At 40.6% G+C, this 57,671-nt stretch carries 41 protein-coding genes (1 of these 41 cut by a window edge); 36 read left to right on the top strand and 5 right to left on the bottom strand.

Annotation, left to right across the window (positions count from 1 at the left end; all coding sequences use genetic code 11):
- The 7 genes from FE296_RS26635 to FE296_RS26605 all read left to right on the top strand — a co-directional run.
- On the top strand, positions 1-1,101 hold the end of the coding sequence (locus FE296_RS26635) for an ABC transporter permease (protein ID WP_150366972.1). It extends 1,557 nt beyond the left edge of the window; 1,101 of the gene's 2,658 nt are visible here — the last part of the coding sequence; its start codon lies beyond the left edge, outside the window; it ends in the stop codon at positions 1,099-1,101.
- A 506-nt stretch (positions 1,102-1,607) separates the two neighbouring features.
- Positions 1,608-2,009: a DUF3888 domain-containing protein gene (locus FE296_RS26630; protein WP_124115035.1), complete on the top strand. Its 402-nt coding sequence runs from the start codon at positions 1,608-1,610 to the stop codon at positions 2,007-2,009.
- Positions 2,010-2,758: 749 nt separating this feature from the next.
- Positions 2,759-3,145, top strand: coding sequence for a hypothetical protein (locus tag FE296_RS26625; protein WP_124115036.1), 387 nt, complete (start codon positions 2,759-2,761; stop codon positions 3,143-3,145).
- A gap of 59 nt (positions 3,146-3,204) precedes the next feature.
- Complete coding sequence (locus FE296_RS26620; protein WP_150366970.1) at positions 3,205-3,411, top strand: hypothetical protein; 207 nt, start codon at positions 3,205-3,207, stop codon at positions 3,409-3,411.
- Positions 3,412-3,623: 212 nt separating this feature from the next.
- Positions 3,624-6,065, top strand: coding sequence for a nitrite reductase large subunit NirB (gene nirB / locus FE296_RS26615; protein ID WP_150366968.1), 2,442 nt, complete (start codon positions 3,624-3,626; stop codon positions 6,063-6,065).
- 20 nt (positions 6,066-6,085) lie between these two features.
- Positions 6,086-6,451 (top strand): nitrite reductase (NAD(P)H) small subunit, encoded by a 366-nt coding sequence (locus FE296_RS26610; protein ID WP_150367689.1) that lies wholly within the window; start codon positions 6,086-6,088, stop codon positions 6,449-6,451.
- Positions 6,444-7,277, top strand: a complete 834-nt coding sequence (locus tag FE296_RS26605) for a uroporphyrinogen-III synthase (protein WP_124115039.1) — start codon at positions 6,444-6,446, stop codon at positions 7,275-7,277. The genes FE296_RS26610 and FE296_RS26605 overlap by 8 nt, the downstream gene beginning before the upstream one ends.
- Positions 7,278-7,587: 310 nt before the next feature.
- Here FE296_RS26605 and FE296_RS26600 read toward each other — a convergent pair whose 3' ends face one another.
- A complete protein-coding gene (locus FE296_RS26600) occupies positions 7,588-8,898 on the bottom strand; it encodes an amidohydrolase family protein (protein ID WP_150366966.1) in 1,311 nt (436 codons plus the stop codon).
- Positions 8,899-9,053: 155 nt separating this feature from the next.
- Here FE296_RS26600 and FE296_RS26595 point away from each other — a divergent pair, with 155 nt between their 5' ends.
- The 5 genes from FE296_RS26595 (at position 9,054) to FE296_RS26575 (ending at position 13,292) form a co-directional block, all read left to right on the top strand.
- Positions 9,054-9,482 (top strand): MarR family winged helix-turn-helix transcriptional regulator, encoded by a 429-nt coding sequence (locus tag FE296_RS26595; protein ID WP_150366964.1) that lies wholly within the window; start codon positions 9,054-9,056, stop codon positions 9,480-9,482.
- 336 nt (positions 9,483-9,818) lie between these two features.
- Entirely contained in the window at positions 9,819-9,923 is a 105-nt protein-coding gene (locus tag FE296_RS33570) for a hypothetical protein (protein ID WP_263364280.1), read from the top strand.
- 626 nt (positions 9,924-10,549) lie between these two features.
- The gene (locus tag FE296_RS26585) at positions 10,550-11,458 is read left to right on the top strand and encodes an AAA family ATPase (protein ID WP_190945571.1); all 909 of its coding nucleotides are present in this window, start codon (positions 10,550-10,552) and stop codon (positions 11,456-11,458) included.
- A gap of 417 nt (positions 11,459-11,875) precedes the next feature.
- Positions 11,876-12,322 (top strand): MerR family transcriptional regulator, encoded by a 447-nt coding sequence (locus FE296_RS26580; RefSeq protein WP_150366960.1) that lies wholly within the window; start codon positions 11,876-11,878, stop codon positions 12,320-12,322.
- 4 nt (positions 12,323-12,326) lie between these two features.
- Positions 12,327-13,292: an NAD-dependent epimerase/dehydratase family protein gene (locus tag FE296_RS26575; protein ID WP_150366958.1), complete on the top strand. Its 966-nt coding sequence runs from the start codon at positions 12,327-12,329 to the stop codon at positions 13,290-13,292.
- 565 nt (positions 13,293-13,857) lie between these two features.
- On the opposite strand, the gene FE296_RS26570 is transcribed toward FE296_RS26575, so the two are convergent.
- Genes FE296_RS26570 through FE296_RS26560 form a run of 3 tightly spaced genes read right to left on the bottom strand, consistent with a single transcriptional unit; the run spans position 13,858 to position 15,202 of the window.
- On the bottom strand, positions 13,858-14,118 hold the full coding sequence (locus FE296_RS26570; protein WP_150366956.1) for a hypothetical protein: 261 nt from the start codon (positions 14,116-14,118) through the stop codon (positions 13,858-13,860).
- Between the two features lie 6 nt (positions 14,119-14,124).
- On the bottom strand, positions 14,125-14,985 hold the full coding sequence (locus tag FE296_RS26565; RefSeq protein WP_150366954.1) for a hypothetical protein: 861 nt from the start codon (positions 14,983-14,985) through the stop codon (positions 14,125-14,127).
- Entirely contained in the window at positions 14,945-15,202 is a 258-nt protein-coding gene (locus FE296_RS26560) for a hypothetical protein (RefSeq protein ID WP_150366952.1), read from the bottom strand. Before FE296_RS26560 ends, FE296_RS26565 begins: the two co-directional genes overlap by 41 nt.
- 504 nt (positions 15,203-15,706) lie before the next feature.
- Here FE296_RS26560 and FE296_RS26555 point away from each other — a divergent pair.
- The 10 genes from FE296_RS26555 (at position 15,707) to FE296_RS26510 (ending at position 28,442) form a co-directional block, all read left to right on the top strand.
- Entirely contained in the window at positions 15,707-16,924 is a 1,218-nt protein-coding gene (locus tag FE296_RS26555; protein WP_223869041.1) for a sensor histidine kinase, read from the top strand.
- A 5-nt stretch (positions 16,925-16,929) separates the two neighbouring features.
- Complete coding sequence (locus tag FE296_RS26550; protein WP_124115078.1) at positions 16,930-17,583, top strand: response regulator; 654 nt, start codon at positions 16,930-16,932, stop codon at positions 17,581-17,583.
- A gap of 92 nt (positions 17,584-17,675) precedes the next feature.
- Positions 17,676-17,849 (top strand): Asp23/Gls24 family envelope stress response protein, encoded by a 174-nt coding sequence (locus FE296_RS34135; RefSeq protein WP_223869130.1) that lies wholly within the window; start codon positions 17,676-17,678, stop codon positions 17,847-17,849.
- 287 nt (positions 17,850-18,136) lie between these two features.
- Entirely contained in the window at positions 18,137-20,302 is a 2,166-nt protein-coding gene (locus FE296_RS26540) for an MMPL family transporter (protein WP_150366951.1), read from the top strand.
- Positions 20,303-20,320: 18 nt separating this feature from the next.
- Positions 20,321-21,181, top strand: a complete 861-nt coding sequence (locus FE296_RS26535; protein ID WP_150366949.1) for a DegV family protein — start codon at positions 20,321-20,323, stop codon at positions 21,179-21,181.
- Positions 21,182-21,435: 254 nt separating this feature from the next.
- On the top strand, positions 21,436-23,172 hold the full coding sequence (locus FE296_RS26530) for a sensor histidine kinase (protein ID WP_223869040.1): 1,737 nt from the start codon (positions 21,436-21,438) through the stop codon (positions 23,170-23,172).
- Between the two features lie 19 nt (positions 23,173-23,191).
- On the top strand, positions 23,192-24,796 hold the full coding sequence (locus FE296_RS26525; protein ID WP_150366947.1) for a response regulator transcription factor: 1,605 nt from the start codon (positions 23,192-23,194) through the stop codon (positions 24,794-24,796).
- Positions 24,797-25,061: 265 nt separating this feature from the next.
- On the top strand, positions 25,062-26,558 hold the full coding sequence (locus FE296_RS26520; RefSeq protein ID WP_150366945.1) for an ABC transporter substrate-binding protein: 1,497 nt from the start codon (positions 25,062-25,064) through the stop codon (positions 26,556-26,558).
- 49 nt (positions 26,559-26,607) lie between these two features.
- The gene (locus FE296_RS26515) at positions 26,608-27,540 is read left to right on the top strand and encodes an ABC transporter permease (RefSeq protein ID WP_240661891.1); all 933 of its coding nucleotides are present in this window, start codon (positions 26,608-26,610) and stop codon (positions 27,538-27,540) included.
- Positions 27,541-27,551: 11 nt separating this feature from the next.
- Positions 27,552-28,442, top strand: a complete 891-nt coding sequence (locus FE296_RS26510) for a carbohydrate ABC transporter permease (protein WP_056690812.1) — start codon at positions 27,552-27,554, stop codon at positions 28,440-28,442.
- A 95-nt stretch (positions 28,443-28,537) separates the two neighbouring features.
- Here the strand turns inward: FE296_RS26510 and FE296_RS26505 are convergent, their stop codons facing one another.
- Positions 28,538-29,800, bottom strand: coding sequence for a helix-turn-helix domain-containing protein (locus FE296_RS26505; protein WP_124115084.1), 1,263 nt, complete (start codon positions 29,798-29,800; stop codon positions 28,538-28,540).
- A gap of 341 nt (positions 29,801-30,141) precedes the next feature.
- Here FE296_RS26505 and FE296_RS26500 point away from each other — a divergent pair, with 341 nt between their 5' ends.
- From FE296_RS26500 to FE296_RS26435, 14 genes are all read left to right on the top strand, one after another.
- The gene (locus tag FE296_RS26500; protein ID WP_223869129.1) at positions 30,142-30,936 is read left to right on the top strand and encodes an SDR family NAD(P)-dependent oxidoreductase; all 795 of its coding nucleotides are present in this window, start codon (positions 30,142-30,144) and stop codon (positions 30,934-30,936) included.
- An 18-nt stretch (positions 30,937-30,954) separates the two neighbouring features.
- Positions 30,955-33,363 (top strand): alpha-amylase family protein, encoded by a 2,409-nt coding sequence (locus tag FE296_RS26495; RefSeq protein WP_150366943.1) that lies wholly within the window; start codon positions 30,955-30,957, stop codon positions 33,361-33,363.
- A gap of 283 nt (positions 33,364-33,646) precedes the next feature.
- Positions 33,647-35,242 carry a response regulator gene (locus tag FE296_RS26490; protein WP_150366941.1) on the top strand — a complete coding sequence of 532 codons (1,596 nt, stop codon included), beginning with the start codon at positions 33,647-33,649 and terminating at the stop codon, positions 35,240-35,242.
- 194 nt (positions 35,243-35,436) lie between these two features.
- Positions 35,437-37,008, top strand: a complete 1,572-nt coding sequence (locus FE296_RS26485; protein ID WP_223869038.1) for a sensor histidine kinase — start codon at positions 35,437-35,439, stop codon at positions 37,006-37,008.
- Between the two features lie 106 nt (positions 37,009-37,114).
- Positions 37,115-38,080 (top strand): ABC transporter permease, encoded by a 966-nt coding sequence (locus FE296_RS26480; protein WP_150366937.1) that lies wholly within the window; start codon positions 37,115-37,117, stop codon positions 38,078-38,080.
- A 26-nt stretch (positions 38,081-38,106) separates the two neighbouring features.
- Positions 38,107-38,991, top strand: a complete 885-nt coding sequence (locus FE296_RS26475) for a carbohydrate ABC transporter permease (protein ID WP_124115089.1) — start codon at positions 38,107-38,109, stop codon at positions 38,989-38,991.
- Positions 38,992-39,072: 81 nt separating this feature from the next.
- A complete protein-coding gene (locus FE296_RS26470; RefSeq protein ID WP_150366935.1) occupies positions 39,073-40,644 on the top strand; it encodes an ABC transporter substrate-binding protein in 1,572 nt (523 codons plus the stop codon).
- Positions 40,645-40,799: 155 nt separating this feature from the next.
- Positions 40,800-43,355 carry a glycoside hydrolase family 3 N-terminal domain-containing protein gene (locus tag FE296_RS26465; protein ID WP_223869037.1) on the top strand — a complete coding sequence of 852 codons (2,556 nt, stop codon included), beginning with the start codon at positions 40,800-40,802 and terminating at the stop codon, positions 43,353-43,355.
- Positions 43,356-43,507: 152 nt separating this feature from the next.
- A complete protein-coding gene (locus FE296_RS26460; protein WP_150366933.1) occupies positions 43,508-45,982 on the top strand; it encodes a glycoside hydrolase family 3 N-terminal domain-containing protein in 2,475 nt (824 codons plus the stop codon).
- Positions 45,983-45,992: 10 nt separating this feature from the next.
- Positions 45,993-48,434, top strand: a complete 2,442-nt coding sequence (locus FE296_RS26455; protein ID WP_150366931.1) for a glycoside hydrolase family 2 TIM barrel-domain containing protein — start codon at positions 45,993-45,995, stop codon at positions 48,432-48,434.
- Between the two features lie 20 nt (positions 48,435-48,454).
- The gene (locus FE296_RS26450) at positions 48,455-50,773 is read left to right on the top strand and encodes a GH36-type glycosyl hydrolase domain-containing protein (protein WP_150366929.1); all 2,319 of its coding nucleotides are present in this window, start codon (positions 48,455-48,457) and stop codon (positions 50,771-50,773) included.
- A gap of 211 nt (positions 50,774-50,984) precedes the next feature.
- On the top strand, positions 50,985-52,508 hold the full coding sequence (locus FE296_RS26445; RefSeq protein ID WP_150366927.1) for an ABC transporter substrate-binding protein: 1,524 nt from the start codon (positions 50,985-50,987) through the stop codon (positions 52,506-52,508).
- Positions 52,509-52,556: 48 nt separating this feature from the next.
- On the top strand, positions 52,557-55,382 hold the full coding sequence (locus FE296_RS26440; RefSeq protein ID WP_124115096.1) for an alpha-L-rhamnosidase: 2,826 nt from the start codon (positions 52,557-52,559) through the stop codon (positions 55,380-55,382).
- Positions 55,383-55,463: 81 nt separating this feature from the next.
- Positions 55,464-56,993, top strand: a complete 1,530-nt coding sequence (locus tag FE296_RS26435; RefSeq protein ID WP_124115097.1) for a DUF5597 domain-containing protein — start codon at positions 55,464-55,466, stop codon at positions 56,991-56,993.
- Positions 56,994-57,671: the final 678 nt, after the last annotated feature.

Here is a 57,671-nt window from a genome sequence, read left to right as displayed (position 1 = left end):
TCGCTTTCCTATGATGGTCCTTCAGGACGAATCGATGATACCGTGTACCAACATATTGCCCATCTAGATGCTGTACAGCAAGCTTACAAATTTTATAGTAATCAGGTGATGGCTATTATCCCTAAAGATAAGATAAACCCCAAATATTATGAATTAAACAAAAATAGGTATGTTGTTCCTCAAGAGGAGGGGTATCGAACCGATAATAACTATCTCGCGTCTTATGGAGACAACGGTTTGGATGACTTGTCATCCAGACTCACCGCTGGGAAAATTGATAAAGCGAAAATGAACCAAGAGAATGGCGTTATTGTTCAACAAAAATTAAGCATGATAACGGAGGAAGGCAAAGAACTGATACTCGATCAAACCCATTTTAAAGTCGGAGATCGGATCAAAATTCAAACCTATGACGGTAGCCGCAAAAAATATCAGACCGTGACTGTAGTCGGTATCGTCGATCAGGATTTATTGTCGAAGGAATATAATAGTAGTCATATTGTTTCATTTATAACAACGCCAAAAGTATACTCGAAGATTATGGGTAACGATAGTTATTCAAGAATTTTTATTCTTGCTAATCCCGAGTTATCGGGACATACCATAACAGACTATTTTAAATCATTAATGGAGAAAGATGCTGGATTTAATTACAGGGATCGAGTGGAAGAATTAGCTCAAGCTAAAAACGATGCAAAGACTTTTAGTATTTTTCTTTATGGTTTTATCGGTGTTATAGTTCTAATTGCATTTCTGAACATTATCAACACAGTAAGTACGAACTTAATTCTCCGTACAAAGGAGTTTGCAACTCTCAAGGCCATTGGTATGACCCAAAAGGAAGTTAGGACAATGATTGTCTTAGAAAGCATATTCTATGGATTATTTGCAGCTGTGATCGGAATTTTGCTAGGGACCGGGATAGATTATGGAATACATCATCTCTTCGCAGGTGTTTTGGATACGGATTGGGTGTTCCCTTGGTACAGTATCACCATCGCTTTTGCCGGCTCGATGATAACAACGCTACTCGCAACGATTGTACCGATGTACAGATTAAATCGAGTGAGTATCGTTGATGCACTCCGTAGGGAGAATTAGGAAAGTTCAAGAGCAATGAGTCAGAGTATTTTATCCAGCCATGGTCCGAGAAGAAGGGTCTGCCCTCAGAGCCTCTTCTCGGCTTCCTTCCTTATTTCAATTTAAGGGGAAAAGGCTAAGGACTATCGTATCGAGACAAGTATCACTGCTGGCTACGAACAGGTCGATGGACTGGAATTTGAAATTACAGGAGTTAAGACAGTCTTAATTTCAATGAACTATGGTTGGCAGTAAGTTGAAACTGCTGATTACATCGAATCTGAGATCTATATGGCTCTAGCACATAAGAGAGCTAACTAGCGGCTTTTTTTATTCTAAGGAACCAAGTTCTTGTCCCAGGCTGAGGACAAGAACAACGGACAAGAACATGGTCCGATTACTGATTCGACATATAACAAACGGTTCTTTTCCTCATTAATTCATTAAATTAACGGGCAGGTTAGCATAATAAATTATATTCATTTAGTGAAAACTACCCTTAAAAATCTGGGGATGAGGGTTCAGAAATGAAAAGATTAATGGGATCATTGCTAACAGTCATCGTTTTCTTGATGGTAATTCAGCCCATTTGTGCAAAGCCAAACGATGAACCATTGAAACGACTTGTACTTACTTTGTTAGCTCCAAAAATACAGGAACAGATTAACCACTACTACAAAAATAAATTAACTGTGTCACCTACGTTTACGCCTTTTTTGGATGGAACTGATGTAGACGTTAAATATCATTCTTCACATATTGATGTTCAGGTTAAAACTATCCCGTACGTAGGACCTCATTTGGATGTTGGACTCGACTCAATGAGGTTTAGTATAGATAACTCGGGATCAATAGCGGTTCTTGAGTATAAGCACATTAGGGATTATGACTTGCCTCCTAACTGGCAAGAAATTATTAAAACTCATTGAACTAACGAAGAAACAATAGCTCAATAATACAAGAAAGCCAGATCAACTTGATCGGCTGCTATTGTTCAACTAACGGGCAGGTTAGTTTAATGAAATTAAATTATTAGAGTGACTTTCAGAGCAAATCTGATCAACTTTCAGATCCTATCCAATAAATATTTAGTGACCAGGATCTAGTTGAATTGATTTAGTATTTTAATCATTAACCGACCTAAATTCGAATTGGGATATGGACTTCGATTTCAGAAAAACTTGCGATTGGAAACAAGAAAAGGTTGAAAGCGAAGTTCAAAGCAACAGACTTACTCAAACTTGCCATTCTATGATATAGAGAATCAAGAGCCAGATCTTGGCTTGCTTGTGCTAACTCACAATGTCTAGAAAGCATAAGGTTAGATTAGCGTAATCTATGTTTGAATAGGTGATTACACTAATGGGAAACGATAGCGATATGAAACAAAAAAAAGCAGCCGACCAACGTGATCGGTTCTTTTTTCAGCTAACAGGCAGGATAGTTTAAGGACAAAAGGGAACAACATATCTCATATAGAACACTTTATCTTTAAAAGGGAAGGGGATCACATGCATAATAGGATGAATAAGAGACAATTTATTGAAATGACAGTTAAAGAACAACGTTCTGATTTAAAGTTAATAATCAAGATGAATTTTTCCTTGGTGTTTCTAAAGAATTAAATGAGGGCTTTCTACTTGTTGAAACAGAAGAAGGGATACAGATAAAAATTGAAATGGATGACATCCTTGAGATTTATGCTATCAAGTCTTCAATCTCAGGACATAGCTCTATACAATCCCCCAGTTTGATGAGAGGTAGCAAGGAGGAGCTTGAAAACCTTGTACTCCTGTTTGAAAGTTTAAATGATGATGTAAAGAAACAAATTAACTTTTCTTTATCCAAAGTGCTGGGTAAGCAAGCGATCATTTCGAAAATGGATATGACTTTATACAATTTATATGAAATTGAGATGATTGTTAACACAATAAATGGATATATACTCACTAATAAAACAAAGGATATTTTTCGTTCGGAAATTTCTAAATCATACAACAATATGGATTTACCTCAAAAGACTTATTTGGGGCAATGGTTAGAATCAACTAATGAGAAACGATAGATTAACAAATGACAGAAAGCAACTGATCACATGTTAGAAGGTTGAAATGGGGGGACGATATGAAATTTTACATAGCTTACAGTCTCAAAAACATAGAAAACGTCGCTGAGGACTTGAAAGCTGTCGAGGGACAAGAACTTGATCCCATTAAAGTCGCTATTTTAGCGGCTTTTTTATTTTATCGGTACAAGTTCTTGTCCCGAGCTAAGGACAAGAACTTGTACGATTGCCAGAATGGACAAAAACATAGTCTGATTACGGATTAGATGAATAGCTAATCGGTATTTAGTCGTTAATTCATTAAACTAACGGGCAGATCTGGTTTGTTAAAAATCAAAATAAGAGTTGCCCTATATAACCCTTCTTTGATATAAATACAATAAATACTGCCAAAAATGGTTCAATTGTAAGTGTGTTGTTTAGTAGGTTACAAGTCTTCTTTGTCATCGATAGGAATATATAGGTAGGAGGTTTCTGCATGGTGAAGGTACAAGAACGTTGGCATTTAGTCTTGATTGGTAACGGGATGGCTGGGATCAACACGGTGGAACAGATCTTAAAACTGGCACCCAGCACCTACAAGATTACCGTATTTGGGAGTGAACCTTATCCCAACTACAATCGTATTCAGTTATCGTATGTGCTAGAGAAGAGTAAAGCAGTAGAAGACATCATTTTGAATGACAGAGACTGGTATTTAGAGAACGAAATAGAGCTATATACCGGAACGACTGTAACGCATATTGATACGGAACAAAAAATCGTGAAGGCAGACAATGGTATGGAGGTTCCATATGACAAGCTCATTGTTGCAACCGGTTCCAACCCATTTATGCTTCCGGTACCAGGAGCAGATAAAGAGGGAATTGTAGGTTTCAGAGATATCGCAGATTGCCAGAACATGCTGCATGCAGCAGATCAGTACAAGAAGGCTGCTGTTATTGGTGGGGGCTTGCTTGGATTGGAGGCTGCCAAGGGGCTACTCAAACTGGGGATGGATGTGACAGTGGTCCATCTGTTTGAGGAGATAATGGAACGTCAGCTCGATCATACCGCCTCACTGATGCTTCAGGCAGAGCTGGAAAGCCAAGGATTGAAATTTGCTACCGGCAAACAGACTGAGGAGTTTCTGGGAGATGATCGGGTCAGCGGTATTCGTTTTACCGACGGAACAACGCTGGATGCAGAATTCGTAGTTATGGCGGTCGGAATTCGACCAAACACCGCATTAGCCAAGAAAAGCGGCATTGTGGTTAATAGCGGGATTCTTGTGGATGATTATATGCGTACTTCAGCACCGGATGTTTATGCGGTAGGGGAGTGTAACGAGCATCGGGGCATTACATATGGGCTCGTAGCTCCACTATTTGAACAGGGAGCTGTCCTTGCGAAGCATCTGTGCGGAGTGGATACGAAGCCGTATGAAGGATCTGTGGTATCTACTCAACTCAAAATATCTGGTGTAGACGTGTTCTCCGCTGGTGAGTTTATGGATGCAGAAGGGCTGTCTATAGTGCGGATGCATGATGACTGGTTACGTATTTACAAAAAAGTGCTACTGCGCGGCGGACGGATCGTCGGCGGTGTTCTGATCGGTGACGTAAAGGAATCCTCCAGACTGCAGCAGTGGATTCGAACAGGCACTGTAATGACAGAAGCCATTCATAATGCGATTATGGGACAAGCCTCGGTCGAAACCGGGAATACGGCCGCAGAGCTGGCGGATGAGGAAATCGTATGCGGTTGTAATGGTGTGACGAAAAAACACATTGTGGATGCCATTAACGAAAAAGGATTAACCACGGTGGAAGAGATCAAGGTGGCCACAAGTGCATCACGTTCTTGTGGAGGTTGCCGACCTGTTGTAGAGCAGATTCTTCAATATGTGCTCGGGGACAAGTATGATTCAGCGGCGGCGAAACAGGAAGCAATCTGTTCCTGTACCACACTGAGCAGAGATGAAGTCGTGACGGCAATTAAAGAAAAGGGGCTGATCACATCTAAAGAAGTAAGGTATGCGATGGAATGGGATAACCTGGAGGGCTGCTCTAAATGTCGTCCTGCGCTGAACTACTATCTGGGTATGATCTGGCCAACTGAGCATGTGGACGAGAGAGATTCACGTTTTGTGAATGAACGGATGCATGCGAACATTCAAAAGGATGGAACATTTGGCGTTGTGCCGCGGATGTACGGCGGGGTAACCACACCGGACGATCTCAGACTTATTGCTGATATTGCGGTGAAATACAACGTCAAGCTGGTTAAGGTAACCGGTGGTCAGCGGCTGGACCTGCTTGGGGTCAAAAAAGAGGACCTACCGAAGATCTGGAAGGACCTTGGCATGCCGTCAGGTTATGCGTATGCGAAGGCGCTTCGCACGGTCAAGACATGCGTGGGATCACAGTTCTGCCGTTTTGGTACGAAAGATTCAATGGGGATGGGAATAATGCTCGAGAAGAAGTTCGAGCGGTTAGATATGCCGGCCAAGTTCAAGCTTGCCGTTAATGGCTGCCCACGTAACTGTGCGGAGTCATCAACCAAGGATATTGGGATCGTCGGCAATGAGGGAGCTTGGGAAATTTACGTTGGCGGTAATGGCGGAATTAAAGCCCGACTTGCTGAACTGCTGTGTAAGGTGCGAACAGATGAAGAACTTCTGGAGATTGTCGCCGCGTTCATGCAGCACTACCGGGAGACAGGCAAATATCTGGAGCGGACCTCGGAATGGATTGAAAGAATGGGATTGGAATCCGTCACCGAAGCTGTAGTCAAGGATCTGGATAACCGCCGGGTTTTGGCTGAGCGAATGGAGGTCGCTCTGGCGCAGGTGAAGGAACCTTGGAGTGAAATCCTGAATAATTCGAATTTAAGGGAAAGGATGTTTGAAGAGATTAGTGTCTCTACGAAACAGGACTAGAAACAGGAAGGGGCTGCATGATGAAACCGATATTGAATAAAAATGAATACACGTATTATCTTGTTGGCAATGTAGATGATTTCACAGAGAGACTGGGACGGGTAGTGCGCTTAGGTAATGAAGAGATTGCGATATTTAAGACAACGAACGGACAGATCTATGCACTTGAGAATAAAAGCCCTGGTCCGCGCGGAGGCACGATTGCAGAAGGAATTATATCCGGGGACGTTCTGTTCGACCCGATCTGTGACTGGAAGATTTCGTTGACGGATGGTCAGGTGCTTGATCCTGATACGGGACAGGTTCGGACTTTTCCGGTTCAGGTTCAGGTAGAAGAGGTACGAGTTGGATTACTTAAGAATGGGGGAGAGATTTTCCATGAGTAAAGACCTTCAGAACAAAAAAATTGTCATTGCCGGCTCGCAAAAGACAGAAGAAATGGCTGAGATTATTGAACGAAGAGGTGGAATCTCCCTTGTCCGGTCACTTCAGGGATTAACGGATTCTGATTCGATTGAAGTGGAAGAGGATGTAAAGCGATTTATCGAGCAGGGGGCGGACTGGTTTATTTTCACGACAGGTATTGGTTTTGAAGCCATGATTCAAGCTGCGGAGAGGCTTAACGCTGTATCTGAGTTTGAAAATAGATTGAAAGAAACCAAAATCGCCTGCCGTGGCTACAAAACAAACGCCATTTTGAAGAAATCTGGTATTCATCCGGTCGTTTGTGATGACGATGGAACGATTGCCAGTATGATCGAAAAGCTTGAGGTTTTTGATTTTAGAGATCAAAAGGTGTGGATTCAGCTTCATGGCGAGTTATCGTCGCAATTATATCGGTTTATCCAAAGCAAGGGCAGCATGGATGTTCAGCCCGTACTGCCTTATCGTTATCATGCTCCTGATCAGGAGACGCTTGCATCGATTATGAATGAACTGATTCAGCGAGAAGTGGATGCCGTTTGTTTCACGACAAGAGTTCAAGTCGGATATTTATTTGATTATGCAAGAGAACATGGACGTGAAGAAGAGGTGAAATCCGTCTTTGAACAAGATGTACTGGCTGCCGCTATCGGCAAAGTCACGGCTGAAGCGCTTCGAGATAAAGGGATAAGCCGGATTATCGTGCCGGAGAAAGAACGAATGGGAGCTTTAATTGTGGAGATTTCAAATTATTATGAAAGTCAGCTAAGTGGAGTAAAGGCAGACTAAAAGCTGAGAACACAATATCTGGGTTAAAAGGTTCGAATAGATGGGCTGTAAAACATCACTCACATCAAAGGTAATGTTGATGATGATAACTCCATCAATCAATATAGTTTTAACAAGAAGTTATCAGAATTCCCCCACTTCTAAAAGTGGCGGGATGAATGACAACTTCTTGTTAAATTTGAAGAACATTGATCTGGACATCGCTACTGAAATGAGGATTTGGATAATAGATTAAAGTCGGAGAGGGATTGCATTAAGCAGTCCCTCTTCTTGGTAATTTTACAATTAGCAAGGACGTAATCTACTAGTTTTAACCTAGTTGTTGCGAACCATTGAACCACACGGATTTGATTGACAAGGTATCAGAAATATTAGTGGTCGGATCACCATTTATGAGAATAAGATCAGCACGCGCACCTTCGGTAATCCGGCCGCGGTCATGTAAACCAAAGCAACGGGCCGGTTTGGCAGTAGCCGACTGAAGAGCTTCGATTGGAGTGAACCCGGCTTTCACCAGCAGCTGCATTTCATGGTGGACACTGGCCCCATGAGCAAGACCACCAAGGTTCGGAACGGGAACCGGTGCGACATCTGTTCCTACAAGAATATCAACTCCGGCACGGTGAAGATCCATCACATTCTTAAAGCTGTTCTCCATATTGCCTTGTGGGAACGTATTGAAGCTTGAGTTCAAAATATCGATCCAATCCGGACTTAATTTGGAATGAACTCGTGGATCATTCGCCAATTCCGATGCCGGATTACCAATAATCGATGAATTCAACACCAAGCATGGTGTAACAAAAGCTCCAGAATTAGCTATGGATGTAACCAATTCGGGCGTGCCCTCGGGTCTGTCAATAAACAAGTGGCCCAAACCGTCGACTCCAAAATCGATGGCTGCTTTCGATGAAAGAGCCGTCAAGACGTGGGCGATGACCAACTTATCGAACTTGTGGGCTTCAGTGACGGCTGTTTTTAGAATCTCGTCACTTAGAACAGGCAGGCCAGGTGCACCCATGACCGTTCCCTCTTCAATCATGATCTTAATATAGTCGGATCCATTCTCCACTTGGGTATGCACATGTTTGATCGCTTCTTCGACCGTCGTCACTTGAGGTATTTCGTCGTGATCGTGAGCGTAGGCGACCAACATTGCTTCCCGGTCTTCCTCCGATAACTTCTCTAGTTCCTTTAATACGAATTCCGGTATTTCATCTCCATCAGGCAGTAATTCATCTGGGTGCCCACCAGGAGCGGTGATTGCTGTACCAGCAGAACGAACATCCGCGATGTCATCCATATTTTTTAGCTGAATTTCGCGCCCTCTTTTAGTAAAATCGCCGTTCATTTCGAGTTCTGTTGTAACACCGAATTTTAAGGCATCTCGTAATCCCCCAATTGAGGTATGGACATGTGCATCAATCAGACCAGGTATTAATGTCGCATTTTCTCCATCGATAATCCTTACATCGACCGGAAGGTCTCCGCCCACTGCAATAATGGACTCCCCTTTGATGACAACATGTCTTGACGCAATAATTTGTTCTCCATCAAAAATACGTACATTTGTAATCGCAGTAACTTGTTCTGACGCAGCATTTTGATTTATTTTCTCCATTTGAAATTCCTCCAATGTGTTTGTTTATAACAATCCGAAGTATAACTGTTAGAATTCTAACTGTCAATAAACTAACCTTTTTGACATTCGTATAGGATCACTGTATAGTTTAGTTTCTTACAATTAGCTTTCTAACAATTTTAGGAGGGACGATCATGCAATCCCAAAAGGATACGCCTTATTTGGATTTGTTTCAGATTATCGGTCTTAAATTAAAGAAAAGAGCAGACGAAAGTATAAAGGAACTAGGGTTAAACGCTCAACAAGGAAAAGTTATCGACTATATTTATGAGAACCAAGATAATCATATTATTCAAAAGGACCTTGCAGATCGGTTTCATGTGCGTGGGGCTAGTATTACAAGCATGCTTCAAGGTCTAGAGCAAAAAGGGTTCATTGAGCGTAAGGTCCCGGCCAATAATGAACGACAAAAAAATATATATGTATTGCCAAAAGCGATTGAGCTGATTGAAGGCTTTAATGACTCATTCCAAAAGGTGGAGGATGAAATCGTTCAAGCCCTTACTAACGAGGAGAAGCAAGTCTTAAAGAAATTGTTAATCAAGATTAATCAGCGCATATAAAGAAGAGGATCCCCATGAGGCTATGGAGACATTTACAAATTTAAATACGTTTGTCCCAGTTGGGGAGCAATTAAAACAGCAAAAAATGAACAATCCATATGATGCATCAAATAATATTCCTTAGATAACAAGATCTAAACTAAAAGATCAGCAGTGTACAAATAAGCTTTAAGCTAACGGGAAACTTTGTTTAAATAGCACCAGTCTAAAACCTCTTATTTGAAGCAAACTAGAATTAATTGCTCTTATAGGAGGTTTTATTGTGATCTTAAGTGAACCTTACGGGAAAGAGCTCTTCTTGGATTTTTATATGGTACAGGTTGTCGTATAGGTGAGGTGGAGAAGTTAAATATTGAAGACTTGAATTGGGAAAACTGCTCGGCCATTGTAAACGGGAAAAGGGGCAAAGCAAAGAGAAGTTTACTTCACCACGGAGCGTAAAGTATGGTTGAAGAGGTATTTAGACAGTCGCGAGGACTCGTGTAAAGCCCTGTTTGTAACAAATAACAGTCCAGTGATTATGTATTGAATATAAGTAAAGATAGATAAAAGAGCACAATTCAATTCCACGAAGTGTGCGAGGACAAGAACATTGTTCCATTCGAAATCACTATTATAGCGGCTTTTTTGTTTTAAGGAACCAAGTTCTTGTCCCAAGCTGAGGACAAGAACTTGTACCGATTGCCGGAATGGACAAGAACATAGTCTGATTACCGATTAGATGTACATCTAAACATTGATCACATGCACTTAAACAAGAAAATATTCACGATGGTATGTGATAACTGACAAGATGAGAGGCTACATCCCGATTAGGTGTATATCTAATCGTTACATAACCGTTAATTCATTAAGCTAAAGGGCAGATTAGCACAACCAAGATAAGATAAGAAGATTTCGTCTGCTATAATATCTACATCGACTATGAATGGAAGGGGATTGAGCAATCAATGCTTTTAGAAGAGGAAGCTCCCACATTATCGAAGGAGGTTTACTAGTTGAAAACTTCAAATTGAAACGGAAGAGAACACATAAGAGCAGGTTAGATGAATTACGGAGGAATGAAAATGTATTTAGATAAATTCATATTGCCTATAGATGAAGAATCCTCATTGATAGAACAAAGAATGGCATACAATGGCGGTAGCTTTGGATATGTCGACGAAACTTACCCATGTGGCATTTTCTCAAAAAATCGGTTTTCCGAATTGAGCTTTTCAAAAATCACAATTTTATATGGAGGAAACGGCTCTGGGAAAAGCACACTTCTAAATCTCATAGCCAATAAATTGGAACTAAATCGTATTGCACCATTCAATTCAAGTGAATTGTTCAGTTCATATGTTGAACATTGTGAATTTGAACTTGGACTTGACGACGAAGGATTTAAAAATCGAATTCCAAATGGAAGCAGGATAATCACAAGTGATGATATTTTTGATTATATGCTTACAGTCCGCACAAACAACGATGAAATCGTGGATAGTACAGAAGATATAAGATCGGAATGGGGAAATCTTAAATTCGGCAATACAGTGAAAATGAATAGCATGGATGATTATGAAGCATTGAGGTTACAGGTGCTCTCAAGAAAAAAATCAATTTCACGCAGGGAGTTTATTCGCAGAGTCGCGGGCACCGAAATTAAACTGAACAGCAATGGGGAGACAGCCCTGAGTTATTTTAATTCCAAATTTAAAAATGACACATTATATTGTTTGGATGAACCGGAGAACAGTCTATCTCCCAAAATGCAGCTTGAACTTGTCAAAATGATAGAGGAAATGGCTCACTATTGCGGATGTCAATTTATCATTGCAACGCACTCACCGTTTTTACTGGCGATGGAGTTTACAAAAATATATGATTTAGAAGCTAATCCAGTCGACATAAAGCAATGGTGGGAATTAGAAAATCCAAAAGTGTACTTTGATTTTTTCAATAAGCATAAAGGGCTGTTTCTACACAATAAGTAGAGAAACAAGATTTGAACAAAAATATATCCGCCGCGATATATTAAAAAAATTTGGAGCTTATTTATTTATCGCTGATTACGCTAACAGAAACGATAACTTAGTAATACCGAGAAAGCAGTTGATCCATGTGATTGGCTGCTTTTCTTCAACAAAGGGCAAGTCGTTTTGAATTACTCGTCTTCATGAAGAGGTACTGCTAAAAATAAAGATTCTCATGAAAGCAAGAAGAAATCTACAAGCTTATCTTTAATGACAGTGCAGTTTGATTGTAGTTTCGTATCCTTGACTTACACTTAACTCTAAGTCCTATACTCTGATTAAGCTTTTTGTAAGGAAAACCAGACGAGTTGAGTATCAGATTAAATTTGGGGAGCTATAGGAGGGAAATGCATTTAATTTAATTGAGGAGGAAAGTGTTTGAATTTCACCATCGGACAGATAGCTGAAAAGATGAACATTTCGACGTATACATTACGATATTACGAAAGAGAAGGTCTATTACCCTTTGTTAAAAGAAATGAGAATGGCGTAAGGGTGTTTGATGAAGCAGACTTAGAATTCTTGCATGTCATATATTGCCTTAAAAACACAGGAATGTCTATTAAAGATATTCGTACGTTTATTGATTGGACCAAAGAAGGTAATTCATCTATACAGAAACGATTCGAAATGTTCGGGCATAGGAAAGAGGAGGTTGAAAGACAAATAGAAGAGTTACAAGTATACCGAGAATGTATTGAATTTAAATATAACTATTATAAAAGAGCATTGGAAGCCGGAACAGAAGAAATCCATCAAAATGATGGAGAAGCACCTAAAATGCCACTGGGAAGATTGGCAAAAATAAGTAAATCGGAGGGATAATGTTATGAAAGTTGTAGTAATTGGTGGTAGTGGTCATATTGGAACGTATCTTTTACCTAAGTTAATCAAAGCTGGGCATGACGTCATTAACATCACTCGTGGTCAAAGCAAGCCCTACAAAGCAGACCCTACATGGGAAGAAGTCAAACCAATGATTCTTGACAGAGATAAAGAATTAAATGGGGATTTCGAGAAGAAAATAGCTGAATTGAATGCAGATATTGTAGTTGATCTAATTAACTTTTCCTTAGGGGAAACAAAACGTATGACGGAAGCACTTAAAAATACGAATTTATCCCATTATTTGTTTTGTTCATCCATTTGGGCTCATGGGAAAGCGACAATCTTTCCGATTGTAGAGGATCAGCCTAAGTTTCCGTTGGATGAGTATGGCCTTCAGAAAGCTAAAAGTGAGGAATATTTGCATCACCTTTATCGGCAAGAGAGTTTTCCGGAAACTGTTATCATGCCAGGCCAGATATCGGGTCCGGGTTGGGTGATTATGAATCCTGTTGCTAATCATGATTACACGGTTTTTGGTAGGATTGCACGAGGCGAAGAAATTGCCCTACCGAATTTTGGTATGGAAACATTACATCACGTTCACGCAGACGATGTAGCCCAAGTTTTCTTTAATGCAATTAATCATCGTAAGGCAGCTTTAGGAGAGAGTTTTCATGCTGTAGGTGAAGAATCAATTACTCTACTAGGGTATGCTCAAGCTATGTACCGTTACTTTAAGCAGGAGGAAAGAATCAAGTTTCTTTCGTGGAATGAATGGTGTGAATATACAAAGAATCCAGATTATATTGATAGAACATATTATCACATTGCCCGTAGCGGAAATTTTAGCATTGAAAAGGGCAAGCGGCTTATCGGCTATAAACCAAGGTTTACGCTGCTGGAAACCATTGAAGAAAGCGTAGCGTACATGGTAGAGAATAACTGGTTTGATTCAGCGAAGAAGTAGATAATAAATTTTTATCTGATCTAAAAGGCCGCTAAATTAGCGGCCTTTTAAACTTAAGCTTTTTATTTAAGTTTACTTATTATGCTTTTCTCTATTGTCACACGAACGTAAGTCATATCTCGTTCCAAAATGTTATATCATCGAGAGGCAATCGTGACGTTGGATGACAATCTCTGCTGAACTACATGCAATTCGTGTCCTGCAAGCTAGAAAAGATTAAGCTTTTAAAACCGTATGATAATGATAAGATTATCTTCCAACCTAAAAGATGGTTTTATAAGCGGAAGCACCGCTTCATGCCCAGTAGGGTCTGAAGTGGTGCTTTTTTTATTAACAGATTAAGGGGCAGTCCAGGGATAAAATTTGTAGGTAACATTAGTTAGGTAACTCAGGAACTTAGTGAATACACTGAAGCTTAAAGGGCTTGATTTCGGAACAAGCTGATGTGGAAGGGAAGAAACATTTTTTGTGGATCTGTTATTAACCTGGCCTTTTATGGTGAGGATTAAATTAACTTAATAAGAAATACTGTGAATTTTATATTTAGATACCAATCCACTTACTATTAATCCTCTATTTTTACAGTCCACTTAATGTTTTCATCAGCTAAATCAACCCCCTCTGCTGTATTATCTGAGGTATATATACCTTTATAGACTGAATCGTCTCTTCTAAAAGGATCATCATCTTTCCTAATAATAAAAAGGTCATTTCCACTTTCATGGATTGTGAGAGTGACTGTTCTTACTTCTGTTCCTAATTTAAAGTCACCCCTAAATATATTCGTATCCCCCTCTCGAACAAATAGAGCAAACCAAGGGCCCATTGTCCATTACCATTGATGTCCTAGTCTTGATGGGATAACTTGTGGCGGAATTAGATTAACAAATAACTCATCTAAAACTGGTACTTCAGGACATTCATCCGGATTACTGGAATAAGCCTTTGCAGCTGCCTCCACTTTTTCCATTTCGCTTTGGATTTGATCAAGGCGGTCGTTTACTTCTGTTAATGGTAGTCCGGGGAAAAATTGCTGATTTTCAATCGCATACAGTAAGTCATTCCTATGCCTTTTTAAACGTTCATAATACTTTCCAAGTCTCTCAAGACAATTTGGATCTCCCATTTGTTGAATATTTTGGCTTTGTGGATGGGGAATTTGGGTATACGACAAAAGCAACACGGAGAAGGGAACTCCTTTACCGCCCAGTACCTGATTAGGGAAGGCTAATGCTTCTTGAATTAGCTGATCAGAAGAAATCCCTTGCAATACACCTTCAGCCCCGTCACGATAAATCCTTGCTTTCATCTTATATGAAGTGGTGATCTTTCTAATTTCTTGCTCAAAGGCACCAGCTGCTTCTCCACTGATGACGCCAAACATAGCTTTACCGGATAAACTAGCTTTGATAGATCTATACTCCTCAGCAGACTTACTTTCAATCTCAAGGACACCAAAATAATCCCCACCACTTAAAATACCATACACAAAAGAATCACCATATAGATTGATGAACTCCAAAATATCCGTAGCATACATCAGGGCTGCTTTATCATTCATTTTTGCACTTGTAAGATCTAGGAGTATTTGCTGGTTTTCAACATGTACTCGTACCATTACGTAAACTGTGAAGCTATTTTGCTTAAACGAACTAATAAATTGCGCTTTTTGCGTTGCCACTTGTAGTGCCATAACTTAGTGAGGCGCTGGCGGATACTTTCAGCTGTTCCGACAAACTTAAACTGTTGCTCAAAAGTTCGAGCTGGAAATACACTTTCTGGCCGGTTGCATTTACGACTGCTCTTGTGTCATTTATATTGTCTAAAGCAGCTGATGGATGAACGGAGTTAGTCATTGTGTTGTAGCCTAACCCAATATTCATGCCGTTTAAATAATCAGTTTCAATCATGTTTGCTGCCTCCTTTTAAGAAGTAGTATGTAACTAAAAATGCAATCTTATTCTATTAATCTGTAGCGAACAAGGAGTAAATATTGTTGTTGTGTGGTAAGCATAATATTCCCATGAGTTTTTGGAAGCAAAGCCTGCTAAATGTCAAACTTATGGTTTAAGTCTCACAACAACCTGTAACATTTTGTGGTAACCAAGTACTTGTCACGTTGTTGTGATACAGTACTTGGTTTTTTGTATATCCATCACAACACAAGGTATAAACTTTGAAGCTTCTAACTACTCAAAGAAATATTAGTAGATTTGATTTTTGATAAAAATGATATATTATACTATCAAAAGAAATGACATGTCTGTTCTTTTTTATGACTACTGAACAGTTAAAACCAAGTGTTCACACTGGAAAAAAATTAGGGTAATGCCCGAATGGACATGTACCAAGGTACATACCTTCAGCAACAATTCATTATATAATGATTGAACCAAAGTTAAGAGGTGATTCGTGTGAGTAAGACAAACGAACCGTCAAGTTTTTTGAATTCGGGTATTGCTAACGATGATGATAAGATAGCTTCTACACGTATACCCGTCATTGTATGGGTGATCATTGTATCCCTCATTACACTTGTGTGGCAAACGATGGCTGCGCCTTTGTTACTACCAAGTGTGTTTTTCGGCATAGTCATGTTGATACATATATATCTATACTGGCGTGTAAATGACATCATTAAACATTCCAGATTGATATATGTAGTAATCCAAGGAGGATTAATTTTTGGTAGCGCGATGATGATGCCAGACGGTTTTCCTGCTGTGTTGATTGGTCTAATTCCTGTATTAATTGGGCAGACGATAACGATCTTTTATGAAACAACGAAAGTAGTGCTCATTGCTTTAAGTTTATATTTCTGCTTCATTATGAATATTTACCTTTCAAAAGGTGCGCAAGAATTAGCTGTATTAATTCCGCTTCTGTTACTTATGATCATTGTTGTCGTAGCATACGCTGTTCTGTTCTATAGGCAAGTCAATGCTAGAGTCAGGACACAGACTTTTTTGTTGGATTTGGAACTTGCTCACCAAAAAGTTGAGGAACTCACGCTTGCTAATGAACGACAGAGGATTGCCAGAGATTTGCATGATACACTTGCCCAGGGTTTAGCGGGAGTTATTATGCAGTTAGAGGCTGTCGATGCCCATCTAAGCACGGGAAGAACCGAACGAGCTCATGAGATTATTATCAGATCGATGGGACAAGCTAGAGAGACCTTGGCAGATGCTAGAAAAGCAATTGACAATTTAAGAAGTAGGGCTACTCCTTCGATTGATTTTACTGAAGCAATGAATAATACAATTGAACGCTTTGCTATAGCCACCGGCATCAAAACCGATATCACTTGTCAAATCAACAAACCTATAACTGGTTTTAAGATGGAACATATTCTTCATATAGTGAGTGAATCGCTTATGAATGTAGCTCGACACGCCCAAGCGGATCATGTCAATATTATCATTGAGGAACACTGGAAAGGTGAGCTCCTCGTATATATTCAAGATAACGGAAGAGGATTTAATGTTGAAAAAATAGGTAAGCAATCCGGTCATTATGGGTTAATAGGAATTCATGAACGTGCACGTTTGATCGGGGGACAAATTCAAATAGAAAGTCATAATCAGGGAACTGTTATTAAGTTAATTCTACCCTTTTCCCATAGGAGGTAACAATAATGAAAAGCTCGGTTTTAATTGTTGATGATCATTGGGTTGTAAGAGAAGGCCTCAAGTTAATTTTAGAAACGAATGATAAATTTTCTGTAGCAGGCGAAGCTGAAGAAGGTATAGCAGCTTTACAGCTCATGGAGGATCTAAATCCTGATGTTGTTTTACTTGATCTAAATATGCCAGGTGGTCTAGGTGGATTGGACACTTTGAAGAAGATGCATGAAAAACAAATTCAGATACCTGTGATTATCTTGACTACATATAATGAGGATGACCTGATGATCAACGGTCTAGCTCTTGGTGCAAAAGGTTATCTTCTTAAAGATACAAGTCGGGAAAATTTGTTTCGTACTTTAGAATCAGCACTTCGCGGTCAAACATTATTACAACCTGAAGTAACAGCGCGTGTATTTTCATTTAGGGAAAGGGAACCTGTCAGCAACGTCAAATCAGAGAGAAATACGTTGTTAACCGAGAAAGAATTAATCATTCTTCAAGCCGTTGCACGTGGAATGCGTAGCAAAGAAATTGCTTTTGATATGGGTGTTACAGAAAGGACAATAAAAGCTCATCTAACTAATATTTATAATAAGCTAGGGGTTGATTCACGATCTGAGGCTGTTGCTGTCTCAGTGGAAAAAGGAATTCTTCACTTGTAAACAACTTCTTAGATACAAAATCGATATCTCCAGGAATTACTGGAAAAATTGCTAAAATTATAAGCGCTAAAACTTTATAAAGGGGAGTTGATATTAAGGTTGATCATTCAATTGTAATGATTCAGTTGAGTGTAATTGTAGAATATGGTTGTAAAATACATTTAGTTTGTCGCGAATTACAGAACTATTTACGCAAAAATATGGAAGAATTAACAGGTCTTTATGTAAGTGAAATTCAAGTTCAAGTAGTGGGATTATCAATTTAACACAGTACTTATTCAAACAGTGCGCCTCGTATGCAATTTCCGAGGAATGTACTTTTTTTTTACTAATTAAAGAAAGACTCAACCAATTTTCATGATTCTAAATGTGTAACTGTGTACAATATTGGATTGATAATTACTCAATATTCCCTCTCGTTCTTCCCAAAAGTACATATGCTTCTTGCCCTTTTGTACGATTCATTAATTATTCTTCCGAGTTATGATGAATCCATGAGCTCGTCCTTAAAACGAACTCAAGATATGGGAATTGAGAGGGGAAGTTATTACACATGGCAAAATTATTATTCCGACTAGGCGAATGGTCGGTTAGAAAAAGTAAGATGATCATTATAGGAGGAATTGTTTTATTGATCTTACTTTCTTCCATTGGTTTAGGAAAGGGTCCTTCCTTCACTGGTTCAATGACGATTCCAGGAACTAAATCTGAACAAGCAGCAGATGTACTAAAGGCGGAATTCCCCCCCTCAGCAGACGAAGGACAAATTAGATTGGTCTTTAAGGCAGAGCAAGGTACCTTGGAAACGCCAGCTAATAAAAATTTGATTAATAAAGCACTAAAGAATATGGAAACAGATTCTGCGGTAAAATCCTTCCTTAGTCCTTATGATGGGTATACATTAAGCGAGGATAAAAAAATTGGTTATGCAGATGTCACTTACAAGTTACCTGCAGCAGAAGTAACCGAAAAATCCAAAGAACATGCACTTAAAGTTGCAAATTCCTTGAATGATAAGGGTATCCAAACAGAACTTGCTGGCAGTGTTGCCCTGTCCGAGCTTGAAGTTGGAGGTACATCAGAGGTCATTGGGATCTTGATTGCTTTCATGATTTTGGCATTCACATTCACCTCATTTCTTGCAGCTGGTCTGCCGATTCTGACTGCTGTAATCGGACTGGGAATTGGACTTATGACGATTATTATAGGTTCAAATTTTGTGTCGATGTCCTCATTCTCCATTACACTTGCAGTGATGCTTGCACTCGCTGTAGGCATTGATTATGCTCTGTTCATCATGTCGAGATATCGCCAGCAGCTTGCAGAAGGATTCGAACGCCATGTAGCAATAGCTCAGGCTAATGCAACTGCAGGTAGCTCTGTTGTATTCGCAGGCCTGACAGTAATCATTGCGCTTGTGGGTTTGTCGGTTGTGCAAATTCCGTTTATTACGACGATGGGGCTAGCAGCTGCAGTAAGTGTTTTTGTCGCAGTAATCATTGCTGTAGTGTTTGTACCTGCAGTACTCGCAGCGGCAGGAGAACGAATCAGCCCGGCACGTGAGAACAAATTGCTTCGCAAATGGTCAGGAAGCAAGAAGAAACATAATTCCGAAAATTTTTGGGGCAAAGTTGTAACAAGAAAACCGTGGTTGACGACCATTTTATGTATTGTTATTTTAACGGTTTGCACACTTCCGTTCATGCATATGCAGCTTGGGTTACCTGATAATGGTCTTAAGTCGACAGAAACAACAGAGCGCCGAGGTTATGATCTGCTTGCTGAAGGATTCGGCGAAGGGTTTAATGGCCCCCTGATTATTGTTGCCAAAGCAGCTAAAAGCACTGATGCTCAGGCTGATATTGCCAAATCTACTGCATTTATCGAAAAGCTAAAAGGTGTAGCTAGTGTGAGCCCCATTATTCCGAGCCCTTCGGGAAATACAGCTATAATCAATGTCTTACCTAAGACAGGACCACATGATATTCGTACTACTGAACTTGTAAAGTCCATTCGGAACCAAGCAGATAAGATTTTTAAAGAGGATAAGGTTCAAGTTCTCGTTACTGGAACCACTTCCGTTAATATTGATATTTCAGAGAAACTGTCCGAAGCCTTGCCTAAATTTGCCTTACTGATTGTTGGTCTCGCATTTGTGTTGTTGATGATGGTATTCCGCTCTATTCTGGTTCCAATAAAAGCGGTTCTTGGATTCCTATTTACCCTTGGCGCTACACTTGGTTTTGTTGTTTGGGTCATTCAGGATGGCTATTTGGGTAGTCTATTCGGAATCCCGGAACCTGGACCCGTCTTGAATTTCCTGCCCATTTTGATTACGGGCATTCTGTTTGGCCTTGCAATGGACTATGAGGTATTCCTTGTGAGTCGTATGCGTGAGGATTACAGCCACACCGGAGATGCACGTCAATCTGTTAAAAGTGGTATGACTCACAGCGGACCAGTGGTTACCGCAGCTGGACTTATCATGATTGCTGTCTTTGCCAGTTTCATATTCGCAGAAGATACCATTATCAAATCCATGGGACTTGCTTTAGCTTTCGGTATATTGATTGATGCCTTTGTTGTTCGAATGACACTTGTTCCAGCGATTATGACGATCCTGGGTCGGAGTGCATGGTATTTGCCGAAATGGTTAAATCGGATCTTGCCGAATATTGATGTTGAGGGAGAGTCGGTAATGAATAGCCAGAAGAAATAGGAATAAGGAGGAAGGAATATGGCTAAGGTTCGCATATTTGCGGATAGCATATCGGATATCCCTCAGGAATGGATCATGAAATACAAAATTGGCATTGTGCCCTTGTATATTGTATTTGAAAATCAATCGTTTCTTGATCGTATCGAGATAGATACCCATGAGATGTACAAAAGGGTAGAGGAATCTGGCAAGTTGCCAAAGACTGCAGCACCTTCACCTGCTGATTTTAATCGAATATTCAGTCCTACAATTGAAAATGGAGAAGATGTACTGTTTATCAGTATGTCTTCTGAGTTATCGTCTACTTATCAGAACGCAATAATTGCAGCGCGAGAATTTCCGGCTGGTCGAATCACTGTGGTAGATTCATTAAATGTATCGGCTGGAACAGCCATGATTGTTCTCTTGGCAATCAGGGCTGCAGCAGAGGGGCAAAGTGCACTTAGTATTTCAGAGAAAATTCATAAGCTGAGAGATGAAGTACAATTAAACGTATTAGTAAATGGGCTTGATTATTTACATAAAGGCGGAAGAGTAAATAATCTTCAACATTTAGTTGGGAGTATACTTCGAATCAGGCCAATACTTTATGTAAGACAAGGGCGAGTTTTCTCTGGTGTGAAATACCGTGGAAACAAAGAGCGAGTTCTCCGTAAACTGCTAGATAGTATACTTTCACACATTCACCGTATTGATCATGATCAGATCATCATTGCCCATACTTTGGAGGCAGAATCAGCAGAATGGATCAGAAATATAATCCTTGAAGAAACCTGTATACGTGATGTATACATTATTGAAGGTGGCTGTGCTATCTGCTCTCACAGTGGTCCACATAGTCTCGCAATCAGCTTTATTATGAAGTTGAATCCATTTTAATAAGTTCATTAATTCGAATAAGGAGCTACCCCTGCGGTGACTTCTTTTTTTATATTTCAGGTATGTAGTTCAACTAAGTTTATAATTTTATAATTTGAAACAAATAAGTTATGTAAGACACGATGTCGGGAGAAGCACAGTGAGATGTCGTAAATCTGGTAGAATTAATATATAAACTATGATCAAATTAATAAAAGTAAGCTTTTATGGTTCCAGATCGACCACACTACTTTCAATACATAGGAGGAACAAAAATGGGTATGCGTTTTCCTCATTTTTCCTTTAACTCGATCCGTTTAAAACTGGTATTGGGCTTGTTTGTTGTTACATTACCTCTCATTACTCTCCTTATCTACAACAATCGCTATAGTATTGATGTGGTACGTAACCAAGTAGCCATCTCTAACAAGAATTTGATTTCTTTATATATGAATCAGATTGATGACCGGTTAGAACTTGCCGAAAAGAATATACTTGGTCTGGCCACAGCTAACTCTGATATTCAGTCCATGGGTACGCCAAACTCCGAAGATGAATATCAAATCGCTAAGTATAATACTTCAGTCAATCTGTCCAATAGTATGTTTTTATATAAATCTATTGATGCATTCTTTGTTTATGTACCCAACCGTCAAGATTTATTAAATATTTCGCAATCCTCTGTTTCATTTCCCGAACGGATAGAGGTTGAACAACATTTGGTTAAACACTTAAATCAATTATCTAATTCGTCCCAACTGCCAAGCAACTCGTGGTATATGCAAAATATTGGAGATCAGAGTTATCTCCTCCGTGTCACTGAAGCAGATAATTTATTTATCGGCGCCTGGGTTAATGCTAATACACTACTTGGTCCTCTGAGTTTAATAGATTTTGGGAAAAATGGTAGCGGACTTCTCATTTCATCTTTAGGGAAACCGATAGTTCGTACGGATTTAAATCTTGGACATGTTGATCTTACGAGAGGATTTCAACATTATTATCTAACCGGTGACAGAAACAACTTGATGGTTGTTGGACAATCCTCTAGTGAAGGTGATTTCAGTCTGGCTGCAATCATCCCTAACGATCAGATCCTACAAAACCTGCCTATGTTATCATGGTTAATTGGTTGGATATCATTTTCTGCCATTGCATTAGTGCCAATAAGTTTATATTTTCTACATCGAACCTTGTTGGTGCCTTTAAACCGTCTTATTGCAGTCATGAATAAAATCAATAAAGGCTTATTACATGTTCGCGTTGAGGATTACAAAACATCCGATGAATTTATTATGGTATACCACACTTTTAATAAAATGATTAAACAAATTGAGCAATTAAAAATTGATGTGTATGAAGAACAATTGAGTAAGCAGAGAATCGAACTTCAGCACCTCCAGCTTCAGATTAATCCTCACTTCTTTATGAATTCGTTAAACATTCTATATAACTTGGCTCAAGTGAAGAATTTTACTCTTATTCAAGATATGACCCTTTGCCTAGTTCGATATTTCAGGTTTATGTTCCGAAGCAATCTTTCCTTTGTAACGCTAACTGAGGAAATTGAACATGTCCGCAATTATGTTCGAATCCAGGAATTGCGTTTCCCAGAGCAAGTGACTTGTACTATAGAATATCCAGAAACGTTAGAACATTTAAACATCCCTCCACTGCTAATTCAAACTTTTCTTGAAAATTCAATCAAACATAGCGTTACTTTAGAGGAACCTTTGCATTTGTCGGTAATACTTGAATTACGAGAAACAGGTTTAAAACCATTTATTGAGATCATTATTAGAGACACGGGTAGAGGATTTCCTGAAGATGTATTGACACAAATTCGTTCGGGAAACCGAATCGTTGATGAGAAAGGTGAACACATAGGCATCTGGAATGTTAAGAAAAGGTTACTTCTACTATATGGTCAGGACGCATCATTATCCTGTTATAATGGCTTTCCACAAGGCGCTGTAGTAGTGGCTCGACTTCCTTACTCTGAAGAGAATTAGAAAGGTGGTTTCTATCATTATGTACCAGTTAATTATTGTTGATGATGAGATACATGCTGTCGAAGGAATTCGCCTGGGTATGGATTGGAGTAAGCTGGGGATTGATAAAGTTTTAACGGCGCATACAGTTAAGCAGGCAAAAGAATTGTTTGAGGAAAAGCATATTGATATCATGCTCTGTGATATCGAGATGCCTCAAGCATCCGGATTGGAGTTAGCCCAATGGGTTCGAGAACGATTTCCTCATACAGAAACTATTTTTTTGACGTGTCACGCTGATTTTGACTATGCCAAGCAGGCGATCCGATTAGGAAGTTTAGATTATATCCTAAAGCCTGTACCATTCAGTGAACTGGAAAAGGTAATCCTCAAAGCAAAAGAAAGGATTCACAAAGAAGCAGAGACTGTTCAAATCAGTCAATTTGGGCAATTTTGGTTCCAACTTCGACCGATATTAAACGAACGTTTCTGGCAGGACATTCTAAATCAAACTATTCCATCAAATCCACAAGCTCTGAATCTCGCTGCAGCACATCGGAATATTGAATATCTAAATGAAATGTTATTTTTACCAATCTTAATAAATATTCAAAGATGGCATAAGTCACTAACCTTGCGTGAGGAAAAGATTTTGGAGTATGGCCTTAAAAATTCTGCAGAAGAAATACTCCTAAAGTCAAGGAAAGAAGGATTGGTCATTGCAATCAGTAATAGAAAGATACTTGCTATAGTATCCCTAGAAGAAAATGAGGATCTTACAGCTGCATTTGAACAAGAAGGACAAAGATATGTTGAGGAATGCAGTCATTATTTTTATTGTGACATCTCATGTTATATTGGACAACCTGTTCATGGTCATGAAATGTTGGATATGATGAACAAACTCAATGAATTGGATCGCAATAATGTTGCGTACAACAATAAAGTGTTTTTCCTTTCTAAATCTCAAAACAACTCCTCACATTATGAGCCTGCAAATATCAAGTTATGGAGTGTTATGTTAAATAAAGATTTATTTGATGAAGTATTAAGCGAATCTACCCAGTATTTAAATGAGCTGGATAGAGGGATTCTAAACGCCGATCTTTTGAACCGAGTCTATCAGGACTTTCAACAGATGATGTATTTTGTACTACAAACAAAAGGAATTCAAGCACATCAATTATACAGTGATCCCTTTTCACAGCAAATGATTTTGAATGCTCCTCGTTCCATAACCAATTTACTTGAGTGGGTTGAACACACTTTAAAAAAAGCAAAAGAATATGTACATTCGCTAGAACAATCATTGACTGTTGTACAGAAAGTAATGCAGTTCATACAACTTAATATTTCAAAGGATATTTCCCGAGAAGAAATTGCCAATCATGTCTTTCTTAATCCAGATTACTTAACACGTATTTTTAAAAAAGAAACAGGCATTGCTGTATCTGATTATTTGTTTCAAGAAAGGTTAAGGATCGCCAAAGAACTCTTGATAAAAACGGATATGCAAATCAGTGCAATAGCTTCACATATTGGATATGTGAATTTTTCTCATTTTTCAAGGATGTTTAAGAAACATACCAATATGAACCCGAATGAATTTCGCAATACACATCAACATCCAAAACTAGAATTATGATTAGCGGAGTGGAAGTGAACACATACTCTAGTTGTGCAACTATATAGTAATATTTTAATAAATGAGCCAGTCAAGTTTACGCTTGGCCGGTTCATTTTATTACTCAAGCTGATGAACTAATCATGGTCGTTAAATGAATATTGAAAGGTCGTACAAACAGCAGAATTACAGGAAAGCACTCTGTAAACTATAAGTATCCACTTCTGAACACCACACTTTTAAAGGTTGTCATAAGTAGAGAAATGATCATGAGGGGGGAAAAGTTATGAAAAAGAAATTGAAGTTATTCAGCGTGCTGGTACTAACATCCGTGTTGCTATTATCTGCATGCAGTAGTAGTGAGAACAGCAGTATCAATCAGGGTGACAGCAATAATGAAGAAGTGACTGAACTAAAGGTCGCATTTCCTATTTTTGGTGCACTCCCGAAAGATATGTCTCTGATTGAAGATGCCGTTAACGAATTAGCCCAAAAGAAAATCAACGTGAGGGTGAAATTAATGCCCATTAGCTTTTCCAACTGGATGCAGCAAACGAATTTGATGTTCTCCAGTGGTGAACAACTTGATCTTATGCCAAGCATTTATAATTACAGTCAATCCGTTCTACAGGGGCAATTGATTCCGCTAGACGAGCTATTAGCAAGCCATGGACAAGGAATTGTTAAGGCTCTGGATCCTGCTTATCTAGATGCCTCAAAAGTTAAAGGGATTATCTACGGTGTACCAACAATGCATGAAATGGCTATGGTTAACGGAGTATCCATGCGAAAAGATATTGTTCAGAAGTATGATGTCGATACTAGCAAACTGCAAACCATTGAGGATCTCGAAAAAGTGCTGAAAACAGTTAAAGCTGGAGAGCCCAATATGGCACCTTTAATTCCGTCTACTGTAGGTGCGTCTATACTTAATAATTACAAAACATTTGATGAACTGAGCAACACTATAGGTGTTCTTCCAAATTATGATAATAATTTAAAGGTAGTTAACCTGTATGAGACTAAAGAGTATGCTGAACAGCTTAAAATGCTTAGAAGGTGGTATCAGGAAGGGTTAATCCTACAAGATGCTTCAACCAATCAAGCTAATCCATCAGATCTGATAGATTCTGAACGCGGATTCTCATTTCTAACCAGTGCACATCCGGCAGCTCTAAGTGAGACAGCTAAGTCTAATGGTGTGGAGATGAAAGTTTACAAATTCTCACAGCCTCCTGTTTCCACAACATCTCAAATAACAAACACGATGTGGGGAATCACTGTGAACTCCAAAAACCCGGAAAAGGCGATGGATTTTCTGAATCTGATGTACTCTGATAAAGACATTGCGAACTTACTGATATGGGGTATTGAGGGTAAGCATTATGATATCAAATCTGGTAATGTTATCGACTTCCCTCAAGGTGTTGATGCTCAAAGTTCGGGATACTATATGAATATGGGTTGGTTATTTGGTAATCAATTCATAGCACACGTCTGGAATGGGACTGACCCTGAATTATGGGAGAAAGTAAAAGAGTTTAATGCATCGGCTACGAGATCAAAAGCATTGGGCTTTACTTTTGATTCATCGACAGTTAAGACTGAGGTAGCATCTATCGGAAACGTTATTACTCAATACGCGCTTCCACTTGAAACAGGGAGTGTAGACCCTGATAAAATCCTGCCTAAATTTATAGAAAGCTTAAAAGCAGCAGGCATTGACAAAGTGATTGCAGAGAAGCAAAAGCAGCTTGATGAATGGACGCAAGAAAAGAATTAACTGTAACGTCAACGTCACAATAGATCGAAATGAAAGAAGGGAGTGTTGAATGATGAAAGGCAGATTAAATGATGCAAGAAGGACACTATGGAAATATGGTTCCCTTTACTTGATGATGTTACCCGGAGTTGCTTATCTGATCATTAACAACTATATGCCTATGTATGGAATAAGCATTGCATTTAAAGATATTAATTTTGCGAAGGGGATATGGGGTAGTGACTGGAATGGTATGGATAACTTCAAATTTTTATTTTCATCGTCCGATGCGTTCATTATTACCCGTAATACCATTCTATATAATGCAGCTTTTATTATTATCGGACTTATTGTTGGAGTGGGAACAGCTATTCTCCTGAATGAAATCAAGAATAAGCTGGCAGTCAAGTTCTATCAAAGTGTTTTACTGCTGCCTTATTTAATCTCTATGGTTCTGGTAAGTTATCTGGTGTATTCGTTACTAAGTGTGAATGTAGGGCTAATGAACAAGACGATCCTACCGGCCTTAGGCATAGACCCTGTATCTTGGTATAATGAGCCCAAATTCTGGCCATTCATATTGGTCATCGTAAACTTATGGAAGGGTATAGGCTTCTCCTGTGTAGTGTACCTTGCAGCCATTATTGGTATTGATAAGGAGTACTATGAGGCAGCCAAGTTGGATGGCGCTAGTAAATGGCAGCAGATACGTAAGATCACAGTTCCATTAATAACACCAATTATTGTCATGATGACCCTATTAAGTATAGGGCGTATTTTCTACTCAGACTTTGGATTGTTCTATCAAGTGCCCATGAATTCAGGTGCCTTATACAGTACAACAAATGTTATTGATACGTATGTATTCCGCGCACTTATGCAGCTTGGTGATATTGGGATGTCTGCTGCGGCAGGATTGTACCAATCTGTTGTAGGTTTCATCCTTGTCATTCTTTCAAATTATACGGTTCGAAAAATTAACAAAGAAAATGCGTTGTTCTAGGAGGTATTGTGATGGCTAAAGAAGAACGTTTATGGCATTGGGGTTCTAATATTATTTTGATCTTGTTGTCTCTTGCTTGTATATGTCCATTCCTGCTTCTTGTCATATCCTCATTAACTGATGAGCAATCTATTATTCAACAAGGCTATTCCTTCTTCCCAGAGACATTTAGTTTTGCAGCTTATGAATATATATGGCAGCAATCCTCTCTCATTTTTAATGCCTATGGAATCACGATTTTTGTTACCGTAGTTGGAACTGCATCCAGTTTACTTATTACTTCAATGCTAGCTTATCCTCTTTCAAGACCAGATTTGCCTGGTGGCAAATTTGTAGCATTCCTTTTGTTCTTTGCTTTGTTATTCAACGGAGGATTAGCTCCAACTTACATCATATATACTCAAATATTCCATCTGAAAAATACACTTGCAGCTCTTATTATTCCAGGGTTATTAATGAATGGATTTAGTGTGCTGATGATGAGAGGTTTTTTCATGACGACCGTACCTTCCTCGGTTTTGGAGTCGGCAAGTATAGACGGGGCTAGAGAGTTTACAATTTATCGCAAAATTGTGTTACCGCTTTCATTGCCTATATTGGCTGTTGTGGGTTTGTTACAAGGACTTATGTATTGGAATGATTGGTTCAATGGTTTGATTTATCTTACTGATCCTAAATTATACAGCTTGCAAACCGTGATGAACCAACTAATGAGTAACATTCAGTTTCTTTCCAACAATAGTTCAGTAAGTTCATTGGCAAGCGACTCCATGCAAGAGCTGCCAACAGAGGCTTTCCGCATGGCTATTGCCGTAATCAGCATTGCTCCCATTATGCTAGCTTATCCTTTTCTACAGAAATATTTTGTTAAAGGTTTAGCTCTAGGAGCGGTTAAGGGTTAAGCAATATAGCCGTACTTGGTCTGTCATTCAAAAGCTCATCATGTCCATGACATGATGAGCTTTTAGATTTTATTTAAGATGTTGTCCAACCCAATTTACTCTTCATCGTCGTTCACAATGTTAAATTTGTTTTTGTCTCTGTATTTTTTTGGTGTCAAGTCTGTATGTTTTTTAAAGATCTTAATAAAATGGGTTTGATCATAAAAATTCAATTTAGCTGCTATTGCAGTAACAGGTAGTTGGGTTAATTCCAACATTTTTTTTGCTTCTTCAATTTTCTCTGATTGAATGAACTGGGTAATCGTCACTCCCGTTTCTTTTTTGAAGAGCTGAGACAAGTAATTTTCCTGTAAACCGGCCTTTTTTGCCAGAACAGACAACGTAATATTTTCATATAAGTGGTTAAAAATATATTCCTGGCAAGATGCAATGGACTTGGAGAGATTTTTCCGTTTACTGTTAGAAACCCGATCAACAAAGTCTATTAATGCATCGCCAATGGCAGCAACTACCGCACTGTATTCACGAAGATCTTCGATATGCTGAATATGAAGATCGCTGAGAGTATAAGCGATTTCCGGATATAGACCTCCTTCAATTGCAGCTCGCGCAGCGAGTGCAATCGAATAGATGCCAAGATTTTTTATCCTTCGCAACTGGTTATAGTTAGACAGAATACCAGGGCCATCGTAATTAGCTGTAAGTGTCATTTGATTAAAGGCAGTTTTATCCCCGTTTTTAATAGACCTTAACAGCTGTTTCTCGATTTCAAATACACCACTGAATTCGAATGATTCCCGTCGGTCGGAAATAACGATCTCGGCCAGTTTACTTGAATCAGAGTCAGGCTCAAATCGAAAATGCTTTTCCATAATATCAGTGATATCAAGCATGATTCCATTCAGGAGATGGTGTATCAAAATTCCGATATGATTAAGACGTTTTGTTGAGAAGAGAGGTAGTTGTAGCAAGTAAGAAGCCCATTCAGGTGTTACGGTGTAGTCGCATTCTCTAAGTAGATCGTTAATAATTTCGTTGTTCATGGAGATTACGGTAGTAGGTCCCATAACGACGATTGCCTCCATAACACGATCATGAAGTAACGGAACAACGATGAAGGATTCTCCTAAAGGAGTTGTATGAATATTGGGGATAAGCAAAGGCTGAACATGTTGCTTCAGAAGCCCAACAAGCTCGGAGTGATGGTTAAAAAGGGGATTAATCTGTATGCCTTCATGGAGGTAAGATAAAATCTCGTCACTATCATCCATCCAGGTGTAACAGATAGGTAGTTGGAAGCTCTCTAGCAATAACTTACATGAATTATGTAACCGCTCATCATTTTGAACTGATCTCATTCAATTCACCGCCTACAAGTTCATTGATTTATACTTTTTTAATAAGAATCATACCATAAACAATACATATTTAATATTAGAATTAGTGTTAGTTTCATAACTTAAACGAGGTGATTAAAGTGGCTTTTACAGAAAACTCAAAATTAAAGGAATTGCTTGCCAACAAAGAAGCGGTCAAAATTTTAGAAAAATATTTGCCTGGGATTTCTACTAATCCAATGATTAGCATGGCAAATAGTTTTACGTTGAAGCAACTTAGCGGTATTCCACAGGCAAATATTCCTGAAGAGCTTATTTCAGTTATTTTGTTAGATTTATCGTCTATCTCTGCAACTGCTCAACTGAGTTCAGAGGAGAATGTCCTTAGTAAAAGTCACAATCCGGAAACGGGTTTAGTCGCTGTGGTAACAGGAGCTGGTGGTGGTATTGGCCGAGCCGCATGTCTAAAACTTTCTGAATCGGGATTCAAGATTGTTGCAGTTGATTTTAACACCTCGTCTGGTGAGGAAACGGTTAATCTAATTTCAGAACATGGGGGAGAGGGACTTTTTTTACAGGCAGATGTGACAAAGGAAGAAGATGTTGAACGTTACACGAAGGCTACAGTAGAAGCGTATGGTCGTATAGATGTCTTTTTCAACAACGCTGGAGTTTTGCAAAAGTTCTCTCTTTTAGAAAACCTTGAAACAACGGAGTTTGATCGGGTGATGAACGTAAATGTACGAGGGAGTTTCCTAGGCTTGAAGAAGGTTCTAGCAATCATGAACGCACAGGGCTTTGGTTCAATTATTAATACGGCATCCACAGCCGGAATTCGTGCTGAACATAGTATGTCTGCATATACAGCGAGTAAACATGCCGTTATTGGTTTGACGAAAGCGGCGGCCATTGAATACGTTCGTAAAGGTATTCGCGTGAATGCTATCTGTCCTGGTGGTGTCGATACGGCACTAACACAATCAGTTCCGATGATGATGCAGGAATCGGGTTATACACCAGAAGAGTTTCCGAATATGCGCATCGGACGCTTTGCTGAGCCATCCGAGATTGCGGAAATGGTCGACTTTCTGGCTTCAGAAAAATCGCGTTACATTACAGGTTCCATCATCGCCGTGGATGGTGGACTAACTCTATAACATTAAGGGGGACTAACAATGAAGCAGAGAATTAAAATTGACAAGGCAAAACCAAATAATGGAGTACTCGACTTTTCCAAATTGTTGGATGCTCCAGCGGGTAAGCATGGTTTCACTCAAGTTAGAGATGGCAATTTATACTTTACTGATGGAACCCGTGCAAAGTTTATAGGATTCAATTTGCCGACTCGTTCTAATACACCTGACCATCAAACGGCTGAGCGATTGGCTGAGCGTTTTGCATCTATGGGTGTTAATGTCATCCGGCTTCATGCTGCTGACGCTGCACCTGGGCCTTCTGGATGGAGTTCAAGCCTCGATAATCCTTTAATTGATTATGATAGCGGTTCCAGCAGAAAATTTAATGAAAAAGGGCTTGATCGCTTTGATTATTTCATTGCGAAGCTAAAGGAAAAGGGCATTTATGTACAGATTGATCTACTGGTGGCACGTGTTTTCCAAAAGGGAGATGATCTGGATTATGCTGATTCACCGCCTTTTTTCTTTAAAGGCTTTACTCACGTTAATGAAAGACTGATTGAACTTCAGAAGGAATATGCAACCAATCTCTTATGTCATGTGAATCCATATACTGGACTGGCTTTAATTGACGACCCTGTAGTCATGACCATTCAGGTCAATAATGAAGATTCCATCTTTCGGGGGACAGATGACATTAAGGATGAGAAAGGCATAATAGCATACCGAGAGGAGCTAAAGCGCCGTTTTAACAGGCACCTGCTCGCCAAGTACGATACAAGGAAGAATCTTGCAAAAGCATGGACGTATAACAACATCTGTGCGCTGGGGGAAGAAGAAGATCCAGAAGCGGGGACGGTTCGTTTTCCAGAAGGCAGCTTCTATCAGGTAACCAATGATCCAATGGGAGAATGGGCAGGGAATGTAAGTCCAGCACGTTATGCCGATTTTATGGAATTTGGTATAGATGTAAATCGTCGTTACTACAACACCATGATTGATCATATCAGGTCGTTAGGAGCAAAAGTCCCTGTAAACACAAGTAACCTCCTGAATGGTACAGCGGATGTTTATTCCCATATAGATGGGGATATTATGGAGAATAATACATACTTTAACCATCCAATGCCGCCATTTCACCAGGAAACTCTGGTGGTGCCGGGGATGCGAGAATATGTAACTTCTAATCCACTGACTGTACACAAGGACGGAATATTCATGCGTACCGAAATGCTGCAAATGGCTACTACCGCAGTGGTTGCCGGTAAACCTTTTATCCTAAGCGAATGGAATGAGTATGGTGTTAATCCTTTTCACTCCACGGCATTTATATCGATGGCAGCATATGCTTGTCTGAATGACTGGGACGGTCTTATGGTCTATTGTTATCATACATCAGAAAGCTGGAACGACCAGCCTGATGATGTCATCACTGACATTTTTGATGCTTACAATGATCCGTCACTTATTTGCCAGTTTGGTTTTATGGCTTCATTATTTTTGGGAAGTCTGGTACGCCCGGCTGAGCATCAAATGGATCTCGTTTTTACCCAAAATGATCTTAAAACCCTTCCGTCTTCATTTAGCATGCCGAATACTTTTCTTCCATACATCACCAGCCTACGTAACGTATTTCTGGATCAGGGGGATACTTATACTGGCGATGCCGATGTCGCTATCACTGGAGGCTTTGTTAACAACGGTGATCTCTCTCAGGCCAAACACGCAGTTTATTTCTCTTGGTCGTCCTTTAGGGATGCTATGAGGCACGCTTCTGGTACAGGACGATTAGAGAGACTTGTAGAACAGACGGATGAAGAATTGTTTGGTGCGAAATTGGGCGACAGGTTACTGGTATTTGAAGACATTACTTCCTTGGCTGGAGATGGCGATTATACTGCTTTTGCATCTAACCTGGACACAGCACTCAAGCGTTGGGGGCTTCTACCTAGTGACCGTGGTTTAGTTGGTAATGCCCTAATCTCTGATACGGGTGAGATAAGCTTTGATCCCATTGCGGGTAGGTTCGGTATCCAAACCCCAGGTTGTAGCTACTTTAGTGGAGATCCTGCCGGAGGTATAACGCTAACAAAGGATATTGTCCTGGATGTTAACAATGATCGTTTGTCCGCAGCTTTATTACCTTTGAACTGTGATCACATAGATGTTGCAAAATCATTTCTTATCACCTTACTCGGTCCCACTGGAATGGACGAAACGATTTTTACTTCTGATGGGTTTACTACGATAGTTGATCATCAAGGTAAATTGTATGCAGACACCGCTGAGGGCTCTTTGTTCGTCCAAAGCCAGACGGCAACGCTCACTGCCCTGGACACAGTGGGCACGCCTGTTGCCAACATTATAGGAACACCTACTGATGGTGGTGTAGTTTTTAATCTTGATGGGACTATACCGGCAGTACACTTCCTGCTGGAGTTCGTATAAATATGCAGACTTGGGCAGTGCGTAAGTAAGCGCTAACAAAATAAACAAAGAACAACCAAGTTTTACCGTGTAGATTGTACATCTCAACAGTAATAAAATAAATGAATCATCATACACAAGTATGGTGATTTCGTAATCCTCACTTTGTTGATATGGCACAATAGACCATTTAGAGGACGGGGATTGGCTACTTTTAATAAACGAAGATTTAAGCCGGGGGGAATCCACCGGCTTTCTTGTTATCAGAACTTAATGCAATCGAGATTTTTAGGAGGAATACATCATGAAGCTGCTGATCATAGATGACGAAGACAGAACGAGGGACATGCTGTGTAACCATGTGGAATGGAGAGAATTAGGTATTCATGAGGTAGAGACTGCACGTAATGGATTGACTGCTCTAGACTTAAGCCGTGTTTTTCTCCCTGATATTGTTCTCTGTGATATCCGGATGCCGAAGATGGATGGCATACAATTTGCTAAATTACTCAGGGAAGAAGATTTATCATGCAAACTGCTGTTCATGAGCGGATTCTCAGATAAAGAGTACTTAATGTCTGCAATTCGGCTGAATGCCCTAGACTATATTGAGAAGCCAATTAATCTGGATAAAGTTCGAGAGGCAGTCGGGGCAGCCGTTAAATCAAGGGAACATGATGAGAAGAAAAGGCTTGAGGAACGCCAAATGCAGAACGCCTATGATAAAGGACTCCCTTATCTAAGACAGGAGATGGTTCGTAAGTTAATCGCGGTTCCGAGCTCACTCAATGTACAGAAAGCTCTTGAGAGCAGAGAGACTTTTCTTTTGCCTCCGGAAGGAGTGTACACCGTGATTGTCTCATCCATATACTGGGGGCGGCTTCAGTGTATTGAAGACTCAAGACAGTTACAGGAAGATTTATTACGTAGGCTGAGCATGAATAGCACACTTACTTCACTTCGTTGCATTTGTGGATTCGACTCTAGACAATTTTTGATTTTCATACTACCAGAAGCTTATGGAAGCACCTATAGGGAACAACGTAGCGTGCTGGAAAAGCTTTATGCAGAAGTAACCGACACTATAGGCATCAATATCCCTTTTTCCATGGGAGTTGGGGAGTCAGTAAAAGAACGAGTAAAGATCCCAGATTCCTACAGAACAGCGATGGATGCGTGTAGCCTTCATTACTATAGCGATGGCAGTCGATTAATTTTTGCCAGTGAACTTGGAGATAACCAAGAATTGGCTACGGATTGGGATTTGGTTCGCCGTTTACGTAACTTTCTGCAACAGGAAGATATTGAAGCTGCCCGCAACTTAATTATGAATTGGACTAAGAAAGCTAGGTTGGCCTGTGATTTAGATATTATTCGACTCAAGGACTCCTATTTTCAATTTTTACTGGTCATTCTTGATGTTGCTGTACAGTTAGGATTCACGGATACGGATGAGGATACAGAACGTCGATACATCTGGAAGGAAATTGACCAGGTTCCCGATCTCTCAAGTATGGAGGAGTACATTCTTTCCTTCCTGGATCTGTTCCAGTTATCGTCTCAACAGGACGGTAGTTCCGCCAAAATGCGGGAAATACTGCAATATATACACAAACGTTTTCATGAAAAAGGTTTTTCAATTCCGGATATTGCCCATCATGTGGGTTTAAATGAGACGTATCTCAGTTCCTTATTCAAAAAACAGAGGGGAAGTACAATTAAAGAGTATATCTCCTCCCTGAGAGTGGAGAAAGCCAAAGAACTTCTACTGGCGAAAGGGCTAAAACTGTATGAAGTAGCTGACCTGACTGGTTTTTCTGATGCTAATTACTTTACAACCTTCTTCAAGAAATATGCAGGTTGCACGCCTTCGGAGTATAGGGAGAGGATGTCCAAATGAAACGGAGAACTTTCGCTGACTTTAGTATCCGTTACAAGCTGTTTGCTTCCTATTTAATGGTTATCATCCTGCCTTTGATTCTGCTACTCTTGGTGCATCTATATCTGAGCACAAATGAAATAGAGAAGCAGGCAAAGTACTCAGCTCAAAAAATGCTGGAGGAGACCAAGTCGCATCTGCATTATCGTGCTGAAATGGTCAAAGAAGTTTTGAATTCAATTGCATTCAGTGACACGGTTCAGAATCTCGTATCCGAAGATCCCAAACGGTATGAGGATGTTAACCTTTGGGGATTGGATGCAAACAGGCTAAGCCGCGTAGTAGGACAGTTTAGTTACAATTCAGACATTGAATTTGTTCAGATCTATATGAAACAGGGGCTCGCATCAGTCACTGAGAGCGTAGATTTTTTAAGCATGGGGAATATAGAGCGCAGACTCTGGTTCAGGAATTTCGTGGACAGCCATTCTGTGCTAACTTGGCTGCCTTCTTCAATCCTGGAAGAAAAAAATGACAATAATTCCATATCAGTACTTCGCGTTATACCTAGTTCTCATAACATCATGAAAATAGACGGCATTGTGCGGGCTATGATTTCACAGAGCACAATGAAATCTATATTGGAACATGCTATGGCGACTCCGTCCACTTCCGTTGCTTTATTTAACGAACAGGGCAATATCCTCAGTACCTCTGAGACTTTTGAATATACAACTATAGAATTTGAAGAAATCTTGTCAAAGGCTTTGAGAGGACGACGTATGAACATTTGGGAGGATAACTTGGAATTCAACGGACAGCGGATTCTGTTAGGCCTGCAGGAGATACCTGAAACGGATATGCGTGTAGCGATGATTGTACCTTATACAGATATTCTGAAATCAAGCAATGCTATGCGTGATCGGTTAATCTTTATATTTTTGCTGATCATTCCTCTCACATTGGTGCTATCATTCGTCGTTGCGGGTTCTGCAACTAAACGTTTACGCAAACTTACGAGGCATGTGCGTAAGGTCAAGAATGGCGATTTTAGCATGAATCCGCTCCCCGTCAATCAGGATGAAATTGGAGAGCTAACTAGTAATTTTAATGTGATGGTGGATAATGTATCACGATTACTTGAGGAGACTTATTCGCTTGGGCGTGAAGTTAAAAATAAGGAGCTAAAAGCGCTACAGGCACAAATTAATCCTCATTTTCTATACAATACTCTGGAACTGATCAATGCTATGGCGATCAACTCCGGAAATGGGGAAATCTCCAAAGTAGTGGATCGATTAGCCTTATTCTATAGGCTGAGCTTATCCAATGGTAGGGAAAGTGTCACTTTGGAGAGTGAACTCAGGCATGTGGAATCCTATGTATCGATTCAGAATATGCGATTTAATAACGCAATCACATTGACCATGGACGTTCAACCAGAGTTGTTACATTGTGAGGTACCCAAAATTATGCTTCAGCCTCTGATTGAGAATGCAATATTGCATGGGATCTTGGAAAGCGAATCTGAAAAAGGGGAAATTTCTGTTACCGCCAGAACAGATAATGGAAATTTGCTTGTGGAAGTTAGTGATAACGGTATCGGTATAGATGGAGAAGTGCTAGAAAATATTCTAAACAGCTCGGTTAGCAAAGGTACGGGTGGCTTTGGTATTTGGAACATTCAGGAGCGTATAAAGTTGAATTATGGATCTCAGTACGGATTGTTATACAAAAGTCAACTGGGTAAGGGAACCACTGTACAAATATGTATCCCAAAAAAGTAAGCGTTAACAAAGGATTTTAAAGAAGATCAGAGCTTTCCCTCGTAGGATGAGAATCACCGTTCCATTACAATGTGAAAGGAGAGAGGCATTCAGAAGGAGGTTGCATATGAACGTCAAGTTAGAGCGATCTGTAGTGACGAAACCCAAAAAAATAAAAGGGCTTTCCCCACTACAGGAAATAAAGAAAAACTGGGTTTTGTATTTAATGTTTGTACCGATCGCTGTTTTCTTCATCATTTTCTCTTATATACCGATGACCGGTATCGTAATGGCTTTTAAGGAGTTCAACTACAGGGATGGAATTTTCTTAAGCCCCTGGAATGGGCTCGAGAACTTCGAGTACTTCTTTCAGTCCGGCAAGGCATGGATCGTGACAAGAAACACAATCTTGTACAATGTAGTGTTCCTAGGACTATATACGTTGTTCTCAATATTGGTTGCGGTATTGCTATCAGAGACGTATAACAAATTTTTCAAAAAAGCTGCACAGACATTAATGTTTCTGCCTTACTTTATATCATGGGTTACCGTATCAGCGTTCGTTTATAACTTTTTCAACTATGAGTTTGGTATAGCCAACGTATTCCTGAGAAATCTCGGGCTGGAGGCTATGGATATTTATTCGACTGAAAGCTACTGGTATCTATTGCTTCCTTTGCTTTACGTGTGGAAGTGGGTTGGGTTTGGAAGTGTTTTATACTTGGCAGCGATTGTCGGGATTGATCAAGAGATCTATGAAGCAGCAACAATTGATGGAGCTAGTCGTTTCCAGAAAATTATGAGAATAACTCTCCCTTTGCTCAAACCTACAGCGGTAGTACTGATATTACTTGGACTTGGACGAGTCATGCGTGGTGAATTCGATATGTTCTACCAGCTAATCGGTAACAATGGGGCCCTTATGAATGCTACAGATATTATTGATACGTTAGTGTTCCGCTCTCTTATGGGTACTCAAGATTTCGGTATGGCTTCATCAGTGGGACTCTATCAGTCCGTACTCACTTTAATCATTATCCTGATTGCTAATTATCTCGTACGTCGTTATGACAAAGAGAACGCACTGTTCTAACTAAAACTTAGAAAGGAGGAAATTTCGTGAATAAAAATAAATTAAATTCAGCTCCTATTTTCCAAGCATTTTCTTATACTGTTGTAGCAATTGTCGCCATCTTATGTTTGCTTCCGTTTATCGTCCTTATCTCAGGTTCCATCTCGGATGAAGGTCAAGTTTTAGCAAAAGGCTATTCCTTTATTCCTCGGGGCTTTTCATTGGATGCATATGCCTTTATCTTCCGCAATCCTGCTGAAATCCTCTCCGCTTATCGAGTATCAATAATTGTTGCAGTGGTTGGAACCGTTCTATCACTGCTGATCTCCACGATGGCAGCCTATGTGATGTACCGTAAAGAAGTGAAGTATCGGAACAAACTGGCGTTTTTCCTGTTCTTCACCACATTATTTAGTGGAGGATTAGCTCCCTTTTTCATCTGGGTTACCAGTTACTTGCATCTGAAGAACACGCTTGCAGTGTTGATACTGCTTCCTATGTTCAACGTGATGTACGTATTGATCCTCCGAAGCTTTATTAAAGGCTCGGTGCCTGAGCCGCTGGTGGAATCAGCGAAAATTGACGGAGCAGGAGACTTTCGAATCTTCTGGCAAATGGTTCTGCCGCTCTGCAAACCAGCACTTGCTTCAATCGGCCTGTTCACTATTTTAGCCTACTGGAATGACTGGTGGACACCTATGATGTTCACTGACAAACAGGAGTATGTACCCCTGCAGTATATGCTCTATAAGATGTTGTCTTCAATGAATATGTCAGCTGCCCTGGCTCAGCATGTATCCTCTCTTGAAATGCCGAAGGAAACATTCAAGCTTGCTATGACCGTTATTGCTACAGGGCCGGTTGTGATTCTCTTTCCATTCCTTCAACAGTATTTTGTTAAAGGGATCACCATTGGTGCTGTTAAAGGCTAAATGTTATTAGAGTGCTAGGCTTGATATGAATCCTTTTTATTCAGGATTTATATAAAAATATTTAAATAAGGGGGAAGAAAAATGAAGAATTTCAAGAGAAATATGAAGGTCATTCTAGTTATGATGCTATCTCTCACACTGCTATTGTCTGCCTGTTCAAAAGGCAATGAAGACAATGCAAGCTCTACTAGCAATGAAGATCCAACAGGGCAAAAAGAAGTTGTTCTTAAAGGTTATCTGCTAGGTGAGGCGCCAAAGGGAATGCCTGAGGTACTTGAAACGTTGAATAAGAAACTTAAAAAGGACATTAATGCTACGATTGAGTTGAATTATATCAGTTGGGGAGATGTGCAATCCAAGTACCCATTGTTGTTGGCAACGGGCGAAGATTTGGACTTTATCTTCTCAGCAGACTGGAATTATTATGTTGAACAATCGAATAAAGGAGCCTTTTATGAGCTGAAACCAGAGGATATAGCAAAATATATGCCGAAAAAATCGGCTGCTATGGATTCCGCTGCTTGGGAAGAAGCCAAGATTAACGATAAAATATATATGATTCCGAAAACAACTCCAGACAGTAATGTTTTTGTATCTGTGCTCCGTAAAGATATTATGGCGGAAGCAGGGCTTACTGAGGTGAAACACCTTTCTGAGATCGGCTCGTATCTGGAGGCTGTGAAGAAAAATCATCCAAATATGGTTGGCTTAAATCTTGACTCACAGGTAGATCTGCCAACACCATATCAACATTTGATGCGAGAGAAAGTGGGCTTTACGGGCGGCTCACTTGGGGGTGGACCTTTGTCTCAGGGGGCGGCTTTTGATTTCACAGATCCGTCGTCTGGAAAAATTTATAGCATGGTTGAAGAGCCTTACTTAAGTGCCCAGAAATATGCGGCTAATATCATGAAGGACTGGTATGACAAAGGTTATGTCAACAAAAATCCCTATGCCAATAAAATTCGCTCCAAAGATAATTTTGTTGAAGGCAAATCTGCGGTAGCGTTTGGCAACAGCATTGATATTGCAGCGACTATTGAAGCTGCTGAAGCAAAAGGAATTGAAACTTACATCATTCCATCGTTGATGCCAAACGGGAAAGTCCCGATGGGCAATCACATTGGGGCTGGGATCTCCATTGCAGCAAATTCCAAAAATCCAGAACGTGTAATGCAGGCATTTGACCTTATTATGGAAGACCCTTCATATGTGTATTTAACTTATTTCGGAATAGAAGGTAAGAACTATGTGGTCAAGGATGATAAAGTCGGTTTGCCGGAAGGGCTGACAGCTGAAACAAACACCTATCCTCCTGATTCCGCAGGCTTCTGGTTCGTAAATAAAGCTTTGTTTAAGCCAATGAGTACTTGGCCGAAGACTTATATTGACTTCTGGGAGAAACAGGACGAATACAATACCTCAGACTACGCACTTAATGGATTTAACTTCAACACTGAGAACGTGAAAACACAGATTGCAAACTTGGCCAATGCATCCACACAGTATGCCAACCCGATTTACATCGGTGCAGTTAAGGATGTAGACAAAGCATTTGATGAACTGAATAAAAACTTAAGTAGTGCTGGTCTGGAAAAGGTCAAAGAAGAGGCACAGACACAAGTTGATGCTTTTCTCACGAAGAAGAAATAGAAATATCTTCTTTCCAACGAAATGAATTTTTTTACTGATGATGATTCAGTCTACGAGAGCGCAGTATGTGTACTGCGCTCTTTCTAGCAAATAATTTAAGCTTCCTTCTATATAACTATGTTATCTCCTTCAGAAAAAGGGCGAGGATCTTACAATTGTATTTTATTGAAAGTGAGTTGAACATTATGATTGGCACTTGGCATTTCTTATATGAGACCGTTCATACGACCATAAAAATGCAGTTCATTATTGGAAAAGAGGAGAATTTCACCTTATCTGTTATTCTTGAGCCCTTTCCATTTCCAGTTGATATTAATAATGTGAAAATCGATGGTAACCTATTGCAGGCAAGGGGTACGTCTCAATTTGTACCAGGAGAGGGTTTTGAATTTGATTTGACTTTTGAGGGCAAGGAGTTCCAAGGAAGAATCAAGATTCCCTATCAGGAAGAGTTCTTTGTTATAGGGGCAGAAGGAACTGGACCATCCCTTGAAGATTTGCTCATTTCTAAACTCTCTAATTACAGGAAACAAAATGTAAAACAACGGAGTGATAATGAGATCCGTCATGAGGTTGACACGTTACTAAAGAAGATGTCCGTTACTGATAAGATTGGTCAAATGAGCCAGTGCATGTCTACCAATCTTTCTCTGGGATCTGATATTGATTCTGAGTCGCCAGAAAAGCTTGTTTCCGAAGGAAGAGCAGGCTCAGTATTGTCGGCTGTTAACAGCAATCGTGTGTTCGAATTGCAGAAAATTGCGGTAGAACAATCTCCGCACGGTATCCCACTGTTATTTAACTTTGATGTAATTCACGGATTTCAGACTATATTTCCGGTACCACTCGCCTGGTCATGTAGTTGGGACATGACAGCGATCCGGGAAGCCAGTGTAATTGCCGCAAAGGAAGCAAGCGCTACAGGAATAACCTATAACCACGGGCCGATGGTCGATATTACAAGAGACCCACGCTGGGGACGTGTTGTTGAGGGGGCAGGAGAAGATCCTTATTTGGGAAGTTTAATCGCAAAAGCTCAAGTGGAAGGTCTTCAAGGGAATAGCCTGTTCGATTCAGAGACAATTATAGCTTGCTTGAAGCATTTTGTCGCATACGGTGCTGCTGAAGCCGGTCGGGATTACAACACAGTAGATATATCTGAAGGAACGCTACGCAATGTATATCTGCCACCATTTCAAGCAGGCATTAATGCTGGTGCAGGGTCGGTTATGAATTCCTTTAACACTTATCAGGGAGTTCCGGTTGCGGGTAACCAATATATTCTTAATGAACTCCTTCGAAAAGAGTTGGGATTTAACGGAATATTGATCTCCGATTACGGCTCCATTGATGAAATTGTCGCTCATGGAAATGCGAAAGACAGTAAAGAAGCAGCAAAAAAAGCACTGGATGCCACGATGGATATCGAAATGGTGACTCGTTCATATGATCATCTAAACGAATTAATTGAGCAAAGAATCGTAAACATTGAACAAATAAATGAAGCAGTACGTCGAATTCTTACATTTAAATATAAGATCGGTATTATGGACGATCCATACCGTTATATTCGTCCCGAGAAAGAAAAAGAATATCATTTTCATCCGGCACATCTGGAAGCAAGCCGGAAGTTGGCCCAGAAGTCCATTGTTCTATTAAAGAATAACGGTGTTCTTCCCATTGAAGACAAGGCAAAAAAAATTGCGGTGATCGGGCCATTCGGTGATAGCAAGGATATGCTTGGCCCCTGGCAGTGGTCCCGGTATTCGAAGGAGACCGTTACATTAAGAGAAGCTCTGGAAGAGAAGGGAGTTCCGAACACCCACATTCTGATGGAAGCAGGTTGTAAGGTTGAAGAATCATTGGACGGGGGAGTAGAGCGAGCTGTTACAGCGGCAAAACAAGCGGATATTGTTATTCTGGCACTCGGAGAGAGCAGCGAAATGTCTGGCGAAGCTGCGTCCCGTATGGACATTACGCTGCCGAAGGTCCAGCAGGAGCTTGCGGAGACTATCGTTCGTGTGGGCAAGCCAACTGTACTGGTCCTGACGAATGGACGGCCTCTGGTCCTCGATTGGTTTGAGTCACATGTTGATGCCATATTAGAAACATGGTTCTTGGGGTCGCAAGCTGGACATGCCATCACAGATGTGCTCTTCGGTGAATATAATCCATCCGGAAAACTGACAATGAGTTTCCCCGTACATATCGGACAACTACCGGTATACTACAATCACTTTAAAACAGGGAGACCCGTAACGGAAAGTAATAAAGAGGAAAAGTTCTTTTCCAGATATATCGATGGCTCCAATAATCCGTTATACCCGTTCGGTTACGGCCTAAGCTATACGACTTTTGAGATCTCGGATATTCGATTATCTCAAACCCTGATGACGGATTCGGGAAAGATATTTGCCAGTGTAACGGTTACCAATACAGGAGGGCTAGCGGGAGAAGAAACCGTCCAGATGTACATTCAGGATATTTATGGAAGTGTTGTCCGCCCTGTAAAGGAGCTTAAAGGATTTAAAAAAGTAAAGTTAGCACCAGGTGAATCGAAAGATATCTGCTTTAGTATCACAATTGAAGATTTGGCGTACTGGAATTTGGATTTGAAGCATGGAGCTGAACCTGGCGAATTCAAGGTATATATCGGATCGAGTTCATTTGATGTGAAGGAAGCATTGTTTGAGCTTTTACAGCCTATCTGAATAAACGCTTTTAATGATCCGTATTTCATCACTCCTAAAGTCGGCACATGAAGAACGCAAAGTCGTTTTAAGAGTAGAGCCGCTTCACGGCCAACGTAAACTTAAACTAGACTGGATTTCTTTTTGAAATCAATAATACTTGGAGGTAAGACATGATCTATAAAGATGCCAGCAAGTCTATTCATGAGAGAACTGAGGATCTGATTAAACGAATGACTTTAAAGGAGAAAGTAGCTCAGTTATATTGTGCAAATTCTTATGGAGGAGAATCTGTTTATGATAGCAGAATGCATAAATTGAAGGATGGAATTGGTACCGTAAGTTATCTGAATGATTCTTTTACAGGTGACCTGAAGAAAGATAGAGAGACTATAAATGGGATACAAAAATATCTTGTCGAGGAAACCAGATTGGGCATTCCTGGATTGTTCCATAGTGAAGGCATAGCTGGTGCGCAGATCCCTAGCGCTACTACATTCCCCCAGTCACTTAACCTTGCTTCGACTTGGGAACCGACTTTAGCACAAAAAATGGGCGAAGTCGTCAAAAAACAACTCATCTCTTTTGGGTTTAGAGCAGTGCATTCCCCACTATTTGACTTGGCCAGAGATCCGAGATTTGGACGAGTTGGTGAAACCTATGGTGAAGATCCCTATTTAGTTGCTCAAATGGGTGTATCTTTTGTCAAAGGGATACAGGGTGATCATGAAATTATGGCTACAGCGAAGCATTTTGTTGGTTATGGAAATGCAGAAGGTGGAAGAGGAGGCGGCGAACAGCAAATATCTGAGCGAAGATTGCTAGATAGTTATTGTTTCCCCTTTGAAGCTGCCATTCATGAAGCAAAAATAAAAGCGGTAATGAACAGTTACGGCATGCTTAATGACCAGGCTGTGTCTACTTCCAAATGGCTACTCACTGATGTTCTAAGAAACAAGCTGGGTTTTCAGGGATTGGTCGTAGCAGACTACGGTAGCATTACTCATGCTTTTCTACGGTATAGAGTGGCTGAAGATGCGAAAGGGGCAGGTATACTAGCATTCAAAGCTGGAATGGATGTGGAGCAACCTGGAAATCAATGTTATCAGCACTTGGTAGAAGCAGTTGAGTCAGGTGAACTTGAAGAAGCGCATATTGATGTTTCATTAAGAAGAGTTCTTGAAACGAAATTCACATTGGGACTATTCGAGAATCCTTATGAAGCCGGCGACTTCTTTTATGAAATCAAAAAGGTTGAGAATGAAGAATTATCATTGGAAATTGCAGAAAAATCTATGGTATTAGTAAAAAATGAGGATGGTATCCTGCCACTTAACAAGAAGCTGAAAATTGCTCTGATTGGTCCAAACTCGGATACCAAAACAAACTTCTTTGGAGGCTATTCATCCGTTGGATCGGCTAGCACAAAAAGCAGTGATTTTGATAAATCTGAAGAAGATAGCTTTCTGAGAATGCTATACACCGGAACCATTACGGATAATAAAGAATCATTAAAATCGATGGGTATCGAATTTGATGAAAAACCTACTCCTGAACAAAAATCCATTATTTTAAATATGATCAGACAGAATTTGAATTCTGATGATTCATCGAACAGAGTCTATAGAACGAATGAAGAGTTTGTTCAAATGTTTTATCCAGATTGTAAATCTGTGAAGGATGTTCTGGAAGAAGAGTTCGGGAAAGATCGTGTGTTACACGCCAAAGGTTGCGATATATTCAAAGCAATAGATGGGGGAATAGAAACAGTAAAAGCTGCTGTCCAACAGGCGGATATTGTCATCGCAGTGTTAGGCGGCAAAGAAAGCATGATCGATCCTGAAGCTACCTGTGGTGAAAACAAAGATAACATCAATATAGGTCTTGAGAAGCCCCAGTTAGACTTGATGGAAGAAATATTTAAGCTGAATAAACCTGTTATTTCTATTGTGGTTGATGGGCGACCGCTATCAACACCTTATGTGAGCCAACAGAGTAAAGCGGTCCTTTATTCATGGCTTCCGGCTCAGTTTGGGGCAAAAGCTATTGTAAATATCCTTACAGGCAAGATCAATCCTAGTGGAAAATTGCCGGTAACCATAGTAAAAGAATCTGGCCAGATTCCTATGTATAGCAGTAGGCTACCACTCTATGTTGACATCAATGAATATGCTGAATATATCAAAACTAACCAAAACACCCCGCTCTACCCATTTGGACATGGATTAAGCTATACCCAATTTGAATACAGCGAATTGGTACAGAATGCCTCGGTTCAGGCAGACGGTGACCTCAGCATCGCATTTAAGTTAAAAAACACCGGACAAGTTGCAGGTGAAGAAGTAGTCCAAGTTTATATTAGGGATCAAGTGAGCAGTGTTGCAAGACCTGTGAAGCAGTTGGTTGGATTTGCACGGGTTACCCTGGATGTTAATGAAACAAAAATAGTTCAATTTAAGGTAAGTATGAAACAGCTGGCATTTCATGATTTAAATATGGATCAGATTGTTGAGCCAGGTAAGATGGAAATGTATATAGGTGCGTCCTCCCAAGATATCCGTTTAAAAGGTGTATTTGCAATTATAGGCGAGAAACTTATTGTTGAACGTAAAGTGTTCTCATCACAGGTAACAATTACAGAGCTATAGGGGTGAGAAAATGATTAGAGAAAATATCGACCGGGCTTGGGAGTTTAGCCATGGTATCCCATCGAGAGTACCTGGCTCCGCCCAGCCAGGTAGATTATTGAATTTACCGCATGATTTCATGATTGAGATAGATACAAAGCCAGAGGCGCCGGGAGGTTCATTAACGGGTTATTACGATGGGGGAATTGGAACTTACACAAAGATTCTTGATATTCCCGAAGAATACGCTGATAAAAGGGTTCTGGTTGAATTTGACGGTGTTTACATGAACGCGACGGTTAAATTGAACGGGCATGTGGTTACGAAACATCATTACGGCTATTCTCCGTTTCACGCCGATCTTACGCCTTATTTGAAGCCGGGCAGGCCTAATAATCTTATGGTTACTGTCAATAACGGCGCACAACCAAATGCACGCTGGTATTCAGGCTCCGGGCTTTACCGTCATGTCGACTTGCTTGTAGCTCAGAAGGTGCATATCGTTCCGTGGGGCATTTTTGCCCATAACTCACATATTGTAAACGGAACTGCATTTGTTTTTGTTGAAACGACAGTTGAAAATTCTACTTCGGCTCCCGCCGATGTTTGGTTGAATGTCAATATGATGAGAGAAGTCTCCGGAATCAAAGCGGGAACCGGACGTGTGAAAGTACATGTGCCTGCTGGAGAGAAGGTTGTCGGTAGGGTACGGGTTGCAGTTGAACATGCAGATCTTTGGGATATCGATTCTCCTAATTTGTATAGAATCACAGCAGAGTTGACCGACAATAAGTCAGTTCTGGATCATGATAGCACTCAATTCGGGATAAGAACGATATCTGTTGACCCGCTTAACGGATTTATGTTAAATGGACGTTCACTTAAGCTTAAAGGTGGTTGCGTCCATCATGACAATGGCATTTTAGGTGCAGCTTCGTTTAGGGACAGTGAATTCCGCAAAATGAAGCTACACAAAGATAATGGATATAATGCTATTCGTTTTGCCCATAATCCGATGTCAAGAAATTTACTAGACGTTTGTGACCGTTTAGGGCTGTTGGTTATTAATGAAGCGTTCGATGTTTGGACGATGGAGAAAAACGCTCAAGATTATAGTCTGTACTTTGTAGAAAATTGGATGAACGATCTGGAAACATTTATGCTACGTGACCGGAACCATCCGAGTATCATCATGTGGGCAACAGGCAATGAGGTGCTTGAACGCGGAGGGATGTCAGATGGTTACCGTCTGGCAGCGCAATTGGCGGCAAGAGTGCGTGAACTTGATCCTACTAGGTTGGTTACGAATTCCATATGTTCTTTTTTTAACGGTCTTGATGATGCAGATACTGCTACTTTTTATGAGGAAATGTCTTTACTTCTCGAAGATGGCGAAGGTTTCACCCCAAATTATGATACTGATTTTGGTATGAAAATCTGGCCTGAGTATTCAGAAGCGTTCGCCGCACCTTTAGATGTCGTGGGATATAATTACATGAACTATCATTATGCGAATGCTATCGAGCACTATCCAGACCGGGTGATCTGCGGCACCGAAAGCATGCCACCTCAGTGTGATAAGTACTGGCATGATGTAGAACGGTTTTCCCATGTAATTGGTGATTTCGTATGGACGAGCCATGATTACATTGGCGAAGCAGGACTCGGGAAAGTGAAATATGTCCATCGGGATGAAACCCGTAATACTCATAACAGTATTGGCAATTCTCCTTACCCATGGCGTTTGGCCAATTGTTCAGATTTTGATCTCTGTGGGTTTGCACGTCCTCAGCTATTCTACCGAAAAATTGTTTGGGGTTCCGATGAGACCTTCATAGCTGTTAGAAATCCGGGAAACTTCGGGAAGCTGGAGATTCTGAGCAGATGGGGTTGGCCAGAATGTGAGCATCATTGGAGTTGGACGGGTTCAGAGAAGCTTCCTATACAGGTAGATATTTACTCCAGAGCTGAAGAAGTGGAACTGATTCTTAACGGAAAGAGTCTCGGCAGAAATTCTGCGGGTAAGACGAACAGGTACACAGCCAGTTTTGAACTTATATATGAACCAGGTACTTTGGAAGCGGTGAGTTATATAGATGGCAAGCGCATTTCATCTGATATCCTCATCACCGCGGGAAAACCCGAAGGTATTAGGATTGTTACCGACAAGAAAGAGCTTGTTGCAAATGGACAATCTTTAATCTATGCAGTTGTAGAGATCGTTGATGCAGAAGGGACATTGGTACCAACAGCTGAACTAAAAGCAACAGCAAAGTTGTCTGGTGCGGCAACATTGGCAGCTTTTGGGACGGGCAGGCCGCAAACCACAGAGAACTATACGAAAGGCGAATTTACTTCGTATCAAGGGAGATTGCTTGCTATTGTTCGTGCTAGCTATGAAGTTGGTATGTCAACAATGATGGTTGAGATTGACGGACTGAATCTCGAATCAATTGAGATCCCTGTACAATAGTTTTAATTAGGAGTGATAACATGAAAGTAAATAAAATACACCGTTTTACTGAAGATGGTAATTCCTGCATCATCAATACGCCACGCACTCCAAGACATTGGTACAACTACTTGTGGAGTGAACAAGGGTATTGCACACAAGTTTCCCAAATCGGGCATGGCCGAAGCTACTATATCAATTCAAAAGCTGATATGTGTATGATCAATAATCAGGATGCAAAGTATTTGTACCTACGTGATGATGATGCCAATGTATTCTGGAACATTGGGGAAGGCCCACTAAACGAAGAAGTTGAGGATTTCTCATGCGAACATAATATCGGATATTCCATCCTCCAGTCCCAAAAGAACGGTGTCCATGCTTCCTGGAAGCTTTTTGTTCCCCATGAAGGCTACAACGAGGTTTGGATGGTTAAAGTGAAAAATAATACGGATGTAATGAAGCGAATCAGCGTATTTTCTGCCGTGAGCTTTGAATTGGAAGGCTTTAAATACCCACGGTATTACGAAATGTACAGAAGTTGTGAAACCTTTTTCAATGAGCAATTGAATGGAATTTATTGTGAGTCCAAACATCCCTTCGCACCACACAATAGATATAACGGTTATATCGCATGTTCTGAAACTGTCCACGCCTTTGATGGCAATCTTGGAACGTTTCTGGGGGAACTGGGGACGTATACCCGATTGGATTCTATGCCGGCGCCATTGTTCCAGCGGCCTGATGTTGTGGTTAAGGGTAGAGATTGTGCGAATTCTCTGACTACGCTTGCTAATCTTGGTGGCGTTTTGCAGAACAAGCTGTTACTGGCACCCGGTGAAGAGAAAGAACTGTATTATGTGCTGGGAGTCAGCGAATCACTCGAAGAGGCTGTTCAAACCGTCGTGGACTATAGCACAGGTGATCGTATAACACGAGCATTACTTGAAACACAGGAATTCCAGATGAGCAAATACGCGAGTCTCCAAATTAACACACCTGATGAGAAGCTGAACGTGATTATGAATGAATGGGTTAAAAAACAGGTGGACTTCTGTATTGTTGGCAAGAAGGGGGTAAGGGACAACCTTCAGATTGCAGTTGGACTGCTTAACTACAGGCAGGAGAGGGCCAAGGAGGAGATCATTGAATGCTTGCGGCATCAGTTTAAGGCTGGGCATGCCGTACTAACATGGTATCCATATGACGCTACCCGTTATTCAGACCAGCCCTTCTGGATTATCTGGTCTGTATGTGAGTTGATTAAGGAGACTGGAGATTATTCTCTTCTGGATATGGAAATTGGATATCAGGACGGAGGTTCAGCAACGATGCTGGAACATGTAAAGGCTGCAGTCAACCGGTTAATAGAGGACAAAGGAAAACATGGTCTGGTACGCATTTTCTTCGCGGATTGGAATGATGCTTTGAATATTACAACTGATCCCGATGCGGAATCTGTTATGTTGTCTGAGCAATTCTGTTATGCCCTGAAAGAGCTCTCAACATTGATCCGGCGACTGGGAGACGCTGATTATGCAGGATATCTGGATGATCAGTACAATATCCTTCGTAGTGCGATTAACAATGTGGCTTGGGACGGAAGCTGGTATATGCGTGCCCTTAGTAAAGAAGAGAATATCGGCTCCAAAGATAGCACAGGAAGTAAAATCTATATTAACGCTCAATCGTGGGCTGTTCTTGCAGATATTCCGGATGAAGAGAAGTTGCCCAAAGTGCTGGAATCCATGGACAGCATGGAGCATGATTTTGGTTTCCCGATCAATATGCCTCCATATATGGAATATTCCCCGCATGTTGGCCGAATGTCCGGCATGCTACCGGGGCTATTCGAGAACGGCGGCGTTTACTGTCATGCAACTGGTTTCAAGATTATGGCCGATTGCAAGGCAGGCAGAGGAGCAGAAGCGATACGTACACTACTGAAAATCATTCCAGACAGTGAAGCGAATCCATCTACAGAATCCGGAGCAGAGCCATATGTCTTCACGAATTGTTATTCGATCCACCCCAAATATTATGGAAAATCCTATCAATCATGGACAACAGGAACCTCGGCTTGGGGACTCATATCGCTTTTGGAGGGGATTATGGGGATCAAGCGGGATTATGATGGTCTCCGAATTGATCCATGTTTCCCTGCTGATTGGGAGCAGGCCCAGGTGTACAGGGAATTCCGCGGCACACGTTATGAGATCACCATCAAGAATCCAATGAAGCTATCCAAAGGAAAACCGGAGATAAAGGTGGACGGCAATCGTATAATCGGAAATCTTCTCCCTCACTTCTCTGACGGAAAGATTCATCATGTAGAAGTTACTCTTAATCCTGTCGTTTAACACCAAGCGTAGGTTGCTCTAAATACCCATCAGGAGCGAAACGAAAGATGGAGCTTGAATTATTTAGAGATCGATTGATGTTGGATCTGTTAGTTCGTCGTCAAATGAATATCAAAATGTCGTTAAGTGAGCAGTCTCCCAGGTTGAAAGAAATTAAAATGTGAATGTATACATTTTATTGAAAAATATTTCTTATATCGAGGAGGATATTATGCCAAAAAATCGAAGTTTGCTTAACGCATTGCTTATCATTGCCATGTTACTGTTGTCAGCCTGTAATAACAGCAGCAATAACAATAATGGAGAGACAACTGCAGAATCCGATTCATCTGCAGAACCCGGCGAACTGACTGAACTAACGGTTGCTTTTCCAATTTTTGCTGCACTTCCGAAGGATATGTCCTTGATTGAAGAAGCAGTTAGTAAAATAGCCGAAGAAAAAATTAATGTTAAAGTCAAATTATTGCCTATTAGTTTTTCCAACTGGATCCAGCAAGTAAACTTGATGTTTTCAAGCGGAGAAAATCTGGATCTAATGCCAACAATCTATGCCTACAACACAGCAATAACTCAAGGTCAATTGATTCCGCTGGATGAACTTCTTAACAAGCATGGAGAAGGTATCATTGCAGCATTGGATCCAGCTTATCTGGATGCTTCAAGGGTGAATGGAGCCATATTTGGTGTACCAACTTTGCATGAAATGGCTTATGTTAATGGCATCACAATGCGAGAAGATATTCTCGAAAAAAAACAAATTGATACAAGTAAACTTCGAAAGCTTGAAGATCTAGAAAAAGTTTTGAAAGCGGTTAAAAATAGTGAGCCGGCTACAGCACCTCTAATCCCGTCAACAGGGGCATCTATTCTTGATAACTATCAGACGTTTGACAGATTGGATAATCATCTAGGCGTTCTTCCTGATTTTGATAATGGACTAAAAGTTGTTAATTGGTATGGTACAGAAGAATACGCAGAGCAGCTTCACATGCTTAGAAGATGGTACCAGGATGGTCTAATTCTTAAAGATGCTTCAACGAATCAGGTGAATGCACAAGATCTAATCGATTCTAATCGTGGTTTTGCGTTTCTACTAAATGCTCATCCCGGAGCACTTCACTTTGAAGAAGAGGGAGATAAATCTACCAGTAAAGTACCAATGAAAACCATAGCATTTTCAGACCCTCCCGTGTCTACAACGGCCCATATTACAAACACAATGTGGGGGATCACTTCCAATTCTAAATCTCCAGATAAAGCAATGGAATTTCTTAATCTGATGTACTCTGATAAAGACATCTCGAATCTATTGATCTGGGGAATTGAAGGCAGGCACTACAAAGTCTTAACTGGTAATGTCATCGATTTTCCTGAAGGTGTCAATGATCAAAATTCAGGATATCGATTAAATGCCGGTTGGATGTTTGGTAATCAATTTATCGCCCATGTCTGGCAAGGAACAGATCCGGATATCTGGGAAAAAGTAAAACAGTTTAATGAGTCAGCTGTAAAATCAAAGGCTCTTGGTTTCACGTTCGATCCAACAGCGGTCAAAACAGAAATTGCAGCCATTGGAAATGTTATTTCACAATACCGTCTCCCTCTTGAGACGGGAAGTGTTGATCCAGATAATGTGCTGCCGAAGTTTTTAGACAACTTGAAGATTGCAGGAATTGACAAGGTGATTGAGGAGAAACAGAGACAACTCGACATATGGGCGAAATCCAACCAATAAATTGCTGCCTATTGTATCATCCAATTCTTTGGAAGGGAACGATGCCTAATGATTATTACGAAACTCAAAACGAATCGAATTATGAATCCATTGGGATTCTCCTTGGGTGATTGGCCTAGACTTTCTTATGTAGTCACGTGTACTGATGCTAAGAAGCAGACCGCAGCTAGGTACGAAGTAGCACTGGCCGAAGATTTTTCTTCCATCATATTTGATAGTGGTAAGCAAACAGATATCGACAGCCTCTCCTTCGAGCTTCGGATCGAGCTTCAACCCAGAACTCGCTATTTCTGGCGGGTAGAGGTGTGGGCAGACAATGGAGACCATGCTGTAAGCGATGTTGCTTGGTTCGAAACGGCAAAATTAGACGAATCGTGGGAGGCGAAGTGGATCATACCTGTAATGGACACGGAGCATCACCCAGTCCTTAGCAGAACTTTCAAACTCATAAAGTCAGTTGATTCCGCCCGTGCATACGTATGTGGTCTTGGATTGTACGAGATGCAGATTAATGGTATCAAGGCAGGTGACGAGTATTTCGCCCCTCACTTTAACGCCTATAACAAGTGGCTACAATATCAGACGTATGACATTACAGGGTTATTGCGCGAAGACGAAAACCAGGTAGAGGTGATTCTCGGGAACGGATTATACAAAGGACGTTTCGGATTTGATGGTTATTCCAGAGAATTATACGGTAACGAGTTCTCGCTATTATGTGAAATTCGGGTCAAGTATACTGACGGAACAACGGAGATTCTGAAATCTGATACGGATTGGATTGCAAGTAGAAGCCCGGTTTTGAGTGGTAATTTGTATGATGGCGAAGTCTACGATGCAACATTCAAGGCCACAGAATTGCATTCAGTTCGTGAAGGTAATCTAGGCTTCGAACGTCTTACTTCAAGGTTAAGTCTTCCTGTTGTAGTGAAGGAGGAATTAAAGCCGATTGAGGTCATTGTCACACCGGGAGGTGATACAGTGCTTGATCTGGGTCAAAACATGGTTGGTTGGATAAAATTCCGTACACATGCTTCGAAAGGAACGGTGATTCGTCTTCAACATGGTGAGGTTCTGCAGGACGGGAACTTCTATCGAGATAACCTTCGAACAGCCAAGGCAGAATATGTTTATACAGCTAATGGGGAAGAAACAATCGTTCGTCCGTTCTTCACTTTCTATGGCTTCCGGTACGTCAAGGTGGAAGGCTGGCCGGGAGAGCTCGATCCTAGCGACTTTACAGGCTGTGTGCTTTACTCTGATTTGGAACAAATTGGAGTAATTGAGACGAGCAACCCGCTTGTAAATAGGTTGTTTGAGAATGCGCTTTGGGGACAAAAAGGTAATTTCCTGGACGTTCCTACAGATTGCCCTCAAAGAGACGAACGAATGGGATGGACAGGAGATGCCCAAGTGTTCTCAGGGACCGCTTGTTTTAACATGGATTCGTACACTTTCTATTCAAAGTATGGTTATGATATGGCTCTTGAACAAGAGGATCGCGGGGGAATGGTACCAATGGTCGTTCCCGCAGTGAACGTTCCGAGCGGTGGCTCAAGTGCATGGGCTGACGCGGCCACGATTATTCCCTGGAACGTGTATCTTCATTATGGAGACATGGGCATATTACGCCAGCAGTACAAGAGCATGAAGAGTTGGGTTGACTTTATTATTCTTGCTGACGAGGATTCGGGCTGCAGCAGACTGTGGACGGTCGGTTTTCATTTAGGAGACTGGCTTGCGCTAGACGGGAACGATCCTGAGTCGGTAATAGGAGCCACTGACACGGCCTTTATCGCCTCTGCCTATTATCACTATTCCTCAAAATTGGTCGCCAAAGCGGCAAAGGTGCTTGGCTTCGAAGATGACCAAGTCTATTACGAACGGATTTCCGGGGAAGTCAAACAGGCGATAGAGGACGAGTTTTTTTCAAAAAATGGCCGTCTTGCGATTGATACCCAGACTGCATATGCCATAGCACTGTATATGGACCTAGTCCCGGCTGCGTATCAGAAGCGTGTTATAGAGGGTTTAGTCATTCGGCTTCGGAAGGATGACTATCATCTCCAGACTGGATTTGTCGGAACACCTTATCTAAATTTCGCATTGTCAAACCATGGTTGTGAAGAACTTGCCTACTCACTATTGCTCAACGAAGATCATCCGAGCTGGCTCTATGCAGTCAAGCTTGGAGCGACGACGATCTGGGAACGTTGGAATTCCATTGACTCGGATGGCAAAATCGGTCCACCTGGGTTGAACTCCCTGAATCACTATGTCTATGGTGCGATTGCAGAATGGATGTACCGAGTAATCGCAGGAATGAACCCAGATGAAGAAGTACCGGGTTTTCGCCGAGTCATTTTGACACCGAAGCCGAATTTTCGTTTACAGTGGGCGAAAGCTGTGGTCGATTCGGCGGTAGGCACTTATAAGAGTGCATGGTCATTTGATGAAGACGGGAGACTTGAATTCCGTTTCGAGATTCCGTTTCATTCAACGGCTTATGTTGTCCTGCCAAGAGCATCTGTGGGTACAATCTCAATTAATAACAGTTTGGAGTTAAATGTGCCCATGGTTCAAGATGGAGAGGATGTAAAGCTTGAATTAGAGAGTGGAAACTACCTGATTCAATATATGCCGAATAGGAGCTATATTAAAACTTTTAGCACATATACACCGCTTGTTGATCTGGTTGTGAACGAACATGCACGTAAGCTGATTGAACCAGTAGTTCCTCCTGGTTTTGAGATGGAACCAAGTTCGATTTGGTACAAGGTTAGAGACGCTTCAATCAGAGATTTTGTCGCTCATTTTCCTATGGATACAAGCATACTTGAGGAGTTAGATGAAAAATTAAAGGCGATTAGGTAATTCTGACAGGAACTAATCTTCAAAGTCGATATAAATGAATTAATATACATTTATTACAAATATGACAGGAGAGTTTGCATCATGACATTGCCTTACTTAAAAAAAGAAGACGGAGTATTTAACCTTTATGTTGATAATAAGCCCTATATTGCCTTAGCAGGTGAGATTCATAACTCCAGTGCGTCTGACCTGAATTATATGAGAGATAACGTATGGCCAAACCTAAGAGGATTACACTTGAATACGGTAATAGCTCCGGTCTACTGGGAACTTATCGAACCGAATCCTGGCGAATTCGATTTTGAGCTTGTGGAGGGTATTATCGAACAGGCACGCGAAGAAAACGTTCGTTTGGTACTCTTATGGTTTGGGTTGTGGAAAAATGGAGTTTCATCCTATGTGCCTGCTTGGGTGAAGAGAAATAAGGAAACTTATTTCCGCACAGCCTATCGTAATCAAACGACTTCAGATACGATTTCGCCGTTATGCGAAGAAGCTATTAAAGCTGATGCCAATGCTTTTAGGCAATTCATGAGCCATCTGAAAAAAGTGGACAGTGATCATCACACTGTGATTATGGTTCAAGTGGAGAATGAAATCGGATTTCTTGGTAGTAATCGTGACTATTCAGATGCTGCAAATGAACGGTTCAACCTTCTTATTCCTGATGAAGTTGGAGCCGTTTTTGAAAGATCAGGAACGTGGAAAGAAGCTTTTGGTTATGAGGCAGAAGAATATTTTATGGCATACCATTATGCTCGGGCAGTTGAATTGATCGCAAGTAACGGAATTGAAGAATACCCGTTACCAGTGTTTGTGAATGCCTGGCTTGAACAATTTCCGTGGAATCCGGGATCCTATCCAAGTGGTGGGCCGATTGCAAAGGTGATACCGCTCTGGAAAGCAACTGCTCCGTCAATTTGTCTTTATGCGCCCGATATATATGTTGAGAATTTTACAGAGGTTTGTGAGGAATATACGTCTGGGAACGAAAATCCGTTATTTATTCCCGAAGCGAGAAGAGACGTCGCATCTGTGGCGAAAGTCTTTTATGCTTTTGGAAAGTATAATGCTTTGTGTTATTCCCCATTTGGCATCGAGGACTTCTTAGCTCCGCCTAAAGAAGATTCGGATTATGATCCTAGCGTGTTAATAAGTCTCAATATCGATTTTTCTGCATTTGATGCAACCGGAACAGGTTCCTACCTTGCACAGAGTTATAAGTTGCTCAGTAATATGCTAGGCGTCATACAGGAGAACCGTGGAACGGGGAAAATGACAGGTTTCTTCCAGAATAATGAGCCAGGCTGTATACTGTCGTTCTCCAAATACAATTTGAAAGTCACTTATAAGCTCAAAAAAGATGGTAAACCCCTATCAGGGGGACTCGTCATCGAGGCCAATGATAACGAATTTTTTGTTGTAGGTATCGGTTTTTCGGTTGAATTTCTACTTAAAGAAGGGGACTATAATTCAGAGTATGTTCGTATAGAGGAAGGGACTTTCGTGCAAGACGAGTGGGTTCGTGGACGCGTGTTGAATGGAGACGAAGCAGCTTACGGATTCTCCATTGGGAGTCGCCCATCTGCGCTCCGAGTGGAGCTACACTAAGTACGTTGTAAGTTGTGATTTGAATGGAGGCCAGAATTGTGATGAAACATCCGTTTGACATTCCTGAGAGTAAAAAAAATCCGCTTAATCATTAATACTGACGCTAAGAATGAAGCTGATGATCAATTTGCAATTGTTCATGCATTGCTGACCCCAAGATTCAATATTAAAGGCATTAGTAGGGGCATATTTATATCAGCAATTGGTGGACTTCAATTTTCAGATGGGTGAGTCACCAGGGTGGCCCAAAGGTGAAATGTAGAGTTTTGGGAGATTCTCCAGCGGTCAGCATCTTACTGGATGATCACGAATATGGCTATGAAATGAAACCAGCTCCAAGAATTACGAATGACATGCGAATGTGCATAACCAGAATGAGCGGTTAATCCGATGGTATCATTCTATAGATCCTCGGTTTACATTGGAAGACATGTACGCCAAGCTCCAGCTTCATTTTGGTTCATAGAATATCAACAAAAAAAGTAGTTGGATAAGGGATATTTCCCCCCATGTCCAACTGCTTTTTTGATCTAAATAAAAACAAATTTATGCCACCCAACCTACCGTTACCGGAAATAAAGAAAACTTGTTCGATTCTACTATTAGGAGTTTAAAGTAACATAATTTCATACAATTTTTATAACAATCATACCAGTATATAGGAAACAAAAGGATTAT

It is taken from the genome of Paenibacillus sp. UASWS1643 (assembly GCF_008693195.1).
GTDB lineage: Bacteria > Bacillota > Bacilli > Paenibacillales > Paenibacillaceae > Paenibacillus > Paenibacillus amylolyticus_B.
This window is presented reverse-complemented; position numbering and strand designations above follow the sequence as displayed.

What these genes read in the sequence shown, in the direction of transcription:
- FE296_RS26630 (WP_124115035.1), top strand. Translation starts at nt 1,608, where the DNA reads ATGAAAAGATTAATGGGATCATTGCTAACAGTCATCGTTTTCTTGATG.
- FE296_RS26625 (WP_124115036.1), top strand. Translation starts at nt 2,759, where the DNA reads ATGGATGACATCCTTGAGATTTATGCTATCAAGTCTTCAATCTCAGGA.
- FE296_RS26620 (WP_150366970.1), top strand. Translation starts at nt 3,205, where the DNA reads ATGAAATTTTACATAGCTTACAGTCTCAAAAACATAGAAAACGTCGCT.
- nirB (WP_150366968.1), top strand. Translation starts at nt 3,624, where the DNA reads ATGGTGAAGGTACAAGAACGTTGGCATTTAGTCTTGATTGGTAACGGG.
- FE296_RS26610 (WP_150367689.1), top strand. Translation starts at nt 6,086, where the DNA reads ATGAAACCGATATTGAATAAAAATGAATACACGTATTATCTTGTTGGC.
- FE296_RS26605 (WP_124115039.1), top strand. Translation starts at nt 6,444, where the DNA reads ATGAGTAAAGACCTTCAGAACAAAAAAATTGTCATTGCCGGCTCGCAA.
- FE296_RS26600 (WP_150366966.1), bottom strand. Translation starts at nt 8,898, where the DNA reads ATGGAGAAAATAAATCAAAATGCTGCGTCAGAACAAGTTACTGCGATT.
- FE296_RS26595 (WP_150366964.1), top strand. Translation starts at nt 9,054, where the DNA reads ATGCAATCCCAAAAGGATACGCCTTATTTGGATTTGTTTCAGATTATC.
- FE296_RS26585 (WP_190945571.1), top strand. Translation starts at nt 10,550, where the DNA reads ATGTATTTAGATAAATTCATATTGCCTATAGATGAAGAATCCTCATTG.
- FE296_RS26575 (WP_150366958.1), top strand. Translation starts at nt 12,327, where the DNA reads ATGAAAGTTGTAGTAATTGGTGGTAGTGGTCATATTGGAACGTATCTT.
- FE296_RS26570 (WP_150366956.1), bottom strand. Translation starts at nt 14,118, where the DNA reads ATGGGCCCTTGGTTTGCTCTATTTGTTCGAGAGGGGGATACGAATATA.
- FE296_RS26565 (WP_150366954.1), bottom strand. Translation starts at nt 14,985, where the DNA reads ATGGCACTACAAGTGGCAACGCAAAAAGCGCAATTTATTAGTTCGTTT.
- FE296_RS26560 (WP_150366952.1), bottom strand. Translation starts at nt 15,202, where the DNA reads ATGATTGAAACTGATTATTTAAACGGCATGAATATTGGGTTAGGCTAC.
- FE296_RS26550 (WP_124115078.1), top strand. Translation starts at nt 16,930, where the DNA reads ATGAAAAGCTCGGTTTTAATTGTTGATGATCATTGGGTTGTAAGAGAA.
- FE296_RS26540 (WP_150366951.1), top strand. Translation starts at nt 18,137, where the DNA reads ATGGCAAAATTATTATTCCGACTAGGCGAATGGTCGGTTAGAAAAAGT.
- FE296_RS26535 (WP_150366949.1), top strand. Translation starts at nt 20,321, where the DNA reads ATGGCTAAGGTTCGCATATTTGCGGATAGCATATCGGATATCCCTCAG.
- FE296_RS26530 (WP_223869040.1), top strand. Translation starts at nt 21,436, where the DNA reads ATGGGTATGCGTTTTCCTCATTTTTCCTTTAACTCGATCCGTTTAAAA.
- FE296_RS26525 (WP_150366947.1), top strand. Translation starts at nt 23,192, where the DNA reads ATGTACCAGTTAATTATTGTTGATGATGAGATACATGCTGTCGAAGGA.
- FE296_RS26520 (WP_150366945.1), top strand. Translation starts at nt 25,062, where the DNA reads ATGAAAAAGAAATTGAAGTTATTCAGCGTGCTGGTACTAACATCCGTG.
- FE296_RS26515 (WP_240661891.1), top strand. Translation starts at nt 26,608, where the DNA reads ATGATGAAAGGCAGATTAAATGATGCAAGAAGGACACTATGGAAATAT.
- FE296_RS26510 (WP_056690812.1), top strand. Translation starts at nt 27,552, where the DNA reads ATGGCTAAAGAAGAACGTTTATGGCATTGGGGTTCTAATATTATTTTG.
- FE296_RS26505 (WP_124115084.1), bottom strand. Translation starts at nt 29,800, where the DNA reads ATGAGATCAGTTCAAAATGATGAGCGGTTACATAATTCATGTAAGTTA.
- FE296_RS26495 (WP_150366943.1), top strand. Translation starts at nt 30,955, where the DNA reads ATGAAGCAGAGAATTAAAATTGACAAGGCAAAACCAAATAATGGAGTA.
- FE296_RS26490 (WP_150366941.1), top strand. Translation starts at nt 33,647, where the DNA reads ATGAAGCTGCTGATCATAGATGACGAAGACAGAACGAGGGACATGCTG.
- FE296_RS26485 (WP_223869038.1), top strand. Translation starts at nt 35,437, where the DNA reads ATGGTCAAAGAAGTTTTGAATTCAATTGCATTCAGTGACACGGTTCAG.
- FE296_RS26480 (WP_150366937.1), top strand. Translation starts at nt 37,115, where the DNA reads ATGAACGTCAAGTTAGAGCGATCTGTAGTGACGAAACCCAAAAAAATA.
- FE296_RS26470 (WP_150366935.1), top strand. Translation starts at nt 39,073, where the DNA reads ATGAAGAATTTCAAGAGAAATATGAAGGTCATTCTAGTTATGATGCTA.
- FE296_RS26460 (WP_150366933.1), top strand. Translation starts at nt 43,508, where the DNA reads ATGATCTATAAAGATGCCAGCAAGTCTATTCATGAGAGAACTGAGGAT.
- FE296_RS26455 (WP_150366931.1), top strand. Translation starts at nt 45,993, where the DNA reads ATGATTAGAGAAAATATCGACCGGGCTTGGGAGTTTAGCCATGGTATC.
- FE296_RS26450 (WP_150366929.1), top strand. Translation starts at nt 48,455, where the DNA reads ATGAAAGTAAATAAAATACACCGTTTTACTGAAGATGGTAATTCCTGC.
- FE296_RS26445 (WP_150366927.1), top strand. Translation starts at nt 50,985, where the DNA reads ATGCCAAAAAATCGAAGTTTGCTTAACGCATTGCTTATCATTGCCATG.
- FE296_RS26440 (WP_124115096.1), top strand. Translation starts at nt 52,557, where the DNA reads ATGATTATTACGAAACTCAAAACGAATCGAATTATGAATCCATTGGGA.
- FE296_RS26435 (WP_124115097.1), top strand. Translation starts at nt 55,464, where the DNA reads ATGACATTGCCTTACTTAAAAAAAGAAGACGGAGTATTTAACCTTTAT.